Source organism: Streptomyces sp. NPDC089919, assembly GCF_040684615.1.
Taxonomy (GTDB): Bacteria; Actinomycetota; Actinomycetes; order Streptomycetales; family Streptomycetaceae; genus Streptomyces.
In genome coordinates this window covers 1-43,936 of sequence record NZ_JBFBGK010000075.1, presented here as the reverse complement: position 1 = coordinate 43,936, position 43,936 = coordinate 1, and the positions used below count along the sequence as shown (strand labels likewise).

Here is a 43,936-nt window from a genome sequence, read left to right as displayed (position 1 = left end):
GGGCCCGTGCCCGGCCGCTGCGCGGAGCCAGCCCCACCCCGCCCCTTCCCGAAACCGGTGGGCGGCCGCCCCCGGAGCCCCCGCACCGCCGCTCCGCGACGGTCGCCTCAATCGCCGGCGGGGCTGGGTATGCCGGGCGCAGCCCGGGCTCGCACCGCCGCTCCGCGACGGTCGCCTCAAACTCCCCCAGCTACCGCCGGGAGGTGCCCCCAGCGGGGCTGGTAAGGAGACGGCGGGGTCCGCCCCGGACCCCGGCACGCGAAAGCCCCCGGGAGCATCTGCTCCCAGGGGCCCTGCGCGTACCGGGACCGGCCGGACGGGGTTACTCGTCCGTGCCGCCCGCCGGGGCCGCTGCCGTCTTCTTGGCAGCTGCCGTCGTCTTCTTGGCGGCCGTCTTGGTCGTCGTGGTCTTCTTCGCGGCGGTCTTCTTGGCCGCGGTGGCCGTGGTCGTCTTCTTGGCGGCGGTCTTCTTGGCCGCCGTCTTCTTGGCCGGGGCCTTCTTCGCCGTCTTCTTCGCGGGGCCCTTGGCACGCTTCTCGGCGAGCAGCTCGTAGCCCCGCTCGGGCGTGATGGTCTCGACGTCGTCGTCCCGGCGCAGGGTGGCGTTGGTCTCGCCGTCCGTGACGTACGGGCCGAAGCGGCCGTCCTTGACCACCACCGGGCGCTCGCTGACCGGGTCGGTGCCCAGCTCCTTCAGCGGCGGCTTGGCGGCGGCCCGCCCGCGCTGCTTGGGCTGGGCGTAGATCGCCAGCGCCTCGTCCAGGGTGATGGTGAAGAGCTGGTCCTCGGTCTCCAGGGAGCGCGAGTCCGTGCCCTTCTTCAGGTACGGGCCGTAGCGGCCGTTCTGCGCGGTGATCTCCACGCCCTCGGCGTCCGCGCCGACGACCCGCGGCAGCGACATCAGCTTGAGGGCTTCCTCCAGCGTGACCGTGTCCAGCGTCATCGTCTTGAAGAGCGAGGCGGTCCGCGGCTTCACGGCGTTCTTGCCGGTCTTCGGCGTGCCCTCGGGCAGGACCTCCGTCACGTACGGGCCGTAGCGCCCGTCCTTGGCGATGATCTGGTTGCCCGAGACCGGGTCCTGGCCCAGCTCGAACTCGCCGCTGGGCTTGGCGAACAGCTCCTCGGCGTAGGCGACCGTCAGCTCGTCGGGCGCCAGGTCGTCGGGCACGTCGGCGCGCTGGTGGCCCTCCGCGTCCTTCTCGCCGCGCTCGACGTAGGGACCGTAGCGGCCGACCCGCAGGACGACGCCCTCGCCGACCGGGAAGGAGGAGATCTCCCGGGCGTCGATCGCGCCGAGGTCGGTGACGAGCTCCTTGAGGCCGCCGAGGTGGTCGCCGTCGCCGTTGCCCGCGGCGGACGCCACGCCCGCGTCCTCGCCGCCCTCGCCGAAGTAGAAACGCTTCAGCCACGGCACCGACTGGGCCTCGCCCCGCGCGATGCGGTCGAGGTCGTCCTCCATCTTGGCGGTGAAGTCGTAGTCGACCAGCCGGCCGAAGTGCTTCTCCAGGAGGTTGACCACGGCGAAGGAGAGGAAGGACGGCACCAGGGCCGTGCCCTTCTTGAAGACGTAGCCGCGGTCCAGGATCGTGCCGATGATCGACGCGTAGGTCGAGGGGCGGCCGATCTCGCGCTCTTCGAGCTCCTTGACCAGCGAGGCCTCGGTGTAGCGGGCCGGCGGCTTGGTGGCGTGGCCGTCCGCGGTGATCTCCTGCGCGCTCAGCGCATCGCCCTCGGCGACCTGCGGCAGCCGCCGCTCGCGGTCGTCGAGCTCGGCGTTCGGGTCGTCCGCGCCCTCGACGTACGCCTTCATGAAGCCGTGGAAGGTGATGGTCTTGCCGGAGGCGCTGAACTCGGCGTCCCGGCCGTCCGCGGCGGTGCCGCCGATCTTGACGGTGACGCTGTTGCCGACCGCGTCCTTCATCTGGGAGGCGACGGTCCGCTTCCAGATCAGCTCGTAGAGCCGGAACTGGTCACCGGTCAGACCGGTCTCGGCGGGGGTGCGGAAACGATCACCCGAGGGGCGGATCGCCTCGTGCGCCTCCTGGGCGTTCTTGACCTTGCCCGCGTAGACGCGCGGCTTCTCCGGCAGGTAGTCGGCGCCGTAGAGCTGGGTGACCTGCGCCCGGGCCGCCGAGACGGCGGTGTCGGACAGGGTCGTGGAGTCCGTACGCATGTAGGTGATGAAGCCGTTCTCGTACAGCTTCTGCGCCACCTGCATGGTCGCCTTCGCACCGAAGCCGAGCTTGCGCGAGGCCTCCTGCTGGAGCGTGGTGGTACGGAACGGAGCGTAGGGCGACCGGCGGTACGGCTTGGACTCGACCGAGCGGACCGCGAAGGAGGTCTGCTCCAGCGCGGCGGCGAGCGCCCGGGCGTTCGCCTCGTCGAGGTGCAGCACCTCGCTCTTGAGCTGTCCGGTGGAGCCGAAGTCGCGACCCTGGGCCACGCGCTTGCCGTCGACCGAGTTCAGCCGCGCGACCAGCGAGGATGGGTCGGAGGCGTCCCCGGCCCGGCCGGTGGAGAAGGTGCCGGTCAGGTCCCAGTACTCGGCGGAGCGGAAGGCGATGCGCTCGCGCTCTCGCTCGACGACGAGGCGGGTGGCCACCGACTGCACGCGGCCGGCCGACAGGCGCGGCATGACCTTCTTCCACAGGACCGGCGAGACCTCGTAGCCGTAGAGGCGGTCGAGGATGCGGCGGGTCTCCTGGGCGTCGACCATGCGCTGGTTGAGCTCGCGCGGGTTGGCCACGGCGTCGCGGATGGCGTCCTTGGTGATCTCGTGGAAGACCATCCGGTGGACGGGGACCTTGGGCTTGAGGACTTCCTGGAGGTGCCACGCGATGGCCTCGCCCTCGCGGTCCTCATCGGTGGCGAGGAAGAGCTCGTCGGATTCGGCCAGCAGCTCCTTGAGCTTGCGGACCTGGGCCTTCTTGTCGGCGTTGACGACGTAGATCGGCTGGAAGTCGTGTTCGACGTCCACGCCGAGCCGGCGCACCTCGCCCGTGTACTTCTCCGGCACCTCCGCGGCGCCGTTCGGGAGGTCGCGGATGTGCCCGACGCTCGCCTCGACGACGTACCCCGGGCCGAGGTAGCCCTTGATCGTCTTCGCCTTGGCAGGGGACTCGACGATGACGAGTCGGCGGCCGCCCTTTGCGGTCTCGCTAGTCGGGGACAACTTGGCTCTTCTCTCCGGTCGGCACTCGGTCGCAGTACGGCGACGCTGCGGAGTGTGACGGTACAACCCGCCCCCGTGTCAAACGGCACAAGCCCGCAACGGCCACTCGAACGGTAACCCGACTAGTGCCATTCCTGCCGCCCGGATGCCGCCGGACCCTCCCGGAGCGGCGTCGTCACAGCCGCCCGAAGCACCACACCCCGAGGGCCAGGGAGAGCGCCCCGGCGAGCACCGCGAGGGGCACCGCGACCGCGGGGCGCACGCCCTCCGCGACCGGCGCGCGGTGCCGCACCCGCGCCCCCGTCCAGAGCAGCATCCCCGCTCCGAACAGCGTGAACACCGCTCCCGCGAAGATCCCCGGTGCGCTCTCCATGGCCTGCTCCCTTCCCCTGCGCGGGAGCCTGGCATTCCCCGGGATACGGTCGGCGAACCCCGGGTGAACTCAGTTCGTACCGCCGTCCGGGCGGTCCGCGGGCTCCAGGAATCCTTGTTCCACGAGCAGCCTGATCGACTCGGGGGTGCGGTCGCGGAGCACCACCGGGTCCTCCTGGACCAGCTGGGCGATCGCGTCCAGGATCCGGCCCGCGCTCAGTGAGCCGTCACACACGCCGGCGAAGCCCGCGCCGACCGTGTCGACCTTGGTGGCCCGCCGCATCCCGCGGTTCTGGCGCAGGACGACGTGCTCCGGATCCTCCGCGCCGGGCATCCCGACCTGCTCCTGGACCACTTCCTCGACGATCCGGAAGTGACCTTCGAGGAGGGCCGCGTCGTCGTGGACCCGCAGGTAGTCCTGACGTTCGAAGTGGGCCCTGACGGTGTCCCCCAGCGGCTGTTCCACCGGGTGGGGCCATTCCTCCACCACGATCGAGGGCTCGGCGGCGTCCGTCCGGCGCAGGGTGATCCAGCCGAAGCCCACGGCCTTGGTCTTGCGCGCCTCGAACTCGTCGAGCCACTGCTCGTAGCGGTGCGCGTAATCGGCCGGGTCGGTGCGGTGGTCGCCCGCGTCCCGCAGCCACAGCTCGGCGTACTGGGTGACGTCCTGGACCTCGCGCTGGATGATCCAGGCGTCGCAGCCGGCCGGCACCCAGGAGCGCAGCCGGTCGTGCCAGTCCTCGCCCTCGACGTGCTGCCAGTTGGCCAGAAACTGCGCGTATCCGCCCGGATTCAGGTGGCTGCCGGCCTGCTGCACCAGCGTGCGGCACAGGTCGTCGCCGCCCATGCCGCCGTCCCGGTACGTCAGCCGGGCGCCCGGCGAGATGACGAAGGGCGGGTTGGAGACGATCAGGTCGTACGTCGCGTCGCCGACCGGCTCGAAGAGCGAGCCGGTCAGCAGCTCGGCCTCGGGCGCGCCGGACAGGGCGAGCGTGAGCCGGGTGAAGTCCAGGGCGCGCGGGTTGACGTCGGTGGCCGTGACGCGGGTGGCGTGCTGGGCGGCGTGCAGCGCCTGGATGCCGGAGCCGGTGCCCAGGTCCAGCGCCGAGCCGACCGGCCCGCGGACGGTGATGCCGGCCAGGGTGGTGGAGGCGCCGCCCACACCGAGGACCACGCCCTCCTCCTGGCTGCCGATGCCCCCGGCCCCGCCGACGGCGCAGCCCAGGTCGGAGACGATGAACCAGTCCTCGCCGTCCGGACCGCCGTACGGCCGGACGTCGACCAGGGCGCGCACCTGGTCCGCGCCGGCCTCGGCGAGCCAGCCGTCGGCCAGCGCCTCGGCCAGCGGCAGGGCGGCCGCGGCCCGGTCCCGGTCGACGGGCTGCTGGAGCAGGAAGAGCCGCACCAGCGCGGCGAGCGGGCCGTCGCCCCGGGTGGCCCGGACCGCGGGCACCGTCTCGCTGCGGGCCAGCGCGGCGTACGCGGGGGCGCCGAGCAGGTCGAGCAGCCCGTCCGCGGTGAAACCGGCGGAGAGCAGGGCGGCGCGGAGGGAGGCCGCGTGGTCGGGCGAGGGCAGGCTGCTGGTACTCACCCGACCATTGTGTCCGCTCCCGCCGACAATCCGTACGACCCGCGGGGCCGGCCCGCGCCGACCGCCCGTACGCCGCCGGGGCGGGCCGGCCTCAGCTCGCGGCGGGGGCGGGCTGCTCGGTGCGCTGGCAGCTCTTCTGGTTCTTCATCGCCTTGCCGAGCTCGCCGGACTGAAGCTTCGTCAGGGCGTCGTTGCCGCTCTTGCCGAGCTTGTCCAGCTCGGTGGCGATGCCCTTGAGGCCGTCGGCGAACTTGGCCTGGTCCTTGGGGTCGAGGCCGTCGACCCGGGCCTTCAGGTCGGCGTAGGACTTCGCGATGCCGTTCAGTTCGGCGACCGCGTCGTCCGCGGTCTTCTTGCCGTCCTTGACCGGCGGTTCGCCGGCGCCGGTGACGGCTGCGCCCATCGCCTTGTAGGCGTCGGACATCGACTGGAAGGCCGTGGAGTCGGTCTTCTGGACCACGTCGGCCTTGCTCTGGTCGGTGGTCTCCTTCTGGATCGCGGCGTTGGCGTCCTCGATCTTCTTGACCTGCGGCTGCACCTGGTCGCAGACCTTCTTGGCCCAGTCGTTGACCTTCTTGTCGCCGTCGTCGCCACAGCCGGACAGCGCGAGTACGAGTACGGCACCGCCGGACAGTGCGGCCGCAAGCTTCTTGTTCACCGGATCGGTCCCTTCCAAGGCTCTCGGCCCCGGAACATACACCCCGGACCAGCCCCTCGAACGCGAAGCGGGCGGACGGCGCGTCATCGCGCACCGTCCGCCCGCCAGTTGACCCGGCCCTCAAGAGGGCTTGGTTACGAGGAGACCACCGCCGGGTCGGCGGACTGCGCCACCCGCTCCGCCGTGCCGGCGCCGTCCTCGCCCACGGCGATGCCCCGCCGCTTGGAGAGGTACACCGCGCCGACGATCACGATGATCGCGAGGACCGCGATCACCGCGCGGATCCCGGCGTTCGCGTCGTCGCCGTAGCTGAACTGCACGACGGCCGGGGCGATCAGCAGCGCGACCAGGTTCATGACCTTGAGCAGCGGGTTGATGGCCGGGCCCGCGGTGTCCTTGAAGGGGTCGCCGACGGTGTCGCCGATGACGGTGGCGGCGTGGGCGTCGCTGCCCTTGCCGCCGTGGTGGCCGTCCTCGACGAGCTTCTTGGCGTTGTCCCAGGCGCCGCCGGAGTTGGCCAGGAAGACCGCCATCAGGGTGCCGCAGCCGATGGCCCCGGCGAGGTAGGAGCCGAGGGCGCCGACGCCGAGGGTGAACCCGACCGCGATGGGCGCCATCACGGCCAGCAGGCCGGGGGTGGCCAGCTCGCGCAGGGCGTCCTTGGTGCAGATGTCGACCACGCGGCCGTACTCGGGCTTCTCCGAGTAGTCCATGATCCCGGGGTGCTCGCGGAACTGGCGGCGCACCTCGTAGACCACGGCCCCGGCGGACCGGGAGACCGCGTTGATCGCCAGCCCCGAGAAGAGGAAGACCACCGCCGCGCCGAGGATCAGCCCGACCAGGTTGTTGGGCTGCGAGATGTCCAGGCTGAGGCCCATCTCGCCGCTCTTGGCGCCGACGTCCTTGACCGCGTTGGCGATGGCGTCCCGGTACGAGCCGAAGAGCGCGGCGGCGGCCAGCACGGCGGTGGCGATGGCGATGCCCTTGGTGATGGCCTTGGTGGTGTTGCCGACGGCGTCGAGGTCGGTGAGCACCCGGGCGCCGGCGCCCTCGACGTCCCCGGACATCTCGGCGATGCCCTGGGCGTTGTCGGAGACCGGTCCGAAGGTGTCCATGGCGACGATCACGCCGACGGTGGTGAGGAGGCCGGTGCCGGCCAGGGCCACCGCGAAGAGCGCCAGCATGATCGAGGCGCCGCCGAGCAGGTAGGCCCCGTACACGCCGAGACCGATGAGCAGCGCGGTGTAGACGGCGGACTCCAGGCCCACCGAGATGCCGGCCAGGACGACGGTGGCGGGGCCGGTGAGCGAGGACTTGCCGATGTCCCGGACGGGACGCCGGTTGGTCTCGGTGAAGTAGCCGGTGAGCTGCTGGATCAGCGCGGCGAGCACGATGCCGATGGCGACCGCGACCAGCGCGAGGACCCGGGGGTCGCCGTCGTGGCCGGTGATCGTCTCCTCGGTGACGCCCTTGAGCTCCGCGTAGGTGGCCGGCAGGTAGGCGTAGACCGCCGCGCCGACCAGGACCAGGGAGATCACCGCGGAGATGAAGAAGCCGCGGTTGATGGCGCTCATGCCGCTGCGGTCGGTGCGGCGCGGGGCCACCGCGAAGATGCCGACCATGGCGGTGAGGACGCCGATGGCGGGGACGATCAGCGGGAAGGCCAGGCCCGCGTCGCCGAAGGCGGCCTTGCCCAGGATCAGCGCGGCGACCAGGGTGACGGCGTAGGACTCGAAGAGGTCGGCGGCCATTCCGGCGCAGTCGCCGACGTTGTCGCCCACATTGTCGGCGATGGTCGCGGCATTGCGCGGATCGTCCTCCGGAATGCCCTGCTCGACCTTGCCGACCAGGTCGGCGCCGACGTCGGCGGCCTTGGTGAAGATGCCGCCGCCGACACGCATGAACATCGCGATGAGGGCGGCTCCGAGGCCGAAGCCCTCGAGCACCTTGGGTGCGTCCGCGGCGTAGACGAGCACGACGCAGGAGGCGCCGAGCAGGCCGAGGCCGACGGTGAACATTCCGACCACGCCGCCGGTGCGGAAAGCGATCTTCATCGCCTTGTGGGAGACGGCGGTGAGGTCCTTTTCGGGTTCTCCCTCCGCGGGCGTGGCTTCCCGGGCGGCCGCGGCGACACGGACATTCGCCCGGACCGCCAGGCGCATCCCGATGTAGCCGGTGATCGCCGAGAAGATCGCGCCGACGAGGAAGAATGCGGAACGTCCGGCCCGCTGCGACCAGTCGTCCGCGGGCAGCATGAAGAGCAGGAAGAACACGATCACCGCGAATGCGCCGAGCGTGCGCAACTGCCGTCCCAGATAGGCGTTGGCGCCTTCCTGGACCGCGGCCGCGATCTTCTTCATGCTCTCGGTGCCCTCGTCGGCCGCGAGGACCTGGCGCACCAGGAGCTGGGCGACCACGAGCGCGGCCAGGGCCACGGCCGCGATGACGTACACGATGATGCGGTTGTCATCCGTGAGTACTGCTGCGGCGAGCCCGGCGGCTTGCTCGTGAGGGGTGAAGAGCCCCGTCATTCGTCCTCCTTGACGTGAAGAGCTCAAAAGATGTGGACGGATTGTAGGGAGCGCCACCCGATCAAAACAGTACGCGGGAAACGGAATTGGCCTGCTCTCGCTCCTCAGCAAATGATCGCGTCACGCCATTACCCTCGAAAGTGGTAATGGGGCAAAAGCATTGACGGCTGATCAATGATCTAGGGAAATGAAAAAGGCCCTGCTCAGCAGGGCCTTGAAAATCATCCGACGATACGACGGGAGACGGTCGGGGAAAAGGATCTCGGGAGTGCGGGAAGTGCCTCAGGGGATGTCGGCGGCGACCGAAGTCGGCCAGCTCATCCGGATCACGCCCCCGGAGGCGTCGCTGGAGACCTCGACGTCGTCGACCAGCCCGCTGATCACGGCGAGCCCCATGTCGTCCTCGAGGTCGGGGTCCGGCTCGCCCACGGCCCGCTCGGTACCGCCGCCGTCGGGGGTCGGGACCTCGTCGGCGACCTCGATGGAGAAGAGCTTCTCCTCGTCGGTCAGGACGACCCTGACCGGGGTGGTCAGGCCGGCGCTCCGGTGCAGCCCCACGGCGCGCGAGCAGGCCTCGCCGACGGCGAGCCTGACCTCGTCGAGCACGGCCTCCTCGACTCCGGCCCGGCGCGCCACGGCGGCCGCGACGAGCCGCGCCGTCCGGACGTGCTCCGGTTGGGCGCTGAAGCGGAGTTCAACGGTGGCCATGCGGTCCCCCTCGGAGGTACGGGCGTGCCTGGCAGGGGGCACGGGTCCGCGACCCGGTGCCCCCGCCCTTGGTCCGGACGACGTCAGTCGGTGGCGTTGACCGCGTCGTCCACCGTGGTGTGGATCGGGAACACCTTGGTCAGACCGGTGATTCGGAAGATCTTGAGAATGCGCTCCTGGTTGCAGACCAGGCGCAGGGAGCCCTCGTGCGCGCGGACGCGCTTGAGGCCGCCCACCAGCACGCCGAGTCCGGTGGAGTCGAGGAAGTCCACCCGCTCCATGTCGACGACCAGGTGGTAGCTGCCGTCGTTCACCAACTCGACCAACTGCTCGCGCAGCTTGGGCGCGGTATACACATCAATCTCGCCACCGACCTCGACGACCGTACGGTCGCCGACAGTGCGAGTCGACAGGGACAGGTCCACGGATCCTCCAGCACCTTGCTATCGAGCGGCGCCCCCCAGGGGCCTCCCCATCCGAAGGTAGGGGACGGATTGGCAGCCGCGATGGCATTCAATCACTTACCGGCAGGCGCGCACGACGCCTTCGGACCTATTGTCCCGCATGCCGGTGACACACTCAGTTCCAATGGCCACTACTCACCGCCCCGGACACCACACGGCGGCCGCGGACTCACGACCCACCCCCGGCACGGTTCTCGACCGGCTCTCAAGGGGGCCGGGCCGTGCTGCGCGCATCACCCATACGGAGCACTTGCCCCCGCGGGAGGGCCGTCATGCCGTCTGGCCGGACCGCATTCGAACGGATGTCGTCGCGGCCGTGCAGGCGGCCGGGATCGAGCACCCCTGGGCGCACCAGGCCGAGGCCGCCGAGCGGGCCCTGGACGGCGAGTCGGTGGTCGTGGCCACCGGCACCGCCTCGGGCAAGTCCCTGGCCTACCTGGTGCCCGTGCTGTCGGCCCTGGCGGACGGCGCCGAGGCCCCCAACGGCCGGGGCGCCACCGCCCTCTACCTGGCCCCCACCAAGGCCCTCGCGGCCGACCAGCGGCGCGCCGTACGGGAGCTCGCCGGGCCGCTCGGCAACGCCGTGCGGCCGGCCGTGTACGACGGGGACACCCCCGTCGAGGAGCGCGAATGGGTCCGCCAGTACGCCAACTACGTGCTGACCAATCCCGACATGCTGCACCGCGGGATCCTCCCGTCGCACCCGCGCTGGTCCTCCTTCCTGCGCGCCCTGCGGTACGTGGTCATCGACGAGTGCCACACCTACCGGGGCGTCTTCGGCTCGCACGTCGCCCAGGTCCTGCGGCGGCTGCGCCGCCTGTGCGCCCGCTACGGCGCCGACCCGGTCTTCCTCCTGGCCTCGGCCACGGCCAGTGACCCGGCGGTCGCGGCGAGCCGCCTGACCGGCCTGCCGGTCTCCGAGGTCACCGACGACGCCTCCCCGCGCGGCGAGGTGGTCTTCGCCCTCTGGGAGCCCCCGCTCACCGAGATGCGGGGCGAGAAGGGCGCGCCGGTACGCCGCACCGCCACCGCCGAGACCGCGGACCTGCTGACCGACCTGGCCGTCCAGGGCGTCCGCACGGTGGCCTTCGTCCGCTCCCGCCGCGGCGCCGAGCTGATCGCGCTGATCGCCCAGGAGCGGCTGGCCGAGGTCGACCGCTCACTGCCCGGCCGGGTCGCCGCCTACCGGGGCGGCTACCTGCCCGAGGAACGCCGGGCCCTGGAGCGGGCCCTGCACTCCGGCGACCTGCTGGGACTGGCCGCGACCACGGCCCTGGAGCTGGGCGTGGACGTCTCCGGCCTGGACGCCGTCCTGATCGCCGGCTACCCGGGCACCCGGGCCTCGCTGTGGCAGCAGGCCGGCCGGGCCGGCCGCTCGGGCCAGGGCGCGCTTGCGGTGCTGGTGGCCCGGGACGACCCGCTGGACACGTATCTCGTCCATCACCCCGACGCGCTCTTCCGGCAGCCCGTCGAGGCGACCGTCCTGGACCCGGACAACCCCTACGTGCTGGCCCCGCACCTGTGCGCGGCCGCCGCCGAGCTGCCGCTGACCGAGCCTGACCTGGCGCTCTTCGGCCCGGCCGCGACGGAGCTGCTGCCGCAGCTGGAGGCCGCGAAGCTGCTGCGCCGCCGCGCCACCGCCTGGCACTGGACGCGCCGGGAACGCGCCTCGGACCTCACCGACATCCGCGGCGGGGGCGGCCGACCGGTGCAGATCGTGGAGGCCGCCACCGGACGGCTGCTCGGGACCGTGGACGAGGCCGCCGCCCACTCCAGCGTCCACGAGGGCGCCGTCCACCTCCACCAGGGCCGCACGTACCTCGTGAAGCACCTGGACCTGGAGGACTCCGCCGCGCTCGTCGAGGAGGCCAGCCCGCCCTTCTCCACCACCGCCCGGGACACCACCGCGATCTCCGTGCTGGAGACCGAGAAGGAGATCCCCTGGGGGGACGCCCGGCTCTGCTTCGGCTCGGTCGAGGTCACCAACCAGGTGGTCTCCTACCTGCGCCGCAAGCTGATCACCGGCGAGGTGCTGGGCGAGGCCAAGCTCGACCTCCCGCCGCGCACCCTGCGCACCCGGGCCGTGTGGTGGACGGTCACCGAGGACCAGCTCGACGCCGCCCGGATCAACCCCGAGATCCTGGGCGGGGCCCTGCACGCCGCCGAACACGCCTCGATCGGCCTGCTGCCGCTCTTCGCCACCTGCGACCGCTGGGACATCGGCGGCGTGTCCGTGCCGCTGCATCCCGACACCCTCCTTCCGACGGTCTTCGTCTACGACGGACACCCCGGCGGCGCGGGCTTCGCCGAGCGGGCCTTCCACACCGCCCGCCAGTGGCTGACCGCGACCCGCGAGGCCATCGCCGCCTGCGAGTGCGAGGCCGGCTGCCCGTCCTGCATCCAGTCCCCGAAGTGCGGGAACGGAAACGACCCCCTCCACAAGCGCGGCGCCCTGCGCCTCCTCACCCAGCTCCTCTCCCAGGCCCCCCAGGACCCGGCGCCACCGGAGGGCTGACCGCCTCCTGGGGGCCCGCGCGCGACCGGACCCGGGCTCCGAACGGGCCCACCGGCACCAGGGCGGTCACCTCGGCGACCTCCCCGGCCGCGGCGCACCGGGAGAGCTCGGCCCCCTGGGCCCGGGCCACCCGCCGCGCGGCGGCGCAGGCGGCCTCCTCCCCGCGGGTCCAGGCGCCCGCGGCGGCCAGCGCCGCCAGGTCGGCGGCCCCGGCGGCCCGGTGCCGGGCCACCACCACCTGCCCCAGCACGAGCACGCCCCCGAAGACCGTGCACAGCACGCAGGCCGCCAGCACCGCCCACACCGTGGCCGAACCCCGCTCCCGCCTCACCACGCCCCGCCCCCGGCCCGCCCCACCGGCGCCGGCACGTCCCCGCTCGGCACGTCCCCGGCCGGCACCTCCTCCTTCGCCACCTCCTCCTTCGCCATCGCCCCGCTCGGCACGTCCCCGCTCGGCACGTCCCCGCTCGGCACGTCCTCGGTCGGCATCTCCTCGGCCGGCATCTCCTCGGTCAGGGCCACGGCGGTCGCTCCGAGCCGTACGGGCAGCAGCCCGGGGCCCGGGGCGGGGGCGGTGACCCGGACCCGCCACAGGTCCCCCTCGCGGTGCAGCTCGACCCTGGCGCCGGAGGGCGCGGCCGCCGCGGCCGCGGCCACCGCGGCCGCCTCGGGCTCCGACCGGGCCGCCGCCCTGGCCCCGGCCCGGGCCGCGTCCACGCACCGGATCTGATCGGCGGCCGCCATCAGCGCCCACACCAGGAGCGCCGCGAAGAGCACCAGGGCCGGCAGCACCAGGGCCGCCTCGGCCGTCACGAACCCCCGGTCGGCGCCGGGGCCGGGGCCCGCCCGGGAGCGGGACACCCGCTCAGAACGGCACATCGAGGGCCCTCCCGATGGTCGAGGCCAGCGCCGCGGACACCACGTCGCTGGTCACCACCTTGTAGAGCACCGCCGCGAACGCACAGGCCGCGATGGTCCCCATGGCGTACTCGGAGGTGGTCATCCCCGCCTCCGCGCGATGACCGGTGGTCGCCGCCCGCACCCGTCGCCAGATCCACATCTCGCACTCCTCCTCCTGAACTCGAACCCGCCCGCGCGACCGGCCCGTTGCCGGTCCCGCCGTCGTCCTCTCCACCGCCCCCGCCGCCCGTCGGGCCGTCGAGGGCGTCCCTCACCTGCCGCCCAGCAGCCCGGCCGCCAGGCCGATCACCACCGGGGCCACCCCGACCGCGAGGAACGCGGGCAGGAAGCACAGCCCCACCGGGGCGGTGATCAGTACGGCGGCGCGCTGGGCGCGGGCCGTGGCGGTGCGGGCCCGGTCCTCCCGGAGCCCGGCCGCCAGCCGGGAGACCGGATCCGCGGCCGGCGCGCCGGTACGGGCCGCCCGCGCCAGGCACTCGGCCAGCGGCCGGGCCTCCGGCAGCTCGGCCAACCGCCCCCAGGCCGCGCCCGGTTCGCCACCCAGCCGCAGCTCCGCACCGGCCCGGGCCAGCCGCTCGCCCACCGGTCCGCCCAGGGCCTCGCCCACCACCTCGGCCGCCTCGCGCGGCCCGGCCCCGGCGGCCAGGCAGGCCGCCAGCAGGTCCGCCGCGAACGGCAGCTGCCGCGCCGCCTCCCGGGCGTCGCCACTCCCGGGAGCCGTCCGGCCCCACCGGAACCGCGGCCGCCGCCACCCCTCCGACCCGCCCGGCCCCGCCCGCCCCAGTCCTGGAGGCCGCCACCGCTCCGGCCCCACCGGCCCTGCCCGCCCCAGCAGTCGCCCGAGCCGCTGCCGGAGCGCCCGCTCGCGCATCCCGCCGGCCAGCAGGACCGGCAGGCAGCCCGCCACCAGCGCGAGCGCCACGGCTGTCCCCAGGCTGTGGACGAACTCCCCCGCCCTCACCGCTCCGCCGCCCCGACGATCCGCCGTACCCAGCACAGCCCCAGCACCTCCGCCCCGGCACCCGCCGCCAGGCAGGCGAAGCCGGCCGGGGTGTGCAGCAGCACGCGCAGCGGATCCGCCCCCAGCCCGGTGCCCAGCAGCAACCCCACCCCGGGCAGCAGCGCCAGCACCACGGCGGTGGCCCGGGCCCCGGACAACTGGGCCCGCAGCGACTCGCTCTGGTCCCGCTCGGCGCGCAACCCCCGCTCCAGCCGCTCCAGTCCGGCGGCCAGCCCCGCCCCGCCGTCCACCGACACCTGCCAGCAGGCCGCCATCCCGGCCAGCCCCGCCGCCCCCGGCTCGCGGGCCGCCGCCCGCAGCGCACCGGCGACGTCCCCGCCGAAGGCCGCCGCGGCCAGCACGGCGTCCGTCCCACCGAGCCGCCCGCCGCCCGACCGGAGCACCGCCGTCAGCGCCCGGCCCGGATGCGCCCCGGCGCGCAGCTCCGCCCCCACGGCGGAACACACGGACACGACCTCGGCCACCCGCACCGCCCGGGCCCGCGCCGCGTCCCGGGCCCGCAGCCACCGCCGCGCCACCGGTACGGCCGGCACCGCCGCGCACAGCGGCAGCACCGACCCGCCGGCCCACGACAGCACCAGCCCCACACCCAGGCAGCCCCACTCCCGCCGCCCGGCGAGGACGGCCGCCCAGCGCCGCCAGGGCCGCGGATCCGGCACCCCGGCCCCCAGCACCCCGCGGGCCCGCAGCAGCGCCGCGTCCCGCCCGGCCACCGACCAGAGCACCGCCACCGCCCCCAGCCCCGCCGCCCAAGCCGCCCCAGGCGCCCAGACCACCCCGCTCACCCCGCACCCCCCAACATCGCCGCCAGCCGCTCCCAGCCCGGCTCCCGGACGAAGCCCCGGGCCGCCCACCGCAACGCGGGCACCGTCACCACCAGCCCCGCCGGGTCCCGCTCCAGGACGTGCACCTCCGCCACCCGCCGCCGGCCCGTCCGGTCCCGGGCCAGGTGGACCACGACCGACAGGGCCGCCGCCAACTGGCTGTGCAGGGCCGCCCGGTCCAGCCCCGCGGCGGTACCCAGGGCCTCCAGCCGTGCCGGGACGTGCGCCGCGGCATTGGCGTGGACAGTCCCCGAGCCGCCTTCGTGTCCGGTGTTCAAGGCGGCCAGCAGATCGGCCACTTCGGGCCCCCGCACCTCCCCCACCACCAGCCGGTCCGGCCGTATCCGCAGGGCCTGGCGGACCAGGTCGGCCAGGGTCACCAGCCCGGCGCCCTCCTGATTGGCCGGCCGGGTCTCCAGGCGCACCACGTGAGGATGGTCGGGGCGCAGCTCCGCGGAGTCCTCGGCGAGCACGATCCGCTCCGCCGGCCCCACCAGCCCCAGCAGCGAGCTCAGCAGGGTGGTCTTCCCGCAGCCGGTGCCCCCGGAGACCACGAACGACAGCCGCGCCTCCACCAGGGCCCGCAGGATCCGCGCCCCGCCCGGCGGCACCGTCCCCGCGGCGACCAGTTCCTCCAGGGTGAAGGCCCGGTGCCGCACCACCCGCAGCGACAGGCAGGGCGAGCCCACCGCCACCGGCGGCAGGACGGCGTGGACCCTGGTGCCGTCCGGCAGCCGGGCGTCCATCCACGGCCGGGCGTCGTCCAGCCGCCGGCCCGCGACCGAGGCCAGCCGCTGGGCGAGCCGGCGCACCGCCGCCGCGTCCTCGAAGACGACCCCGGTGAGCTCCAGCCCGCCACCCCGGTCCACCCACACCCGGTCGGGTGCGGCCACCAGGACGTCGGTCACCTCCGGATCGGCCAGCAGCGGCTCCAGCGGCCCCGCGCCCACCAGCTCGGAGCGCAACTCGCGGGCCGCGCCGAGCACTTCGGTGTCCCCGAGGAGCCGCCCCTGGGCCCGCAGCGCCGCCGCCACCCGCGCCGGGGTCGGCTCCGCCCCGCTCTGCGCCAGCCGCAGCCGGACCGCGTCCAGCAGCCCGGCGCTCATCCCGCACCCACCCCGGCCAGCGCCCGCTGCCAGAACCCGGCGGCGAACCGCGCCAGCGGCCCCCGCGCCCGGACCCCCGGCGGCTGCGCCCCCTCCGCCTCCAGCCCCGCCTCCACGGGCAGCTCCCCGGCCAACGGCAGCCCCAGCAGCCCGGCGACGGCCTCCGCGTCCAGCCCGGGCGGGCAGGGCCCCCGGACCACGATCCGCAGGTCCCGGGCCATCCCCCGGGCGGCCGCCGCGACCCGGCTCGCCGCCGCCACCGCCCGGACCTCGGCCGGTACCACCAGCAGGGTGAGGTCCAGCTGGGCCAGCACCTCGGCCACGCCCTCGTCGAGCCGCCGGGGCAGGTCGACCACCACCGCGCCGCCGCGCCTGCGGGCGGCCGCCAGCACCGACCGCATGGCGGCGGGCGGCACCACCACCGGCTCCCCGCGGTCCCAGCTCAGCACCCGCAGGGCGTGCAGCTCGGGCAGCGAGTCGGCCAGCGCCCCGCCGCCCACCCGGCCGCGGGAGCCGGCGAAGTCCGGCCAGCGCAGGCCTTCGGCGTGCTCCCCGCCGAGCAGGACGTCGAGTCCGCCGCCCAGCGGGTCGGCGTCGATCAGCATGGCCCGCTCGCCCGCCCGGGCCGCGCCCACGGCCAGCGCACACGCCAGGGTCGAGGCCCCGGCCCCGCCGCGGCCGCCGATCACCCCCACCGCCAGGGCCGGCCGGCCGCCGCCCTCGGCGCCGTCGGCGATGCGGTCCACCAGCCAGGCCTCCGACTCCGGGAGCCGCAGCACCCGCTCGGCCCCCAGCTCCACCCCCGCCTGCCACAGCAGCGGGTCGTCCGGGCCCCGCCCCACCAGCACCAGGCCGCCGCGGCGCGGCGCGCCCCGGACCCGGGCGGCGGCGTCGTCCCCGACGAGGACCAGCGGAGCCGATTCCCAGGCGGCCAGGCCCGCACCGAACCCGCCTGGCGGCCCTCCGCTTTGCTCCGGCACCGAGTGATGCACCCGGGCTTCCGCCCCTGCGGCCGCACACAGCCGCAGCAGGTCGTCCAGCAGCTCCGGGTCCTCCGTGACGATCAGCGGGCCGCCGGCCCCCTGCTCACCGGCCCCGGATCCCTCCGGCCACACCCGCGCCCCGCGCGACTTCGTCCCAGCCACGATCTCCGCCCCCTTCTCACTGCAAATCCCGCATCCGCGTACTTCGCGGCTGGAATCACGGTGCAACGATCAGGAAATCCGCGGGGATCATGCTCGAAAACTGTGGACGACTTCGTGCCTGTGAATAACTCCGTCACCCATTCCAGTAAGTTCACAGCGCGCCGGATCGACTACGCAGTGTGACGGAATGGCCGGAGGCAGGAGATCCCCGCCGCGCGGAGCCGCGCTCGGGCCAGGGGAAAAGGAGGTCCCACCGGGTCGGGCGAACGGACGAAAATGCGTCCGGACATGCGACGACCCCCGCCGGGGGGGAGAGCGGGGGTCGTCCCCACGGTCCGACTCGGGGGGGGAGGAGTCGAACCGGGTTAGCACGGTCGCGAACGATCCGTGACTTCCATGGTGTACCCGAGAGCCTTCTCAGGCAAACCCACGCGCCACACCTTACGCCGAATGGTGGGCGCATATGCTCGGGGCGTGGAAAACCACTCCTTGCCGCGCACCGCCGCGTTCTTCGACCTGGACAAGACGGTCATTGCGAAGTCGAGCACGCTCACCTTCAGCAAGTCCTTCTACCAGGGCGGGCTCATCAACCGCCGCGCCGTCCTGCGGACCGCGTACTCCCAGTTCGTCTTCCTGGCCGGCGGCGCCGACCACGACCAGATGGAGCGGATGCGGGAGTACCTGTCCGCCCTCTGCAAGGGCTGGAACGTCCAGCAGGTCAAGGAGATCGTGGCGGAGACGCTGCACGACCTCATCGACCCGATCATCTACGACGAGGCCGCCTCGCTGATCGAGGAGCACCACACCGCGGGCCGGGACGTGGTGATCGTCTCGACCTCCGGTGCCGAGGTGGTGGAGCCGATCGGCGAGATGCTGGGCGCCGACCGGGTGGTCGCCACCCGCATGGTCGTCGGCGCGGACGGCTGCTTCACCGGCGAGATCGAGTACTACGCCTACGGCCCCACCAAGGCCGAGGCGGTACGGCAGTTGGCCGAGTCCGAGGGGTACGACCTCGCGCGGTGCTACGCCTACAGCGACTCCATCACGGACGTCCCGATGCTCGAGTCGGTGGGCCACCCGCACGCGGTCAACCCGGACCGGGCGCTGCGCCGCGAGGCGCTGTCCCGCGAGTGGCCGGTCCTGGTCTTCAACCGGCCGGTGCGGCTCAAGCAGCGGGTGCCCGGACTGTCGATGACGGCCCGTCCGGCGCTGGTCGCGGCGGCCGCCGTCGGCGCGGCCGCGGCCACCGCGGGCCTGGTCTGGTACGCCAGCCGCCGCCGGGCCGGCGCCGCCCTCGCCGCGTCGGGCGCCTGAGCCCGGACCGCAAGCCCCTCCCGAGACCCCGCCCCGAACCCCCCGACACCCGGCCCGACCTGCACCGACGCACGGTGTCCGGTTCATCCCGACCCGTCCGGAAAGGTAAAGAACCGGGGCCAGGGGTTCCGCTTCTCTGCCGACAGAGGTACAAAGGATTCACGGCCCGCGAGACCAAGGACATCCGAGAGGATCATCTTGAACGCAGGAAGGCCCCACGGACCGCACGCATGAACGCCGAGCACCCACGCGACGTCGACCCTTCGATTAAGGGCCAGCCGCACCAGGCGAGGGCAGAGTTCCCGGCCTGATGGGCAACTATCGAGGACGCTTGGTAACTGGGCGGGAATGCCAGCGGCGACACCATGAGTCGGACGGTGTCGCCGCAACCCTTTTCCGGGCCCCGGGCAGCGCCGCCGCCCCTACGCCGCGCCCCGCTGAAGCGCCTCGCAGACCGCCATGGACTCGCGCGCACCCAGCCCGATCGCCCGGCCGCAGTGCGCGATCCAGGCGGCCATCCCCTCGGCCGTGCCGGAGAGGTAGCCCTCCAGCGCCGCCAGATAGGCCTCCGAGCCCAGCTCCGCGTGACCGACCTCGCCCGGGCAGACGCCCTTCGGGTCCAGCCCGCTGTTGATCATGACGATCCGCTCCGCGGTCCGCGCCACCAGGCCGTTGTACGAGCCGAACGGACGCAGCGCCATCAGCTCGCCGTGCACCACCGCGGCCGTCACCAGCGCCGGCGCCGAACCGCCCGCGATGATCACCTCGGACAGCCCCTCCAGCCGGCCGGCCACCTCGTCGGCGGCCGGCAGCGGGAAGGACACCAGCGGCTCGGCCACCGGCTCGCCGGCCAGCCGGGGCCGGCCGATCATCGCGTCCCGCTCGTCGGTCCCGGCACCGCCGGCCGCCACCAGGTGCAGCCGCGCCAGCACCCGCAGCGGCGACTGCCGCCAGATGCTCAGCAACTGCCCCGCCTCGGCCGCCAGTCGCAGCGCCGCGCCGACCGCGCGCGCCTCGTCGTCCGCGCCGAAGTCGGTGCGCCGGCGCACCTCTTCGAGGGCCCAGTCGGCCCCGGACAGCGCCGCGTTGCCGCGCGCCCCGCGCAGCGCCGCCTCGGCGGTGATCTCCCCGCTGCGGCGGCGCATCACCCGGTGTCCGTAGACCCGGTCGACGGCCTTGCGGACGGAATCCACGGACTCGGTGACCCCGGGCAGGCCGGCCAGGGCGGCGAGCGGATCGGCAGACGTACTCATAAGTAGGGAGCCTACGCACCCATAGCACCCACCCCACCTTGGAGTGGTCTTCTTCACTCACTTCGACCACTGCGTGCGATCGAGCCACTACGCTTGGTGAACATGAAGATCGCTTTCGTAGGAAAGGGCGGCAGCGGGAAGACCACGCTCTCCTCCCTCTTCATCCGCCACCTCGCCCGTCACGAGTTCCCCGTCGTCGCGGTGGACGCCGACATCAACCAGCACCTGGGCGCCGCCCTCGGGCTCCCCGAGGAGGAGGCCGCCGCGCTGCCCGCCATGGGGGCCCGGCTGCCGCTCATCAAGGAGTACCTGCGGGGCTCCAACCCGCGGATCGCCTCCGCCGACTCGATGATCAAGACCACCCCGCCCGGCACCGGCTCCCGGCTGCTGCGGGTCCGCGAGGACAACCCGGTGTACGAGGCCTGCGCCCGCACCGTGCAGCTCGACGGGGGCCCGGTCCGGCTGATGGCCACCGGCCCGTTCACCGAGTCGGACCTGGGCGTGGCCTGCTACCACTCCAAGGTCGGCGCGGTGGAGCTGTGCCTGAACCACCTGGTGGATGGGCGGGAGGAGTACGTCGTGGTCGACATGACCGCCGGCTCGGACTCCTTCGCCTCGGGCATGTTCACCCGCTTCGACATGACGTTCCTGGTCGCCGAGCCCACCCGCAAGGGCGTCTCGGTCTACCGCCAGTACAAGGAGTACGCCCGGGACTTCGGGGTCGCGCTCAAGGTCGTCGGCAACAAGGTGCAGGGCCAGGACGACCTGGACTTCCTGCACGCCGAGGTGGGCGAGGACCTGCTGGTGACGGTCGGCCACTCCGACTGGGTACGCGCCATGGAGAAGGGCCGTCCGCCCCGCTTCGACCTGCTGGAGGAGCCGAACCGCGCCGCCCTCGACGTCCTGCGCGAGGCGGCCGACGGCGCGTACGACCGGCGCGACTGGGAGCGGTACACCCGGCAGATGGTCCACTTCCACCTCCGCAACGCCGAGAGCTGGGGGAACGCGAAGACCGGGGCCGACCTGGCGGAGCAGGTCGACCCCGGCTTCGTCCTGCGCGAGGCCCCGGGCAACGGGACGGGTGAGGGGACGGGTGACGGGGAGGGGATCAGCCCTCTGAGTCTTCCGCTGCCTTCTTCTGCGACGGCTGCCCCGCAGCCGGCTTGATCCCCGCGGTGCCGGCCGCCGGCGCGGCGGCCGGGGCCTTGGCCATGAAGGCGGGCCAGCCCTCCTTGGGCGTCTGGCCCACGTCCAGGTTCCGCAGCTTCTCCAGGGTCGCCGGGTCCTGGGCGTCGAGCCAGTCGGCGAGTTCGCGGAAGGGCACGCAGCGCACGTCCTTCTGCGAGCAGACCCCCTTGATGACCTCGTCGACGGCGCGCATGTAGGTGCCGCCGTTCCAGGACTCGAAGTGGTTGCCGATGATCAGCGGCGCCCGGTTGCCCTGGTAGGCCCGGTCGAAGGCCTTCAGGAGGCCGTCGCGCATCTGGTCGCCCCAGTACTCGTGCTGGGACGGGTCGCCCTGGGTGGTCGTACCCGACTGGTTGACCAGGTAGTTGTAGTCCATCGACAGCGTCTCGAAGGCCCGGCCGGGCATCGGGACGAGTTGCAGCGGCAGGTCCCACAGGCCCTCGGTCTTGTGGGGCCAGACCTGCTTGCTGATGCCGCTGGAGTCGTAGCGGAAGCCCATCTGCCTGGCCGCCAGCATGAAGTTCTTCTGGCCCTCCAGACAGGGGGTGCGGGCCCCGATCAGCTCCTTGTCGTAGTCGAAGGGCAGCGCCTTCTCGTGCGTGAGGCCCGAGTTGGTCTTCCAGCCCTTGACGAAGGCCTTGGCCTGGTTGATCTCGCTCTTCCACTCGTCGACCGACCAGGTGCCGACCCCGCCGTCCGGGCCGCAGAAGTGGCCGTTGAAGTGGGTGCCGATCTCGTTGCCCTCCAGCCAGGCGCCGCGGACCTGGGTGGCGGTGTCCTTGATGCCCTTGAGGTCGCCGAAGCCGATGTCGGAGAGGCCCGAGTCGTGCTTCGGCGCGGTGTAGAGGCTCCGCTTCTCCTCGGGGAGCATGTAGACGCCGCTGAGGAAGTACGTCATGCGGGCGTTGTTCTGCTTGCCGACCTCGCGGAAGTGCGAGAACAGCCGCTGGCTGTCCTCCCCCGCGCCGTCCCAGGAGAACACCACGAACTGCGGCGGCTTCTGGCCGGGCGCCAGCTTCTCGGGAAGCCGTACGTTCGGCTGCGAGCCGGTGTACGAGGTCGAGCCGTCGCCGATCAGCCGGAGCACGCTGCCCGGCGCGGGTGCGGCCTGGGCGCCCTGCTTCGCGCCGTGCCGGGCGGCGCCGGGGTTGCCGGCCGGGCTCTTGGCCGGTCCGGAACTGCTGCAGCCCGCGACGCTCAGCGCCATGGCGGTGGCGACCAGACCACCGGCGAGCTTCTTCGAGGCGGCCATCCGCCCACCCTCTTCCTTGCAGGTCTTCGCACGGGACACCGCCGGGTCGGCGGGCGTCGCAACGTCACCACGCGAAAGACCGAGAAGAAAGTATGACAAGCCGACCAAAATGCTTATTCACTCTTCAGGAGGAATGGATCCCCCGATTGCGGCCCATATCCCCCACACGCCTTTACTCTCCATTACGATTCGTTTACCGACCGTTGATACTCCCTTCGTCTCGGCCCACCCCCTGCCCGAGCTCCCGCCGCTTCACCCCCCTGCCCCGGAGGAGACGGGAACCGTGTCCGACTTTTCTGCATCGATCGCCGTATTCCTGATCGCCCTGCCGCTCTCCCTCGGCATCGCCCTGGCCACCGGCGCCCCGCTCCAGGCCGGGCTGGTCGCCGCCGCGGCCGGCGGCATCGTGGCCGGCCGGTTCGGCGGCGCACCGCTTCTGGTGAGCGGCGCCTCGGCCGGACTCACGGTCGTCACCGCCGAGTTGATCCAGCGCTACGGCTGGCGCACCACCTGCGCGATCACGGTGCTGGCCGGCGCGGTCCAGCTGGGCCTGGCCCTGCTGCGCACCGCCCGGACCGCGCTGATGGTCAGTCCGGCCATCGTGCACGGCATGCTCGCGGGCATCGGCGTGACGATCGTCGTGGCCCAGCTGCACATCGTCCTCGGCGGCACCCCGCAGAGCTCCGCGGTGGCCAACGTCCTGGAACTGCCCGCCCAGTTGGCCGACCTCCACCCCGGTGCGCTGGCCGTCAGCGCGCTCACCCTCGGCGTCCTGCTGGCCTGGCCCCGGCTGCCCGGCCGGGCCGGCCGGGTCCTGCGCAAGGCACCGGCCGCGCTGGCCGCGGTGACCCTGGCGACCGCCGTCGCCGCGCTCGCGGGGCTCGGGCTGCCCCGCGTGGACCTGCCCTCCTGGCGCAGCCACGCCCTGCCGGAGCTGCCCCAGGGACCGGTGCTCGGCATCGTCGCCGCCGTGGTGGCGGTGACCCTGGTCGGCAGCGTCGAGTCGCTGCTCTCCGCGGTGGCCACCGACAAGCTGATCGCCGCCGAGCGGCCGGCCGTGGCCCGGCCGCCGCGCGCCTCCCTCAACCGCGAGCTGGGCGGCCAGGGCCTGGCCAACCTGGTCTCGGGCGCCCTCGGCGGGCTGCCGGTCGCCGGCGGCGCGGTGCGCAGCATCACCAACGTGAAGTCCGGGGCGACCAGCCGTCGTTCGGCCGTGCTGCACGGCGTCTGGGTGCTGCTCGCGGCCGGCCTGCTGATCCCGGTCCTCGACCTGATCCCGCTGGCCGCGCTGGCCGCGCTGGTGCTGGCGGTCGGGGTGCAGATGGTCAGCATCACCCACCTGCGCAGCGTCACCCGGCACCGCGAGTTCCTGGTCTACGCGGTGACCACCACCGCCGTGGTGGTCTGCGGGGTCCTGACCGGCGTGGCCGTCGGGATCGCGGTCGCGGTCGCGGTGGCCCTCAACCGGCTGGCCCGCACCCGCATCACCGTCACCCAGGAGGGCGGGGTGCACCGGCTGCGCGCCCGGGGCCAGTTGACCTTCCTGGCGGTGCCCCGGCTCAGCCGCGAGCTCAACGCCATCCCGCAGGACGCCCACGTGGTCGTCGAGCTGGCCGGCTCCTTCATGGACCACGCCGCCTACGAGACCCTTCAGGACTGGCAGGACGCCCAGGTCGCCCACGGCGGCCGGGTCGAGGTCACCGGCCGGGCCGGGGCGCCGGTGGCGGGCTCGGGCGGCGGCCGGAGCGGGCACCACTGCTGCCGCCCCTGGACCCCGTGGCACGCCGTGCAGAACCACTGCCGGCACCGCTCGGCGGCGGCCGCCGCGCCCCGCCCGGTCGGCGGCCAACTGGCCTCCGGCATCAGCGCCTTCCAGCGCGACACCGCCCCGCTGGTGCGCGGCGAGCTGGCCCGGCTGGCCCGGGAGGGCCAGCGCCCCTCCCAGCTCTTCCTCACCTGCGCCGACTCCCGCCTGGTCACGAGCATGATCACGGCCAGCGGCCCGGGCGACCTCTTCACCGTCCGCAACGTCGGCAACCTGGTCCCGCGGCCGGGCGCCGAGTCCGGGGACGACTCGGTGGCGGCGGCCATCCAGTACGCCGTGGACGTCCTGGAGGTCAGCAGCATCACGGTCTGCGGCCACTCCGGCTGCGGGGCGATGCAGGCCCTGCTGACCACCCCGCAGGAGGACCCGCCGGCCACCGCCCTGCACCGCTGGCTGCGGCACGGCCGGCCCAGCCTGGCCCGGATGGCCAGCCGGGACCACCCCTGGGCCCGGATCGCCGGCCGGCTGCCGGCCGACGCGGTGGAGCAGCTCTGCCTGACCAACGTCGTCCAGCAGCTGGAGCACCTGCGCGCCCACGAGTCCGTCGCCCGCCGACTGGCGGAGGGCACCCTGGAGCTGCACGGCGTGTACTTCCACGTCGGCGAGGCGCAGGCGTACCTGCTCACCGACGGGGACGGCTGCATCGAGGGCCACGTCTTCGCGAGCGTGGATCCCGGTCATCCGACCGACGTGATCGAGCCAATCCCGCGCCGAACCGCACTGGAACAGGCCCCCGCCTGAACCGAACGCCCCCTCAGCACGTGAGACCGTATGGCCCTCCCCGCACCCTGCAGCGGGGAGGGCCACTCGCATGGAGGGGCCCCAGCGCCCGGAAATAGGTCTAAACCAATTTCCCGTGGCCCCTTGTCACCGGGGCCGCGGGCTGATGAGCTATGACCCGGGACACAACGGACACCCTGGGAAAGGGAGATGTCGGTGAGCAACGAAAGCCTGGCCAACCTGCTCAAGGAGGAGCGGCGCTTCGCGCCGCCCGCCGAGCTGGCCGCGGGCGCCAACGTCACGGCGCAGGCGTACGAAGAGGCCGCGGCGGACAGGCTGGGCTTCTGGGCGACCCAGGCCCGGCGGCTGAGCTGGGCCGTGGAGCCCACCGAGACGCTGGACTGGAGCAACCCGCCCTTCGCGAAGTGGTTCGCGGACGGCAAGCTCAACGTCGCGTACAACTGCGTCGACCGGCACGTCGAGGCCGGACTCGGCGACCGTGTCGCCATCCACTTCGAGGGCGAGCCGGGCGACAGCCGCCAGATCACCTACGCGCAGCTCAAGGACGAGGTCTCCAAGGCCGCCAACGCCCTGACCGAGCTGGGCGTGCGGGCCGGCGACCGGGTCGCCGTCTACCTGCCGATGATCCCCGAGGCGGTCGTCGCCATGCTGGCGTGCGCCCGGGTCGGCGCCGCGCACTCCGTGGTCTTCGGCGGCTTCTCCGCCGACGCCGTCGCCTCCCGCATCCAGGACGCCGACGCCAAGCTGGTCATCACCGCCGACGGCGGCTACCGGCGCGGCAAGCCCACCGCCCTCAAGCCGGCCATCGACGAGGCCGTGGGCAAGTGCCCGCAGGTGGAGCACGTGCTGGTGGTGCAGCGCACCGGCCAGGAGACCGCCTTCACCGAGGGCCGGGACCTGTGGTGGCACGAGCTCGTGGGCCGCCAGTCCGCCGAGCACGCCCCCGAGGCCTTCGACGCCGAGCACCCGCTCTTCATCCTCTACACCTCGGGGACGACGGGTAAGCCCAAGGGCATCCTGCACACCTCCGGCGGCTACCTGACCCAGGCCGCGTACACCCACCACGCCGTCTTCGACCTCAAGCCGGAGAGCGACGTCTACTGGTGCACCGCCGACATCGGCTGGGTGACCGGGCACTCGTACATCGTCTACGGCCCGCTGGCCAACGGCGCGACCCAGGTCATGTACGAGGGCACCCCCGACACCCCGCACCAGGGCCGCTTCTGGGAGATCGTCCAGAAGTACGGGGTCACCATCCTCTACACGGCGCCCACCGCCATCCGGACGTTCATGAAGTGGGGCGACGACATCCCCGCCAAGTTCGACCTGTCGAGCCTGCGGGTGCTCGGCTCGGTCGGCGAGCCCATCAACCCCGAGGCCTGGGTCTGGTACCGCGAGCACATCGGCGGCGGCCGCTGCCCGATCGTGGACACCTGGTGGCAGACCGAGACCGGCGCGATGATGATCTCCCCGCTGCCCGGCGTCACGGAGACCAAGCCCGGCTCCGCGCAGCGCGCGCTGCCCGGCATCAGCGCCACCGTCGTGGACGACGAGGCCCACGAGGTCCCGAACGGCGGGGGCGGCTACCTGGTCCTCACCGAGCCGTGGCCGTCGATGCTGCGCACCATCTGGGGCGACGACCAGCGCTTCCTGGACACCTACTGGTCCCGCTTCGAGGGCAAGTACTTCGCGGGCGACGGCGCCAAGAAGGACGAGGACGGCGACATCTGGCTGCTCGGCCGGGTCGACGACGTCATGCTCGTCTCGGGCCACAACATCTCGACCACCGAGGTCGAGTCGGCGCTGGTCTCGCACCCCTCGGTCGCCGAGGCGGCCGTGGTGGGTGCCGCGGACGAGACCACCGGCCAGGCGATCGTCGCCTTCGTCATCCTGCGCGGCACCGCCAGCGAGGACGAGGGCCTGGTCGCGGAGCTGCGCAACCACGTCGGCGCCACCCTCGGCCCGATCGCCAAGCCCAAGCGGATCCTGCCGGTGGCGGAGCTGCCCAAGACGCGTTCCGGCAAGATCATGCGCCGGCTGCTGCGGGACGTCGCGGAGAACCGCGAGCTGGGTGACGTCACCACCCTCACCGACTCCTCGGTGATGGACCTGATCCAGACCAAGCTGCCGAGCGCGGGCAGCGAGGACTGAGTCCGGCACGAGCACACCGAACGGGCATCCGGCGACCGCGCCGGATGCCCGTTTCGCGCTTAAAGTGATGATCGCCGGATACATCCGCGCGCGACCCCTGTAAAGTCGTGAAAGCGTAAAGAACGAAGAATCTCCACAGGGTGCGCCGGGAAGTCTGGTCGGCAACAGCTTCGCCATGCCGTCCAACCCACCGGAGGTGCCATCCGTGGCCGCGCCCAGCCCCACCGACCCCCACGGCCGCAAGCTGCTCGGCCGCCTGTCGCTGCCGGAGCGGCGGTACATCGCCGACGCCCTGCGCGCCGAGACCGTCGGTGGTGTGCTCCTGCTGGTGGCCGCCGTCGCCGCGCTGATCTGGGCCAACATCCCCGCCCTGGCCGACGGCTACGCAAGCGTGCGGGACTTCCACCTCGGCCCCGGTGCCCTCGGCCTGAACCTCTCGGTCCAGCACTGGGCGGCCGACGGGCTGCTGGCCGTGTTCTTCTTCGTCGCCGGCATCGAGCTCAAGCGCGAGCTGGTCGCGGGCGATCTGCGCGAGCCCAAGGCCGCCGCCCTGCCGGTGATCGCGGCCCTGTGCGGCATGGCCGTACCCGCCCTGGTCTACGCCCTGGTCAACGTCCTGGGCGACGGTTCGATGGACGGCTGGGCGGTCCCCACCGCCACCGACATCGCCTTCGCGCTGGCCGTGCTCGCCGTGATCGGCACCTCGCTGCCCTCCGCGCTGCGCGCCTTCCTGCTCACCCTCGCGGTGGTCGACGACCTCTTCGCGATCCTGATCATCGCGGTCTTCTTCACCAGCGAGATCCGCTTCCCGCAGCTGGTCGGGGCCTTCGTGGGCCTCGCGCTCTTCTGGTTCCTGCTGCGCCGCAACGTCCGCGGCTGGTACGTCTACGTCCCGCTGGCCCTGGTCATCTGGGGCCTGATGTACAACAGCGGCGTGCACGCCACCATCGCGGGCGTGGCCATGGGCCTGATGCTCCGCTGCACCCGCCGGGACGGCGAGCAGCACTCCCCCGGCGAGCACATCGAGCACCTGGTCCGGCCGCTGTCCGCCGGGCTGGCGGTGCCGCTCTTCGCGCTCTTCTCGGCCGGCGTCTCGCTCTCCGACGAGGCCCTGGGCCAGGTCTTCACCCGCCCCGAGACGCTGGGCGTGGTGCTCGGCCTGGTCGTCGGCAAGGCGGTCGGCATCTTCGGCGGCACCTGGCTCGCCGCCCGCTTCACCCGGGCCGAGCTCAACCCGGACCTGCGCTGGCCGGACGTCTTCGCCGTCGCCTCGCTGGCCGGCATCGGCTTCACCGTCTCCCTGCTCATCGGCGAACTGGCCTTCGACGGGGACCCGCTCCTCACCGACGAGGTGAAGGCGGCGGTGCTGATGGGCTCGCTGATCGCCGCCGTGCTCGCGGGCGTGCTGCTCAAGCTGCGCGACCGCAAGTACCGGGCGCTGACCGCAGCCGAGGAGCTCGACGAGGACCAGGACGGCATCCCGGACATCTACGAGGAGCACAACCCGGCGTACCACCTGCGGATGGCCGAGATCCACGAACGCAAGGCCGCCGAGCACCGCCGCCGGGCGGAGGAGGCCGCCGCCGCCGCGGATCCGGTGGCCACCGGGTCCAGCACCGAGGCCGAGCGTCCGGCATGATCTGACAGACAGTTCGGACGGAGCGAGGGAGAGAGCGATGAGCGCAGTGGACCAAGGGTCGCAAGGGGTCGAGCGCAGTCTCGGCCAGCTGGTCGCCTCGGCAACGACCGAGATGTCCGCCCTGGTGCACGACGAGATCGCGCTGGCCAAGGCCGAGATCCGGCAGGACGTCAAGCGGGTCGGCATCGGCGGCGCCGCCATCGGCATCGCCGGCACCCTGGCGCTCTTCTCGCTGCCGGTGCTGAGCTTCGCCGCGGCCTACGGCATCCACAATCTGGGGCTGGGCCTGGCCTGGTCCTTCCTGATCGTCGGCGGCGCGTTCCTGCTGCTCGCGGGGCTGCTGGCGCTGCTCGCGGTGACGAAGTTCAAGAAGGTCAAGCCGCCGGAGAAGTCCATCGCCTCCGTCAAGCAGACCGCCGCGCTCATGGGGACGGTCAAGCCGCACCCCCGGCCGGTCAGTGACAAGGCCGTGGGTGTGGCACGCTCGTCCTCATGACGGCCGCCTCCCCCGACAACGGAACACCTCCCACCGCCGCCTCGGCGGTCCGCCTCGACGGTCCCTGGACGCACCGGGACGTCGCGGCCAACGGTGCGCGCTTCCACGTCGCCGAGCTGGGCGAGGGTCCGCTGGTCCTGCTGCTGCACGGCTTCCCGCAGTTCTGGTGGACCTGGCGGCACCAGATGACCGCGCTCGCCGAGGCCGGGTACCGGGCCGTGGCGATGGACCTGCGCGGGGTGGGCGGCAGCGACCGCACGCCCCGCGGCTACGACCCCGCCAACCTGGCCCTGGACATCACCGGTGTGGTCCGCTCCCTGGGCGAGCCGGACGCCGCGCTCGTCGGCCACGACCTGGGCGGGTACCTGGCCTGGACGGCCGCGGTCATGCGTCCCAAGGTGGTGCGCCGGCTGGTGGTCTCCTCGATGCCGCACCCGCGCCGCTGGCGTTCGGCGATGCTCTCGGACGTGTCCCAGAGCCGGGCCGGGTCGTACGTCTGGGGCTTCCAGCGGCCCTGGCTGCCCGAGCGGCGGCTGGTGGCGGAGGACGGCGCGCTGGTGGGCGAGCTGATCCGGGAGTGGTCCGGTCCGCGGCAGCCCGAGGACGAGGACGTCCGGGTCTACCAGCGGGCGATGTGCGTGCCCTCGACGGCGCACTGCTCGATCGAGCCCTACCGCTGGATGGTCCGCTCGATGGCCCGCCCCGACGGCCTCCAGTTCAACCGGCGGATGAAGCGCCCGGTCCGGGTGCCGACCCTGCACCTGCACGGGTCGCTGGATCCGGTGATGCGCACCCGCAGCGCGGCCGGTTCGGGCGAGTACGTCGAAGCCCCCTACCGGTGGCGGCTGTTCGACGGCCTGGGGCACTTCCCCCATGAGGAGGACCCAGCGGCCTTCTCCGCCGAGCTCGTCAACTGGCTGCGGGACCCCGAGCCGGACCGCTGACCGGGCCGTCCGCGGCACGCCCTGACGCCTGCTCGAACACCGACTGAACTCCTGTACGACGAACAGCCAATTGCCCCGCGCATAGGCCAATTGGCCGTCTCGCGCACGGTTACCGACCTTGGGGCCCGGGCAGACGTCGAAGTATGGGCTGGACGCACGACCACGCTGACACCGCACGCACCCGCCGCTCGGCAGCGCCGCTGGGCTCCCACGAGAGGGCGGACGGTCCCGTACCGGGACCCGACCCCCGACTCGGCATTCCGCGCATCCTGCGCCGCCGGGCCCGCTGGGTCTCGGCCCGCCTGAGGCACCAGCGCACCTAGCCCGGCCGGGCGCCGGAGCGCCGGGCGGCCGGAGCGCCGGGCGTCAGAGCGCGCAGGCGTCGGTGGCCACCCGCCGGTGGGCGGTGCTGCCGTCGGTGATGTCGTCCTGGATCTCGTCGGCCGTCAGGGCGTACCCGGTGTTCGGGTCGTCCAGGGACTTCGCGAAGACCACGCCGTAGACCTTGCCGTCCGGGGTCAGCAGCGGGCCGCCGGAGTTGCCCTGGCGCACGGTCGCGTAGAGCGAGTACACGTCGCGGCGGACGGTGCCCCGGTGGTAGATGTCCGGGCCGTTGGCGTTGATCCGGCCGCGGACCCGGGCGGCCCGCACGTCGTACGAGCCGTTCTCCGGGAAGCCCGCGACGATCGCGCCGCTGCCGCTCTTGGCGTCGGCCCCGGCGAACTCCAGCGCGGGCGCCCGCAGCTTGGGCACGTCCAGGACGGCGATGTCCCGCCGCCAGTCGTAGAGCACGACCTTGCCCTCGTAGAGCCGTCCCTCGCCGCCTATCTGGACGGTGGGCTCCGCGACCCCGCCGACCACGTGGGCGTTGGTCATGACCTTGCCGTCGGCGAAGACGAAGCCGGTGCCCTCCAGGACCTTGCTGCAGCTCGGGGCGGTGCCGACCACCTTCACGATGGAGCGCTTGGCGCGCTGCGCGACCGGGCTGCCGGCCAGCGCCGGGTCGGGCGCCCGCACCTCGGTGATGGGTTCGTTGGAGAACGGGCTGAAGACCTGCGGGAAGCCGTTCTGCGCGAGGACGGAGCTGAAGTCCGAGAAGAGGGTGTTCGCCTGCTGGGGCATCAGCTTCGAGACGCCGTAGAGCACCTGCGACTTGTTGGCCTGCTTGCCCAGGCTGTTGGTCGGGTTGCCGGCCAGCGCCGACCCGATCAGCCAGGCGACCAGCAGCATCGCGACGACGTTGACCAGCGCGCCGCCGGTGGCGTCCAGGGCGCGCGCCGGTGACCAGGTGATGTGCCCGCGCAGCCGGTTCCCCAGGTGGGTGGTGAAGGCCTGGCCCACCGAGGCGCAGATGATCACCACCACCACCGCCACGATGGCGGCCGCGGTGGTCACCGTCGCCTTGTCGGTGACCTGGTTCCAGATCACCGGGAGCAGGGTCACCGCGATCAGGCCGCCACCGAGGAAGCCGATCACCGAGAGGATGCCGACGACGAAGCCCTGGCGGTAGCCGATGATCGCGAACCACACGGCGGCGACCAGCAGGAGGATGTCCAGCGCGTTCAGCTGGTCGAGCACGTTCACGTGGGCCACCGTCTCATGCGCGCCAGTCCAGCGGGACCCTTCGAGACCGGTCCCACGGCAGCTCCCAGCCCGAGTAGTGCAGGATCCGGTCGATCACTCCCGCGGTGAAACCCCAGACCAGAGCCGATTCGACCAGGAATGCGGGGCCTTCGTGGCCGCTCGGGTGGACCGTGACGGCGCGGTTGGCCGGGTCCGTGAGATCCGCCACGGGAACCGTGAAGACCCGGGCCGTCTCGCCCGGGTCCACCGCCGTCACCGGGCTGGGCTCGCGCCACCAGCCGAGCACCGGGGTCACCACGAAGCGGCTCACCGGGATGTACAGCCGGGGCAGCACGCCGAAGAGCTGCACCCCGGCCGGGTCCAGCCCGGTCTCCTCCTCGGCCTCCCGCAGCGCGGCCCGCAGCGGCCCGTCGTCCGCCGGGTCGCCGTCCTCGGGGTCGAGCGCCCCGCCCGGGAAGGAGGGCTGTCCCGCGTGCGAGCGAAGCGTGCCGGCCCGCTCCAGCAGCAGCAGCTCGGGGCCGGCGGCACCCTCGCCGAAGAGGATCAGCACGGCCGACTGCCGGCCCGCGCCGCTCTCCGGCGGCAGGAAGCGGCTCAGCTGGAGCGGCTGGACCGTCCGCGCCGCCTCGGCCACCGGGTCCAGCCAGGACGGCAGGCCGTCCGTGCTCAGCCCGGCCCCGGCGGACAGCTCGGGCCGGCCACCACCGGCCCCGCCCGCCCTCGTCACCCCTGTCATCGGCACCCCGTTCGCAGTACTGCCCCTGACCGCCACAACGCGGCCCGGGGCCGGATTCGTTCCTCGGACCGGGGCGGGCCGCCCCGGCGGTCAGCGGGTGGCGGCGCCCAGCGGCGCGGCCGGCAGGCCCGGGTAGTCGGCCGGCGGGCTCAGCCGCTGGCCGGGCTGGCCGCCCTTCTCGTACTTGAGGAGCTTCCGCGCCTTCTCCGGGTCCGTCTCGCCCTCGCCGTACGCGGGACACAGCGGGGCGATCGGGCAGGCCCCGCAGGCGGGCTTGCGGGCGTGGCAGATCCGGCGGCCGTGGAAGACGACCCGGTGCGAGAGCATCGTCCACTCGCTCTTCGGGAAGATCTCGCAGATCTCCGCCTCGACCTTCTCCGGGTCCTCCTGCTCGGTCCACTTGAAGCGGCGCACCAGCCGCCCGAAGTGGGTGTCGACGGTGATCCCGGGGACGCCGAAGGCGTTGCCGAGCACGACGTTGGCCGTCTTGCGGCCCACGCCCGGCAGGGTCACCAGGTCCTCGAGGCGGCCCGGCACCTCGCCGTCGAAGCGGTCGCGCAGGGCCGCGGACAGGCCCATCAGCGACCGGGCCTTCGCCCGGAAGAACCCGGTCGGCCGGATGATCTCCTCCAGCTCCTCCGGCACGGCCGCGGCCATGTCCTCGGGGGTCGGGTACGCGGCGAACAGGGCGGGGGTGGTCTGGTTCACCCGCAGGTCGGTGGTCTGCGCGGACAGGACCGTGGCGACCAGCAGCTCGAAGGGGTTCCGGAAGTCCAGCTCGGGGTGGGCGTAGGGGTAGACCTCCGCCAGCTCGCGGTTGATCCGGCGGGCGCGGCGGACCATCGCCAGCCGGGACTCGGGCTTCGCCTTCGCGGCCGCCGCCCCGCTCTTCGCAACCTTGCTCTCAGCCATGTGACGAAGGCTACGCCGGGCCGCCGACACCCCGGGGCCGATCCCGGACGATGATCGCCGGCGGCCGCCCGACGCCCCTGACCGCCCCGGCCGCAACCCGGCCGGGACTCTGTTCGCCCACAGCTGAATCCGCTGTGCGGACGGCGCCCGCGGGCCCTTCGGCCCTTGCCCGGCGGCCTCTTGACCCCCGGGGCCCGCCGGACGTGTCCCCCTCCGTGGCCCGAACAGCCCATCCATTTGCCCCCAGCCGCCCAGTACACCCGTTCGTCCGGCATGCTTGTGATCGATCGCACTGTTTGTAGCGTCCGGCAAAATGGGGAGCACGGTCCCCTGAGCAGGTCGACATAGGAGAGAGACTCGTGGACGACGTTCTGCGGCGCGCCCCGCTCTTCGCGGCGCTCGATGACGAGCAGGCCGCGGAGCTCCGCGCCTCCATGGGCGAGGTGACCCTCGCACGCGGCGACGCCCTGTTCCACGAGGGCGACCCCGGTGACCGGCTGTACGTCGTCACCGAGGGCAAGGTCAAGCTGCACCGCACCTCCCCCGACGGCCGCGAGAACATGCTCGCCGTCCTCGGCCCCGGCGAGCTGATCGGCGAGCTGTCGCTCTTCGACCCGGGCCCGCGCACCGCCACCGCCACCGCGCTGACCGAGGTCAAGCTGCTCGGCCTGGGCCACGGCGACCTCCAGCCCTGGCTGAACGCCCGGCCCGAGGTCGCGACCGCGCTGCTGCGCGCCGTCGCCCGCCGCCTGCGCAAGACCAACGACCAGATGTCCGACCTGGTCTTCTCCGACGTCCCCGGCCGCGTCGCCCGGGCCCTGCTCGACCTGTCGCGCCGCTTCGGCGTGCAGTCGGAGGAGGGCATCCACGTGGTGCACGACCTGACGCAGGAGGAGCTGGCCCAGCTCGTCGGCGCCTCGCGCGAGACGGTCAACAAGGCCCTCGCCGACTTCGCCGGCCGCGGCTGGCTGCGCCTGGAGGCCCGCGCGGTCATCCTGCTGGACGTCGAGCGGCTGGCCAAGCGCTCCCGCTGAGCGCCCGCACGCCTTCGAAGGCCCCCGTCCACCCGGGCGGGGGCCTTCGCCGTCCCCGCGCGTTGCGCGCGAGGGGAAGCCGACCGTGGATTGGCACAGTGGAACGCATGGAACACAAGGGGCTGGACGCACAGGGGTTCATCGAGCGCGAGGGGTCGCTCGGGGCGGTCGGGCCGGAGTTCCGGCCGGTGGTGGCCCTGGCCCGGTCCCGCATCGGCGAGGCGTACGGCCGGCGCCTGCACAGCGCCTACCTCTACGGCTCGGTGCCGCGGGGCACCGCCCGGCCCGGCCGCTCCGACCTCGACCTGCTGCTGGCGCTCCACGAGGAGCCCACCGGGACCGACCGCGGGACGGCCGGCGAGCTGGCGCAGGAGCTCGACGCGCACGACCCGGCCGTCGACGGCGTGGGGATCCTGCTCTTCGGCAAGGAACGGCTGCTCAGCGACGCCGAGCGGTACGACCTGGGCTGGTTCCTGGCCTGCCTGTGCACCCCGCTGCTCGGCGCCGACCTGGCCGAGCACCTGCCGCGGTACCGGCCCGACGAGCGGCTGGCCCGGGAGACCAACGGCGACCTGGCCGGGATGCTGCCCCGCTGGCGCGACCAGGTGGCGGAGGCGGCCGGCCCGGCGGAGTACCGGACGCTGGCCCGCCGCTACGCCCGCCACCTGGTGCGGACCGGGCTGACGCTGGTCATGCCCCGGTGGGGCGGCTGGACCAGCGACCTGGACCGGTCCGCCGAGGTCTTCGGCCGGTACTACCCCGAGCGGGCCGGGCAGCTGCGCGAGGCGGCGGCCGTGGCCCTGGACCCGGTGGCCGACCCGGCGGTGCTGCACGGGTACACCGAGGACCTGGGGCCCTGGCTGGCCGCGGAGTACGCCCGGGTGCTGGGCGTGAAGGCGGCGCGGGGCTGAGGCCGCGGCCGGGTCAGAGCTTGTGCTCCAGGGCCTCGACCGCGTCCTTGGCCTCCTTCAGGCCCTCCCCGGTGAGCTCGCGGTAGATCTTGATGGCCTCGATCTTCTTGCCGGCCCGCAGCCGCTCCAGGACCCGGTCCAGGCCCGCCACGGGCGGCTCCTCGAGGCCCAGGTGATCCATGATCACGTCCAGCTTGCGCTCGATCCGGTCGGCCTTGCGGGCCACCTCCCGGACCTTCTGGTTGACGTGCGCGGTGATCCAGTTGACCGCCAGGACCAGGGCTATGAGTGCGAAGATCATGCGAGCAGCGTAGTGACCGCCTAGTAGCCGGGCGGGCCCGGGATCAGGCCGTGCTCCTTCAGGTACTCCAGCTGCGCCCGCACCGACCACTCCGCCGCGGGCCACAGGGAGCGGTCCACGTCCGCGTAGACGTGCGCCACGACCTCGGAGGGGCTGTGGAAGCCGTTCTCCACGGCCGTCTCCACCTGCGCCAGCCGGTGCGCCCGGTGCGCCAGGTAGAACTCCACCGCGCCCTGGGCGTCCTCCAGCACCGGGCCGTGGCCCGGCAGCACGGTGTGGACCCCGTCGTCCACCGTCAGGGAGCGCAGCCGGCGCAGCGAGTCCAGGTAGTCGCCCAGCCGGCCGTCCGGATGGGCCACCACGGTCGTGCCGCGGCCCAGGATCGTGTCGCCGGTCAGCACGGCCCGGTCGGCCGGCAGGTGGAAGGAGAGGGAGTCGGCGGTGTGCCCGGGGGTGGGCACCACCCGCAGCTCCAGCCCGCCGACCGAGACCACCTGGCCGGCCCGCAGCCCCTCGTCGCCCAGCCGCAGCGCCGGGTCCAGGGCCCGGACCTTGGTGCCGGTCAGCTCGGCGAACCGGCCGGCGCCCTCGGCGTGGTCGGGGTGGCCGTGGGTGAGCAGGGTCAGCGCGACCCGCCGGCCGGCCCGCTCGGCCGTGGCGATCACCTCGCGCAGGTGGCCGTCGTCCAGCGGGCCCGGGTCGACCACCACCGCGAGGTCGGAGTCCGGCTCGGCGAGGATCCAGGTGTTGGTGCCGTCCAGGGTCATCGCGGAGGCGTTCGGCGCGAGGACGTTGACGGCGCGGGCGGTCGCGGGCCCGGAGAGCACCCCGCCCCGCGGCTGGCCCGGCAGGGCCCCGGCATCCGTCATGAGGCGCCTCCGATCCGTACCCGCTTGGTGAACTCGTCGTGTCCGGGCCAGCTCAGCACCAGCTCGCCCTCTTCCAGGGTGGCCTGCGCGAGCACCGGCGTCAGGTCCTGGGCCCCGGCCGCCGCCAGGGCCGCCGCGGCGGTCCCGTACGGCTCCAGCGAGCGCAGGGTGGAGATGGTCGGCGGCATCATCAGCAGCTCGCCCTTGTCGTAGCCCGCGGCCGCCTCGGCCGGCCGGATCCACACCGTGCGGTCCGCCTCGGTGGAGGCGTTCCGGGTCCGCTGGCCCTCGGGCAGCGCGGCCACGAAGAACCACGTGTCGTAACGGCGCGGCTCGAACTCGGGGGTGATCCAGCGGGCCCAGGCGCCCAGCAGGTCCGACCGGAGCAGCAGGCCGCGGCGGTCGAGGAACTCGGCGAAGGACAGCTCCCGGGCCACCAGTGCCTGCCGGTCCTCCTCCCAGTCCTCGCCGGTGGTGTCCCCGACGACGGTGTCGGCCGTCGGGCCGGCCAGCAGCACCCCGGCCTCCTCGTACGTCTCGCGGACCGCGGCGCAGACGATGGCCTGCGCGGTGGCCCGCTCGGTACCCAGCCGCTCGGCCCAGCGGTCCAGGCCGGGGCCGGCCCAGCCGACGTGGTGGTCGTCGTCCCGCGGGTCCACGCCGCCGCCGGGGTAGGCGTACGCCCCGCCGGCGAAGGCCATCGAGGCCCGGCGACGGAGCATGTGCACGGCGGGGCCGGTGGCTGGGCCTGTGGCTTGGCCCGTGCCCGTGCCTGCGTCGGTGTCGCGGAGCAGCATGACGGTGGCTGCGAGCTTGGGGGCGACGGGGGTGAGGGTGCCGGCCGTCAGGGCCCGGATGCGGTCCGGCCACTCCGGCGGGTACCACTGGCCTCCGGCGGTCCGGCCCTGTTGCTCTTGGCCCTGGCCCCGCTGACTCGTGTCCTGCTGCTCACCCATTGGCATGGCCGGATGCTACGGCGATCCGCCCGGATGTACGAGGGGGTGCCGGTGCCGGTGGCGGTGGCCGCTGCGCGGAGCCCTCCCCCACCCCACCCTCCCCCAGACTCCGTCCGGGGGGACCCCCATCCCGAAACCGGGGGCTCCGCCCCCGGACCCCCGGCCCAGGCGCTCCGCGCCGGGCTTCCGGGGCTCCGCCCCGGACCCCGCGCCTCAAACGCCGGCGAGGCTGGATTGGCCACTCCCCCCACGAGGCCGTACATGTACGCCTGGCCGCGGGCGGTCGGGATGTGCGGGGGAGCCGCTTGACGGCCCGTGGCAGGCTGGTCCGGAGGCGGGCCCGGGCCGGGGATCGCCGAAGGCGACGGGCGAAGCCCGCTTGTCCGGGGTGGGCCTGCCACGGGCCGTCAAGCGGCGCGGGGACCCACACCTCCCGACCGCCCGCCGAAGCCCCGGCAAATCAAGCCCCGCCGGCGATTGAGGCGCGGGGTCCGGGGCAGCGCCCCGAAACCTGGCCCCCGCCCACCCTTCGCATCCGCCCGAGCATGGCCTGAGCCGACCGTCGCGCAGCGACGGTGCGGACGGGCAGGCACGCAGACAGGCAGCCCAGACAGCCCCGGGGCACCCCCCGAAACACCGACAGGGCCGGCCCGCGCACAGCAGCGCGTACCGGCCCCGTCGAGGAGCGCGAGGACTCAGTCCTCGATCTCGATCTGGAACTCGACCTCGACCGGCGCGTCCAGGGGGAGGACCGCCACGCCGACGGCGCTGCGGGCGTGGACGCCCTTGTCGCCGAGGACCTCGCCGAGCAGCTCGCTGGCGCCGTTGATGACGCCGGGCTGGGCGGTGAAGTCGGGGGCGGAGGCGACGAAGCCGACGACCTTCACGACCCGCTTGATCTTGTCCAGGTCGCCGATCACGGACTTCACGGCCGCCAGGCCGTTCAGCGCGCAGGTGCGGGCGAGCTGCTTGGCCTCGTCGGCGCTGACCTCGCCGCCGACCTTGCCGGTCAGCGGGAGCTTGCCGTCGACCATCGGGAGCTGGCCCGCGGTGTAGACGTACGCGCCGGAGCGGACCGCCGGCTGGTACGCGGCCAGCGGGGGCACGACCTCCGGAAGGGTCAGTCCGAGCTCGGCCAGCCTGGCCTCGACGGCGCTCATGCCTGCTTCTCCCGCTTCAGGTAGGCCACCAGCTGCTCGGGGTTGTTCGGCCCGGGCACGACCTGGACGAGCTCCCAGCCGTCCTCGCCCCAGGTGTCGAGGATCTGCTTGGTGGCGTGCACGAGCAGCGGGACCGTCGCGTATTCGAACTTCTTCATGCAGGGGAGCGTAGTGCCTGGACGAGGGCTCATGCGCAGCCCGAATTCGCACTGGTTACGCTCGATGCGTGAGCAGGCTCCAAGTGGTCAGCGGCAAGGGCGGCACCGGTAAGACCACGGTCGCCGCCGCACTCGCGCTCGCCCTCGCCAAAGAGGGCGGGCGGACGCTTCTGGTGGAGGTCGAGGGCAGGCAGGGGATCGCGCAGGTCTTCGGCACCGAAGCGCTCCCCTATGAGGAGCGGAAGATCGCGGTGGCGCCCGGGGGCGGCGAGGTGTTCGCCCTGGCCATCGACGCCGAGCGGGCGCTGCTGGACTACCTCCAGATGTTCTACAAGCTCGGCTCGGCCGGCCGGGCGCTCAAGAAGCTGGGCGCCATCGACTTCGCCACCACCATCGCGCCGGGCCTGCGGGACGTGCTCCTGACGGGCAAGGCCTGCGAGGCGGTCAAGCGCAAGGACAAGCAGGGCCGCCCGGTCTACGACCACGTGGTCATGGACGCGCCGCCGACGGGCCGGATCACCCGCTTCCTGAACGTCAACGACGAGGTGGCGGGCCTCGCCCGGTTCGGCCCGATCCACAACCAGGCCCAGGCGGTCATGAAGGTCCTCAAGTCCCCGGGCACGGCCGTGCACCTGGTGACGCTGCTGGAGGAGATGCCCGTCCAGGAGACCGCGGACGGGATCGCCGAGCTGCGCGCGGCCGGGCTGCCCACCGGCCGGGTGATCGTGAACATGGTCCGTCCGCACCACCTGGACGAGGGCGCCCTGCGGGCCGCCTCGGGCGGGCAGCGGGCCGCGGTGGCCCAGGCGCTGTCCCGGGCCGGGCTGGGCGGCGCCCGCCGCGGCGGGCTGGCCGAGCGGCTGGTGGAGCCGCTGCTGGAGCAGGCCGCGGAGCACGCCGAGCGGGTGGAGCTGGAGCGGGCCCAGCGCACCGTGCTCGCGGAGCTCGGACTGCCGACGTACGAACTGCCGCTGCTGGGCGGCGGGATGGATCTCGCCGGGCTCTACGACCTGGCGGCGGAGCTGCGGAAGCAGGTGAGCGCCCGGTGAGCATCGCCCTGCGGACTCCCCCCGTGCTGGACGTCGACGCACTGCTGGACGACCGGGACACCCGGATCGTCGTGTGCTGCGGCGCGGGCGGGGTGGGCAAGACCACGACGGCCGCGGCGCTCGGGCTGCGGGCGGCCGAGCGGGGGCGCAAGGTCGTGGTGCTCACCATCGATCCGGCGCGCCGGCTGGCCCAGTCGATGGGCATCGACCTGCTGGACAACACGCCCCGGCCGGTGGCGGGCGCCGGCTCGGACGGCGGCACGCTGCACGCCATGATGCTGGACATGAAGCGGACCTTCGACGAGATCGTCGAGGCCCACGCGGACCCGGAGCGGTCCCGGGCGATCCTGGAGAACCCCTTCTACCAGTCCCTGTCGGCCGGGTTCGCGGGCACGCAGGAGTACATGGCCATGGAGAAGCTGGGCCAGCTCCGGGCGCGGGACGACTGGGACCTGATCGTGGTGGACACCCCGCCGAGCCGGTCCGCGCTGGACTTCCTGGACGCGCCCAAGCGGCTGGGGTCCTTCCTCGACGGGAAGTTCATCCGGGTGCTGATGGCGCCGGCCAAGGTGGGCGGCCGGGCCGGGATGAAGTTCCTGAACGTCGGCATGTCGCTGATGACGGGCACCCTCAGCAAGCTGATGGGGGGCCAGCTCCTGAAGGACGTCCAGACCTTCGTGGCCGCCATGGACACGATGTTCGGCGGCTTCCGCACCCGCGCGGACGCCACGTACCGGCTCCTCCAGGCGCCGGGGACGGCGTTCCTGGTGGTCGCCGCGCCCGAGGCGGACGCGCTGCGCGAGGCCGCGTACTTCGTGGAGCGGCTGGCCGCGGACGACATGCCGCTGGCCGGGCTGGTGCTGAACCGGGTGCACGGCAGCGGCGCCGACCAGCTGTCGGCGGAGCGGGCGCTGGCCGCCGCGGAGAATCTTGAAGAAGGCGGCATTGTGGATCAGGAGGCCGGGAAGGCTGACCTTCGTGACCCCGCCGCCCCCGAAGGATCCGCCGACGCCCTCGCCGCCGGACTGCTCCGGCTGCACGCCGAGCGCATGCAGGTGATCGCGCGCGAGCGAAGCACCCGCGACCGTTTCTCCTCGCTGCATCCCGAGGTGCCGGTGGCCGAAGTGGCCGCCCTGCCCGGCGATGTGCACGACCTCGCCGGGCTGCGGGCCATCGGTGACCGGCTGACGACCGGTCAGAGCATCTGAGTGCGACGCATCTGATACGACCGGTCGGAAGGGCGGTGCCGGGGCCTACCCGGCCGCCGCGTAGGTCTCGTAGACCACGTCCGTCTCACCGTCGACATCCACCGTCAGGATGCCGGTGCTGCGCTCGTACTCCGTACGAGCGGTTTCGAGCAGCCGCCGCCACGACGTGACGGTGGGCCGCCTGCGGAGCAGGGCGCGGCGCTCCCGCTCGGTCATGCCGCCCCAGACACCGAACTCGACGCGGTTGTCGAGCGCGTCCGCGAGGCATTCGGTCCGCACCGGGCATCCGGTGCACACCGCCTTGGCCCTGTTCTGCGCTGCACCCTGTACGAACAATTCATCCGGATCGGTAGTGCGGCAGGCTGCCTGCGCACTCCAGTCGGTAACCCAGCCCATGCCGGCGCCGTCCTCTCCCGAATCGAGGCTCCCCCACGGCGGCAGCGGCATATTCACCGCTGCCAGTTGAGGACGTTACGGAAGGTGGGCACAGCGCAACACCCCCGACGGGCCCAATCTTGAATGGCCCGAACGGACTATGCGTGAGCGGCAGATCACCCGACGGAGTGACCCGGCGACATGCCCGACGTATCGGACATTTTTGGATGTACCAGTCGAGCCGGGAGCGCTTTACATCGGACACCGAACGACGGATGCCGGCGATTCGGACATACGTCCACCCTCTTCGGGAAGGGTGAAAGTCGCGCCGGGGGGTTGATGTCCCCTCGCACTGCTGTGACAGTTGAGAGCAGCTTAGGCCAAGGCATACACGTGTGTCCGGCGAATGAGAACGTAGGCTGCCCCCATGCCAAAGAAGCGCTCGGGCGGAGGTCTCACCGGGACCCAGCAGGCCGCCAAGTTCCTCGGGGTCTCGGTCCTCGCCGGTGTCGTGCTGGCCGGTATCGCGATTCCCGGTGCGGGTGCGCTCGGGCTCGCGGCCAAGGGCACGGTCGAGGGGTTCGACGAGATCCCCGCCAACCTCAAGACCCCGCCGCTGAGTCAGCGCACCACCATCCTGGACGCCGAGGGCGGTCTCATCGCGACCGTCTACTCCCGCGACCGGAAGGTCGTCCCGCTCACGGCCATCTCGCCGTACATGCAGAAGGCGATCGTCGCGATCGAGGACTCCCGGTTCTACGAACACGGGGCCATCGACCTCAAGGGCATCCTGCGCGCCGTCAACCAGAACGCCCAGGAGGGCGGCGCCGCCCAGGGCGCGTCGACCCTGACCCAGCAGTACGTCAAGAACGTCTTCGTCGAAGAGGCCGGCGACGACCCGACCAAGGTCGCCGAGGCGCAGCAGAAGAGCCTGGGCCGCAAGGTCCGCGAGCTGAAGTACTCGATCCAGGTCGAGGAAGAGCTCGGCAAGAAGAAGATCCTCGAGAACTACCTCAACATCACCTTCTTCGGGCAGCAGGCCTACGGCATCGAGTCGGCCGCCCAGCGCTACTTCAGCAAGCCCGCCCGGGACCTCACCCTCGAGGAGTCCGCGCTGCTCGCGGGCCTGGTCCAGTCGCCGAGCCGGTACGACCCGGTCAACGACACCGAAGAGGCCACCAAGCGCCGCAACACCGTGCTGCAGCGGATGGCCGACGTGAAGGACATCTCGCAGGCCGAGGCGGACGCCGCCATGGCCAAGCCGATCAAGCTGAAGGTCACCCGCCCCAAGAACGGCTGCATCACCGCCGTCAGCGGCGCCGGCTTCTTCTGCGACTACGTGCGCGCGGTCTTCCTCTCCGACCCCGTCTTCGGCAAGACGAAGGAGGAGCGGGCCAAGATCTGGAACCAGGGCGGCCTGACCGTCCGGACCACCCTGGACCCGCAGTCCCAGGAGGCCGTGAACACCTCCATCAAGGACCACGTCAACCAGGACGACAAGATCGCCACCGCGGTCACCCTGGTCCAGCCGGGCACCGGCCGGGTGCTGGCCATGGGCCAGTCCAAGCCCTACGGCTTCGGCACCAACGAGACGCAGATCAACTTCTCGGTCAACAAGAAGATGGGCGGCTCGAACTTCGGCTTCCCGACCGGCTCGACCTTCAAGCCGTTCGTGGCGGCGGCGGCCATCGAGGCGGGCACCGCCCCGACCAAGGTCTACCCCTCGCCGCACGACATGCCGTACCCGAGCCCGGTCAGCACCTGCGGCAGCCCCTGGGTGAACTTCAACGACCAGGACCGGGTGGAGAACGAATCCGAGTCCGAGGTCGGCCCGTACGCGCTGAAGGACGCCATGGCGAAGTCGGTCAACACCTACTTCGTCCAGATGATCACGGACATCGGCCTCTGCCCGGTGACCGACATGGCCCGCAAGCTCGGCGTGGTCCCGGCCAACGGCGAGAAGCTGAAGGAGGTGCCCTCGATCGCGCTGGGCACCGAGGGCATGTCCCCGCTGACCATGGCCAACGCCTACGCCACCTTCGCCAACCGGGGCGTCTACTGCAGCCCCGTCGCCATAGAGTCCATCACCGACGCGCACGGCAAGGCCCTCCGGGTGCCCCGGAGCAGCTGTGAGCGGGCGATGTCCCAGCGGACCGCCGACACCATCAACAGCCTGCTGCGCGGCGTGATCGACTCCGGTACCGGTAAGGAAGCCGGCCTCGAGGGCCGGGACAGCGCGGGCAAGACCGGTACCACCGACTCCCGCTACAACGCCTGGTTCGTCGGCTACACGCCGAACATGGCGGGCGCGACCTGGGTCGGCTCCGGCGGCAACAAGCAGATCTCGATGGAGAACATCTACATCGGCGGCCAGTACTACGAGAAGGTCTACGGCGGCGGCGTCCCCGGCCCGATCTGGAAGGACGCGGTCAACGGCGCGCTGGCCGGCCGGGAGGTCCAGGAGTTCGTCACCGTCCACATCCCCGACGCGGTCGAGCCGCCCGGCGGCAGCAAGGGCAAGCCGGGCAAGGGCAAGGGCGGCAAGCACAAGCCGCGCAAGCGCGACGACGGCAAGCCGGGCAACGACGGCGGCGACGACCCGGACCCGGACCCGGCGGGGACCGGCACCGACAACGGCGGCGGGCTCCCCGGCGGCTTCACGCTGGACCCGGGCCTGGTGGCCGGGCAGACCGGCCGCGACCAGTAGCCGGTAGCCGGTAGCCGGTAGCCGGTAGGGAACGACAGAGAGGGGGGGGGGGGCGCCGCGCCGCGCCCCGCCGACCGGGCCGGCGGGCGGGACCCCGCCCGGCGCAGAATACACACAGCGGCCACCCCCCCCCCCCCCCCCCCCC

Annotated in this window: 37 protein-coding genes and 2 pseudogenes; 14 read left to right on the top strand and 25 right to left on the bottom strand. The window is 73.0% G+C overall.

The window, feature by feature from the left end; genetic code table 11:
* Positions 1–322: 322 nt before the first annotated feature.
* The 7 genes from topA to bldG all read right to left on the bottom strand — a co-directional run bounded on the left by topA (position 323) and on the right by bldG (position 9,457).
* Positions 323–3,172, bottom strand: coding sequence for a type I DNA topoisomerase (gene topA, locus AB0O40_RS26170; RefSeq protein ID WP_365046451.1), 2,850 nt, complete (start codon positions 3,170–3,172; stop codon positions 323–325).
* 175 nt (positions 3,173–3,347) lie between these two features.
* Positions 3,348–3,545, bottom strand: coding sequence for a hypothetical protein (locus AB0O40_RS26165; RefSeq protein ID WP_365046450.1), 198 nt, complete (start codon positions 3,543–3,545; stop codon positions 3,348–3,350).
* A 69-nt stretch (positions 3,546–3,614) separates the two neighbouring features.
* A complete protein-coding gene (locus AB0O40_RS26160; protein ID WP_365046447.1) occupies positions 3,615–5,135 on the bottom strand; it encodes a class I SAM-dependent methyltransferase in 1,521 nt (506 codons plus the stop codon).
* Positions 5,136–5,226: 91 nt separating this feature from the next.
* Positions 5,227–5,793 (bottom strand): small secreted protein, encoded by a 567-nt coding sequence (locus AB0O40_RS26155; RefSeq protein ID WP_365046445.1) that lies wholly within the window; start codon positions 5,791–5,793, stop codon positions 5,227–5,229.
* A gap of 134 nt (positions 5,794–5,927) precedes the next feature.
* Positions 5,928–8,324, bottom strand: a complete 2,397-nt coding sequence (locus AB0O40_RS26150; protein ID WP_365046443.1) for a sodium-translocating pyrophosphatase — start codon at positions 8,322–8,324, stop codon at positions 5,928–5,930.
* Between the two features lie 282 nt (positions 8,325–8,606).
* Positions 8,607–9,032 carry an ATP-binding protein gene (locus AB0O40_RS26145; protein WP_365046441.1) on the bottom strand — a complete coding sequence of 142 codons (426 nt, stop codon included), beginning with the start codon at positions 9,030–9,032 and terminating at the stop codon, positions 8,607–8,609.
* A gap of 83 nt (positions 9,033–9,115) precedes the next feature.
* Entirely contained in the window at positions 9,116–9,457 is a 342-nt protein-coding gene (bldG, locus tag AB0O40_RS26140) for an anti-sigma factor antagonist BldG (protein ID WP_030028781.1), read from the bottom strand.
* Between the two features lie 81 nt (positions 9,458–9,538).
* On the opposite strand from bldG, the pseudogene AB0O40_RS26135 reads away from it, so the two are divergent.
* Positions 9,539–12,011: pseudogene (locus tag AB0O40_RS26135) on the top strand (DEAD/DEAH box helicase).
* On the opposite strand, the gene AB0O40_RS26130 reads toward AB0O40_RS26135, so the two are convergent.
* The 7 genes and pseudogenes from AB0O40_RS26130 to ssd form a co-directional block, all read right to left on the bottom strand.
* Positions 11,959–12,345 (bottom strand): Rv3654c family TadE-like protein, encoded by a 387-nt coding sequence (locus tag AB0O40_RS26130; RefSeq protein WP_365046437.1) that lies wholly within the window; start codon positions 12,343–12,345, stop codon positions 11,959–11,961. The pseudogene AB0O40_RS26135 and the gene AB0O40_RS26130 sit on opposite strands and share 53 nt — an antisense overlap.
* A 170-nt stretch (positions 12,346–12,515) precedes the next feature.
* Positions 12,516–12,890 (bottom strand): annotated as a pseudogene (locus tag AB0O40_RS26125) (TadE family type IV pilus minor pilin); the annotation flags it as partial.
* Positions 12,877–13,071 carry a DUF4244 domain-containing protein gene (locus AB0O40_RS26120; protein WP_365046434.1) on the bottom strand — a complete coding sequence of 65 codons (195 nt, stop codon included), beginning with the start codon at positions 13,069–13,071 and terminating at the stop codon, positions 12,877–12,879. The gene AB0O40_RS26120 and the pseudogene AB0O40_RS26125, both read right to left, overlap by 14 nt.
* Positions 13,072–13,182: 111 nt before the next feature.
* Entirely contained in the window at positions 13,183–13,929 is a 747-nt protein-coding gene (locus AB0O40_RS26115) for a type II secretion system F family protein (RefSeq protein WP_365046431.1), read from the bottom strand.
* Positions 13,890–14,729: a type II secretion system F family protein gene (locus tag AB0O40_RS26110; protein WP_365046428.1), complete on the bottom strand. Its 840-nt coding sequence runs from the start codon at positions 14,727–14,729 to the stop codon at positions 13,890–13,892. Before AB0O40_RS26110 ends, AB0O40_RS26115 begins: the two co-directional genes overlap by 40 nt.
* A gap of 5 nt (positions 14,730–14,734) precedes the next feature.
* Positions 14,735–15,883 (bottom strand): TadA family conjugal transfer-associated ATPase, encoded by a 1,149-nt coding sequence (locus tag AB0O40_RS26105; protein WP_365046425.1) that lies wholly within the window; start codon positions 15,881–15,883, stop codon positions 14,735–14,737.
* Positions 15,880–16,998: a septum site-determining protein Ssd gene (ssd, locus tag AB0O40_RS26100; RefSeq protein WP_365046461.1), complete on the bottom strand. Its 1,119-nt coding sequence runs from the start codon at positions 16,996–16,998 to the stop codon at positions 15,880–15,882. Before ssd ends, AB0O40_RS26105 begins: the two co-directional genes overlap by 4 nt.
* Positions 16,999–17,478: 480 nt before the next feature.
* Between ssd and AB0O40_RS26095 the strand changes: the two genes are divergently transcribed.
* Positions 17,479–18,342, top strand: a complete 864-nt coding sequence (locus AB0O40_RS26095) for an HAD-IB family hydrolase (protein WP_365046422.1) — start codon at positions 17,479–17,481, stop codon at positions 18,340–18,342.
* 422 nt (positions 18,343–18,764) lie between these two features.
* Here AB0O40_RS26095 and AB0O40_RS26090 read toward each other — a convergent pair whose 3' ends face one another.
* Positions 18,765–19,595, bottom strand: a complete 831-nt coding sequence (locus tag AB0O40_RS26090; RefSeq protein ID WP_365046419.1) for an oxidoreductase — start codon at positions 19,593–19,595, stop codon at positions 18,765–18,767.
* A 102-nt stretch (positions 19,596–19,697) separates the two neighbouring features.
* Between AB0O40_RS26090 and AB0O40_RS26085 the strand changes: the two genes are divergently transcribed.
* Positions 19,698–20,762 (top strand): ATP-binding protein, encoded by a 1,065-nt coding sequence (locus AB0O40_RS26085; protein WP_365046416.1) that lies wholly within the window; start codon positions 19,698–19,700, stop codon positions 20,760–20,762.
* Here AB0O40_RS26085 and AB0O40_RS26080 read toward each other — a convergent pair.
* Entirely contained in the window at positions 20,704–22,035 is a 1,332-nt protein-coding gene (locus AB0O40_RS26080; protein ID WP_365046413.1) for a hypothetical protein, read from the bottom strand. The genes AB0O40_RS26085 and AB0O40_RS26080 overlap by 59 nt on opposite strands.
* A 232-nt stretch (positions 22,036–22,267) precedes the next feature.
* Here AB0O40_RS26080 and AB0O40_RS26075 point away from each other — a divergent pair, with 232 nt between their 5' ends.
* The 6 genes from AB0O40_RS26075 to AB0O40_RS26050 all read left to right on the top strand — a co-directional run bounded on the left by AB0O40_RS26075 (position 22,268) and on the right by AB0O40_RS26050 (position 30,154).
* A complete protein-coding gene (locus AB0O40_RS26075; RefSeq protein ID WP_365046459.1) occupies positions 22,268–24,601 on the top strand; it encodes a SulP family inorganic anion transporter in 2,334 nt (777 codons plus the stop codon).
* A 195-nt stretch (positions 24,602–24,796) separates the two neighbouring features.
* Positions 24,797–26,752 (top strand): acetate--CoA ligase, encoded by a 1,956-nt coding sequence (gene acs / locus AB0O40_RS26070; protein WP_365046410.1) that lies wholly within the window; start codon positions 24,797–24,799, stop codon positions 26,750–26,752.
* A 205-nt stretch (positions 26,753–26,957) separates the two neighbouring features.
* Positions 26,958–28,391, top strand: a complete 1,434-nt coding sequence (nhaA, locus tag AB0O40_RS26065; protein ID WP_365046407.1) for a Na+/H+ antiporter NhaA — start codon at positions 26,958–26,960, stop codon at positions 28,389–28,391.
* A gap of 37 nt (positions 28,392–28,428) precedes the next feature.
* The gene (locus tag AB0O40_RS26060; RefSeq protein WP_365046405.1) at positions 28,429–28,887 is read left to right on the top strand and encodes a phage holin family protein; all 459 of its coding nucleotides are present in this window, start codon (positions 28,429–28,431) and stop codon (positions 28,885–28,887) included.
* A complete protein-coding gene (locus AB0O40_RS26055) occupies positions 28,884–29,831 on the top strand; it encodes an alpha/beta hydrolase (protein ID WP_365046402.1) in 948 nt (315 codons plus the stop codon). The genes AB0O40_RS26060 and AB0O40_RS26055 overlap by 4 nt, the downstream gene beginning before the upstream one ends.
* A 143-nt stretch (positions 29,832–29,974) precedes the next feature.
* Entirely contained in the window at positions 29,975–30,154 is a 180-nt protein-coding gene (locus tag AB0O40_RS26050) for a hypothetical protein (RefSeq protein ID WP_365046399.1), read from the top strand.
* Positions 30,155–30,197: 43 nt separating this feature from the next.
* On the opposite strand, the gene AB0O40_RS26045 is transcribed toward AB0O40_RS26050, so the two are convergent.
* The 3 genes from AB0O40_RS26045 to nth form a co-directional block, all read right to left on the bottom strand.
* Positions 30,198–31,397 (bottom strand): MarP family serine protease, encoded by a 1,200-nt coding sequence (locus AB0O40_RS26045; RefSeq protein ID WP_365046457.1) that lies wholly within the window; start codon positions 31,395–31,397, stop codon positions 30,198–30,200.
* 31 nt (positions 31,398–31,428) lie between these two features.
* Positions 31,429–32,151 carry a CoA pyrophosphatase gene (locus AB0O40_RS26040; RefSeq protein ID WP_365046396.1) on the bottom strand — a complete coding sequence of 241 codons (723 nt, stop codon included), beginning with the start codon at positions 32,149–32,151 and terminating at the stop codon, positions 31,429–31,431.
* Positions 32,152–32,241: 90 nt separating this feature from the next.
* Positions 32,242–33,063 carry an endonuclease III gene (gene nth, locus AB0O40_RS26035; protein WP_365046393.1) on the bottom strand — a complete coding sequence of 274 codons (822 nt, stop codon included), beginning with the start codon at positions 33,061–33,063 and terminating at the stop codon, positions 32,242–32,244.
* A gap of 359 nt (positions 33,064–33,422) precedes the next feature.
* Here nth and AB0O40_RS26030 point away from each other — a divergent pair, with 359 nt between their 5' ends.
* Both AB0O40_RS26030 and AB0O40_RS26025 read left to right on the top strand, forming a co-directional pair.
* Entirely contained in the window at positions 33,423–34,097 is a 675-nt protein-coding gene (locus AB0O40_RS26030; protein ID WP_003981529.1) for a Crp/Fnr family transcriptional regulator, read from the top strand.
* Between the two features lie 107 nt (positions 34,098–34,204).
* Complete coding sequence (locus tag AB0O40_RS26025; protein WP_365046389.1) at positions 34,205–35,008, top strand: nucleotidyltransferase domain-containing protein; 804 nt, start codon at positions 34,205–34,207, stop codon at positions 35,006–35,008.
* A 13-nt stretch (positions 35,009–35,021) separates the two neighbouring features.
* On the opposite strand, the gene AB0O40_RS26020 is transcribed toward AB0O40_RS26025, so the two are convergent.
* The 5 genes from AB0O40_RS26020 to AB0O40_RS26000 all read right to left on the bottom strand — a co-directional run bounded on the left by AB0O40_RS26020 (position 35,022) and on the right by AB0O40_RS26000 (position 38,452).
* Positions 35,022–35,309, bottom strand: coding sequence for a ribosomal protein L7/L12 (locus AB0O40_RS26020; protein ID WP_365046386.1), 288 nt, complete (start codon positions 35,307–35,309; stop codon positions 35,022–35,024).
* Between the two features lie 20 nt (positions 35,310–35,329).
* Positions 35,330–36,178 (bottom strand): MBL fold metallo-hydrolase, encoded by an 849-nt coding sequence (locus AB0O40_RS26015; protein WP_365046383.1) that lies wholly within the window; start codon positions 36,176–36,178, stop codon positions 35,330–35,332.
* Entirely contained in the window at positions 36,175–37,134 is a 960-nt protein-coding gene (locus AB0O40_RS26010) for an NUDIX hydrolase (RefSeq protein WP_365046455.1), read from the bottom strand. The genes AB0O40_RS26015 and AB0O40_RS26010 overlap by 4 nt, the downstream gene beginning before the upstream one ends.
* 695 nt (positions 37,135–37,829) lie before the next feature.
* Positions 37,830–38,294 (bottom strand): RidA family protein, encoded by a 465-nt coding sequence (locus AB0O40_RS26005; protein WP_365046380.1) that lies wholly within the window; start codon positions 38,292–38,294, stop codon positions 37,830–37,832.
* A complete protein-coding gene (locus AB0O40_RS26000) occupies positions 38,291–38,452 on the bottom strand; it encodes a DUF4177 domain-containing protein (RefSeq protein WP_107048484.1) in 162 nt (53 codons plus the stop codon). The genes AB0O40_RS26005 and AB0O40_RS26000 overlap by 4 nt, the downstream gene beginning before the upstream one ends.
* 68 nt (positions 38,453–38,520) lie before the next feature.
* On the opposite strand from AB0O40_RS26000, the gene AB0O40_RS25995 reads away from it, so the two are divergent.
* Positions 38,521–39,501 (top strand): ArsA-related P-loop ATPase, encoded by a 981-nt coding sequence (locus tag AB0O40_RS25995; RefSeq protein WP_365046377.1) that lies wholly within the window; start codon positions 38,521–38,523, stop codon positions 39,499–39,501.
* A complete protein-coding gene (locus AB0O40_RS25990; RefSeq protein ID WP_365046375.1) occupies positions 39,498–40,709 on the top strand; it encodes an ArsA family ATPase in 1,212 nt (403 codons plus the stop codon). The genes AB0O40_RS25995 and AB0O40_RS25990 overlap by 4 nt, the downstream gene beginning before the upstream one ends.
* 45 nt (positions 40,710–40,754) lie before the next feature.
* Here the strand turns inward: AB0O40_RS25990 and AB0O40_RS25985 are convergent, their stop codons facing one another.
* A complete protein-coding gene (locus AB0O40_RS25985; protein WP_365046453.1) occupies positions 40,755–41,105 on the bottom strand; it encodes a WhiB family transcriptional regulator in 351 nt (116 codons plus the stop codon).
* 406 nt (positions 41,106–41,511) lie between these two features.
* Between AB0O40_RS25985 and AB0O40_RS25980 the strand changes: the two genes are divergently transcribed.
* The gene (locus tag AB0O40_RS25980) at positions 41,512–43,791 is read left to right on the top strand and encodes a transglycosylase domain-containing protein (protein WP_365046372.1); all 2,280 of its coding nucleotides are present in this window, start codon (positions 41,512–41,514) and stop codon (positions 43,789–43,791) included.
* Positions 43,792–43,936 lie beyond the last annotated feature (145 nt).

Coding starts and splice junctions, on each gene's coding strand:
- AB0O40_RS26015 (WP_365046383.1), bottom strand. CDS start 36,178: ATGACGGATGCCGGGGCCCTGCCGGGCCAGCCGCGGGGCGGGGTGCTC.
- AB0O40_RS25985 (WP_365046453.1), bottom strand. CDS start 41,105: ATGGGCTGGGTTACCGACTGGAGTGCGCAGGCAGCCTGCCGCACTACC.
- AB0O40_RS26090 (WP_365046419.1), bottom strand. CDS start 19,595: ATGAGTACGTCTGCCGATCCGCTCGCCGCCCTGGCCGGCCTGCCCGGG.
- AB0O40_RS26165 (WP_365046450.1), bottom strand. CDS start 3,545: ATGGAGAGCGCACCGGGGATCTTCGCGGGAGCGGTGTTCACGCTGTTC.
- AB0O40_RS26080 (WP_365046413.1), bottom strand. CDS start 22,035: ATGGCCGCCTCGAAGAAGCTCGCCGGTGGTCTGGTCGCCACCGCCATG.
- AB0O40_RS26105 (WP_365046425.1), bottom strand. CDS start 15,883: ATGAGCGCCGGGCTGCTGGACGCGGTCCGGCTGCGGCTGGCGCAGAGC.
- AB0O40_RS26095 (WP_365046422.1), top strand. CDS start 17,479: ATGGTGGGCGCATATGCTCGGGGCGTGGAAAACCACTCCTTGCCGCGC.
- AB0O40_RS26085 (WP_365046416.1), top strand. CDS start 19,698: ATGAAGATCGCTTTCGTAGGAAAGGGCGGCAGCGGGAAGACCACGCTC.
- AB0O40_RS26025 (WP_365046389.1), top strand. CDS start 34,205: ATGGAACACAAGGGGCTGGACGCACAGGGGTTCATCGAGCGCGAGGGG.
- AB0O40_RS26005 (WP_365046380.1), bottom strand. CDS start 38,294: ATGAGCGCCGTCGAGGCCAGGCTGGCCGAGCTCGGACTGACCCTTCCG.
- AB0O40_RS26120 (WP_365046434.1), bottom strand. CDS start 13,071: ATGTGGATCTGGCGACGGGTGCGGGCGGCGACCACCGGTCATCGCGCG.
- AB0O40_RS26145 (WP_365046441.1), bottom strand. CDS start 9,032: ATGGCCACCGTTGAACTCCGCTTCAGCGCCCAACCGGAGCACGTCCGG.
- AB0O40_RS26000 (WP_107048484.1), bottom strand. CDS start 38,452: ATGAAGAAGTTCGAATACGCGACGGTCCCGCTGCTCGTGCACGCCACC.
- AB0O40_RS26040 (WP_365046396.1), bottom strand. CDS start 32,151: ATGACAGGGGTGACGAGGGCGGGCGGGGCCGGTGGTGGCCGGCCCGAG.
- AB0O40_RS26055 (WP_365046402.1), top strand. CDS start 28,884: ATGACGGCCGCCTCCCCCGACAACGGAACACCTCCCACCGCCGCCTCG.
- AB0O40_RS26010 (WP_365046455.1), bottom strand. CDS start 37,134: ATGGGTGAGCAGCAGGACACGAGTCAGCGGGGCCAGGGCCAAGAGCAA.
- nth (WP_365046393.1), bottom strand. CDS start 33,063: ATGGCTGAGAGCAAGGTTGCGAAGAGCGGGGCGGCGGCCGCGAAGGCG.
- AB0O40_RS26020 (WP_365046386.1), bottom strand. CDS start 35,309: ATGATCTTCGCACTCATAGCCCTGGTCCTGGCGGTCAACTGGATCACC.
- AB0O40_RS26060 (WP_365046405.1), top strand. CDS start 28,429: ATGAGCGCAGTGGACCAAGGGTCGCAAGGGGTCGAGCGCAGTCTCGGC.
- AB0O40_RS26050 (WP_365046399.1), top strand. CDS start 29,975: ATGGGCTGGACGCACGACCACGCTGACACCGCACGCACCCGCCGCTCG.
- AB0O40_RS26150 (WP_365046443.1), bottom strand. CDS start 8,324: ATGACGGGGCTCTTCACCCCTCACGAGCAAGCCGCCGGGCTCGCCGCA.
- AB0O40_RS25980 (WP_365046372.1), top strand. CDS start 41,512: ATGCCAAAGAAGCGCTCGGGCGGAGGTCTCACCGGGACCCAGCAGGCC.